The organism is Shinella yambaruensis (assembly GCF_050859155.1).
Classification (GTDB): Bacteria; Pseudomonadota; Alphaproteobacteria; order Rhizobiales; family Rhizobiaceae; genus Shinella; species Shinella yambaruensis.
Map to the genome: position 1 here is coordinate 512,909 of NZ_CP150639.1, position 55,946 is coordinate 568,854.

Below are 55,946 nucleotides of genomic sequence, written 5' to 3' on the forward strand. Positions count from 1 at the left end.
TGCTGGTCGGCGTCAATGCGCCGGGCCAGACCTGGTCCGAGCAGCGCGCCGGCGGCGTGATGAAGTTCCTGGAAGAGTACAAGGCCGAGCATGCCGACCGCGAGATCACCATCACGCGCATCGATTCGGCCACCGATCTCGCGCTGACCGCCGACCGCATCGGCGCCTATCTCAACGCCAACCCGGACACCACGGCCTATTTCGACACCGGCTACTGGCATGCCGGCGTCGCCAAGGTGCTGAAGGACCGCGGCATCGAGCCCGGCAAGGTGCTGCTCGGCGGCTTCGACCTCGTGCCGGAGGTCCTGCAGCAGATGGAGGCCGGCTATGTGCAGGTGCAGGTCGACCAGCAGCCCTACATGCAGGGCTTCATGCCGGTCATGCAGGCCTATCTGTGGAAGACTGCCGGCCTGACGCCGTCGGACATCGACACGGGGCAGGGCATCGTCACGCCCAAGGACGTGCCGACCATTCTCGAAATGGCAAAGCAGGGCCTGCGCTGATCCGGCGCTCCTATGGGAAACCGGTGCCTTGCCGCTCGGGCGGGGCACCGAAGCACGAGTGGAGCCCATGAAGCGGTTTCTGAAAATCTATCTCGACAAGCCGGAGCTTGCGGGCCTTGCCCTCCTGATCGTCCTCCTTGCCGTCTTCCAGGTGAAGTCGAACGGCGTGCTTCTCTCCTTCGAGAACGTGCGCGGCGTCATGGGCCTCCTGCCGGAAATGGCGCTCGTCGCCATCGGCGTGACGATCCTGATGATCTGCGGCGAATTCGACCTGTCGGTCGGCTCCGTCTTCGCGCTGATGCCGATGTCGATGGCGGTGATCCTCAATTCCGGCGTGCCCTTCACCGCCGCCGTGCTGCTCGGCCTTGCGATCTGCGCGGTGATCGGCTTCATCAACGGCTATGTGACGCTGCAATTCTCGATCCCGAGCTTCATCACCACGCTCGGCATGCTGTTCATCGCCCGCTCGCTCACCATCGTCATATCCGGCGGCTTTCCGCCGCTCCTGCCCTCCGACCTGCCGACCTGGCTCTTCACGGACTATATCTGGCAGGGCGCGCTCTTCCGCATGTCCTTCGTCTGGTTCGTCGGCATCGCCGTTCTTGCCGCGGCGCTCCTGTCGCTCACCAATTTCGGCAACTGGATCCGCGCCACCGGCGGCTTCAACGAGGCGGCGGCCTCGATGGGCATTCCCGTCAAGCGCGTGAAGATCGTCTGCTTCATGCTCTGCTCGGTGCTTGCCGGCTTTGCGGGCCTGCTCCAGGTGCTGCGCCTCGGCTCGCCGCTGCCCTCGATCGGCGAGGGGCTGGAACTGCAGGCGGTCGCCGCCGCCGTCATCGGCGGCACGGCGCTTGCCGGCGGCATCGGCACGGTCTTCGGCGCCATCATCGGCACGCTGCTCATCCGCACCATCGACAACGGCCTCGTGCTGTCGCGCGTCGATGCCAACTGGTTCAAGTTCGCTATCGGCGTGCTCACCATGTTCGCGGTGATCGCCAATGCCTGGATGGGGAAGATGTCCCGCAAGATCAAGGTGGAGGCGCACAAGTGACGACACCGGTCATCGAATGCCGCAACCTGCAGAAATGGTACAGCGGCGTACACGCACTGAAGAACGTCAACCTCATCATCCATCCCGGCGAGACCGTTGGCCTTGTCGGCGATAACGGCGCCGGCAAGTCGACGCTGATCAAGATCCTCTCCGGCGTGCATCACCAGGATTCCGGCGAGGTGCTGATCGAGGGCAGGAAGGTGGACCTGCGCAGCCCGAAGGATGCGATGCGCCACGGGCTGGAGACGATCTACCAGTACAATTCCATGGTCCCGACCATGTCGATCGCCCGCAATCTCTTCATCGGCCGCGAGCCGTTGAAATGGTCTGTCTTCGGCTTCGGCCTCATGGACCAGAAGCGCATGCGCGCCGAAAGCGTACAGGCCATCGCCGATGTCGACCTGCACCTGCGCTCGCCGGATGCCTTGGTCGGCGAACTGTCCGGCGGCCAGCGGCAGGGCGTGGCGATTGCCCGCGCCATGCATTTCAAGTCGAAGGTGCTGATCCTCGACGAGCCGACCAACCATCTTTCCGTCAAGGAGACGGACAAGGTGATCGGCTTCGTGCGCGGGTTGAAGGCGCAGGGTCTCACCGGCATCTTCATCTCGCACAACATGCAGCACGTCTTCCAGTCCTGCGACCGCATCGTCGCCATGGCGCGCGGCGAGATCGTCTTCGACAAGCCGACCGCCGCGACCTCGATCGACGAGGTCCACGCCCTTCTGTGAGGAGACCATGACAGAGCTTTCGGGAAAGACCGTCCTCATCACCGGCGCGCTCGGCACGCTTGGCCGCGCCCAGGCCGCGCGGCTCGCCCGGGCCGGCGCCAGCCTCCTGCTGCTCGACCGGCCGGCGGCCGAGGGCGGCACGGCCTTCGCGGCGGATATTGCCGCGACACATGATGTGAAGGCAGCCTATGTCGGCGAGGACCTGAACGACCTTGTCGCGGCGGAACGGCGGGCGGCATCGCTTTCGCGCGAGCATGGCGGCATCGACATCCTCATCAACAATGCGGCGCTGATCATCAACAAGCCGTTCGAGGATTTTTCGCTGGAGGAATACGAGGACCAGGTCCGCGTCAATTCCTCCGCCGCCTTCGCGCTTGCCCGGGCGGTCGCGCCGGCGATGAAGGAAAAGCGCTACGGCAAGATCGTCAATTTCTGCTCGGTCACCCTGAACGGGCGCTGGGACGGTTACGTGCCCTATGTCGCCTCGAAGGGCGCGATGCTGGGCCTGACGAAATCGCTGGCGCGCGAACTCGGTCCGCATGGCGTGCGCGTCAACGCGGTCTCGCCGGGCGCGGTGGTGTCCGAGGCGGAGGCCCGCGTCTTCGCCGATCGCCTGCAGCAGTACAATGACTGGATCCTCGAAAACCAGTCGCTGAAGGCGCGCATCCAGCCGGCGGATGTCGCCGATCTCGTGCACTTCCTCGTCTCGCCGGCCTCCGACATGATTGCCGGCCAGAACATCGCGATCGACGGCGGCTGGTGATGGCGGTCGAACTCGATAACGGGGCGGCGCGCATCCGCGTGCGGCCCGATCTCGGCGCCGGCCTGACATGTTTCGATGTCAGGCACGGCGGCGCGTGGCAGCCGGTCTTCCGCACGGTGGATCCCGCCACGGCCCATCCCTTCGCGCTTTCCAATATCCTTCTCGTGCCGTTTTCCGGCCGGGTCTCCGGCGGTGGCTTTACCTTCGACGGTGCCTTTCACGCCCTGCCGCGCAATATGGAGACGGAGCCCTATCCGATCCACGGCAACGGTTTTTCCGCCGCATGGACGGAGGTCTCCCGGAGCGACGATTCCATCACCCTGACCTTATTATCGGACGGGCCGGGGCCGTTCCGCTACGAGGCGACGATGTCCTATCGCCTTGAAGGCACCGGCCTCGTGATGGAACTGAGCCTTGCCAATCGCGCCGAAACGCGGCTGCCCTACGGCGCCGGCTTCCACCCCTGGTTCGTGCGCGATGCGGATACGACGCTCGCCGCGCCGTCGAAGGGCGTCTGGCTGGAGCGCGACGACCATCTTCCGAAGGCCTACGCGCCCGTCGCAGCGCATCCGGATATGGATTTCAACGTGCCGCGGCCCCTGCCGCCGCGCTGGATCAACAACTGGTTTGACGGCTGGGACGGCAAGGCGCGTATCGACTGGCCGGCGCGCGGGCTGCGGGCCGAGGTCGAGGCAAGCGAGGCGCTGGGCCAATATGTGGTCTTCTCGCCCGCCGCCGATGCAGACTTCTTCTGCTTCGAGCCGGTGAGCCATCCCGTCGATGCCTTCAACCTGCCCGACCGGCCGGACGCTTACGGCCTGAAGGTGCTTTCTCCCGGCGAGACGCTGGACATCTGGACCCGCGTCGCCGTTTCGCCGCACAAAACGGCCTGACCCCGCAAGGTATCCGACCTGCACACCCTGGCAGCCCATATGGTTGCCGGGGCTGATCGCGTGGCTGCGGTGGGGGAAGCGTCCGTCCATATAGCGTCTGATGGGGTTCCGAGGCTTGAAACATCCATCCATATATGAAAGAGTAATTCAAATAAGAATTCCAGTGGCTCAACCTTCGGGAGCGCAGGAGGACATGCGCATGCAGGATGAGACGGGACTTCTGGCCGGCCTGACCGTGGTCGATATGAGCCAGTTCCTCTCCGGTCCCTATTGTTCGTTGCGGCTTGCCGATCTCGGCGCCCGCGTCATCAAGATCGAGCGGCCGGATGGCGGCGATCTCTCCCGTCGGCTCTATCTCAGCGACATCGAGATCGGCGGCGATTCGACGCTTTTCCACGCCATCAACCGCGGCAAGGAAAGTCTCGGCATCGACCTGAAGGACCCCGACGACCTCGCCTTCCTGCGCAGGCTTCTCGGCAAGGCCGACGTGCTTATCCAGAATTTCCGCCCGGGTGTCATCGAACGCCTCGGGCTCGATCATGCGGCCGTCAGGGCGATCAACCCGGCGATCGTCTATGCCTCGATCAGCGGCTATGGCGAGGATGGCCCCTGGGTCATGCGCCCGGGGCAGGATCTCCTGGCGCAGGCACGCTCCGGCCTGATGTGGCTGAACGGTGACGAGGCGCAGGAGCCGGTGCCCTTCGGCCTTGCGGTCGCCGACATGCTCGCCGGTGCCAATGCCTGCCAGGGCATCCTCGCCGCCCTCGTGCGCCGCGGCATGTCCGGCAAGGGCGCCCATATCCAGACGAGCCTGCTCGAAAGCCTTGTCGATTTCCAGTTCGAGGTGCTGACCACCCATCTCAACGACGGCGGCCGCAAGCCGAAGCGCTCGGATTTCCGCAGCGCGCATGCCTATCTCTCCGCGCCCTACGGCGTCTATCCGGCAAAGGACGGTTACCTCGCGATCGCCATGACGCCGCTCGGCCGCCTGCAGGACCTGCTGCAGATCGAGGCGCTGGCGCCCTATCGCGACGACAGCAGGGCCTGGTTCACCGCACGCGATGCGATCAAGCGGATCATCGCCGGCCGCATCGCGACCGGGACCGTCGAGCATTGGCTCTCCATCCTGGAGCCGGCGGACATCTGGTGCTCGAAGGTGCTGGAATGGCCGGAGCTTCTGGCCAGCGACGGTTTCCGCATCCTCGACATGCTGCAGACGGTGACGCGCGAGGATGCGGTTTCGATCGGCACGACCCGCTGCCCCGTGCGCGTGAACGGCCGGCGCCCACTCGGCCATCGCGCCGCGCCGCGCGTCGGCGAGCATTCGGCGGCGATCCGCGCGGAGTTCGCGTGATGGGCGCGATCACGCTGAGGGGCATGACCTGGAGCCATCCGCGCGGCTACGACCCGATGGTGGCCTGCGCGCAGGACTGGAGCGCCAGGACCGGCGTCTCCATCGAATGGGACAAGCGCTCGCTGCAGGATTTCGAGAGCTTTCCGGTCGAGGACCTCGCGCGCCGCTACGACCTCATCGTCATCGACCATCCGCATGTCGGGCAGATCATGGCGGAAGGCTGCCTCACGCCGCTGGACCTGCCCGGCCGCGAGGCGGCCTTCGCGGCCCTTGCAGGCGGCAGCGTCGGCCTCTCCTTCCCGAGCTACAACTGGCAGGGTCGCCAATGGGCCTTCCCGATCGACGCGGCCACCCAGGTGCTCGCCTTCCGGCCGGATCGGCTGGGCAGGGCACCGGGCACATGGACGGAGGTGCTGGATTTGGCAAAGGCCGGCGAAATGCTGCTGCCGCTGCGCCCGCCGCATTCCCTGATGTGTCTCTTCACGCTCTGCGGCAATCTCGGCCGGCCCTGCGCGGTGGAACGGGACCGGCCCTTCGTCGATGCCGAAATCGGCGTGCAGGCGATCGAGATGATCCGGGAGCTTGCCGCGCTCGCCGACCCTGCCTGCACCGGCATGGATCCCATCGCCGTGCTGGACCGGATGGGCGAGGCGGGATCGCGCTACAGTCTCTCGCCGCTGATCTACGGTTATGTCAGCTACTCCCTCGCCGGCTTCCGGGCAAACCGCATCGCCTTTGCCGACATGCCGGTTGCCGGCGATGCGGGGCCGGTCGGTTCTGCGCTGGGTGGCACGGGCATCGCCGTTTCCGCCTTCTCGGCGCAGCGCGAGGCGGCCGTGGATTTCGCCTATTGGGTTGCGGCCGGGCCGCAGCAGGCGGGCCGCTACTGGCAGGCCGGCGGCCAGCCCGGCCATGCGGCGGGCTGGGAGGACGAGGGGGCCAATGCCGCGACGCTCGGCTTCTACCGCAACACGCGCCGGACGCTGGAGGGCGCCTGGCTGCGCCCCCGGCATGCCGGCTACATGCCCTTCCAGGACGCCGCCTCGCAGCGCATCAACCAGGCCGTGACGGGTAGCGCGCCGGCGTCAAACGCCGTTGCGGACCTCAATGCGCTCTTCCTGGAGAGTTTTGCGGGGGACGGATGAGCCGTATCTTCGCCGCGCCGGCGAATCATGCCTTCAGATGCGAAGGCTGTTGCTCCTCGGCGTTGAAGCCGGCACCTGCCATTTCCGACAGCCTGCGCGTTGTCTCGCCGAGCAGCTGGATGGTCGTCGAGATATCCGGCGCGACCGGCGCGTTGATCAGGGTAATGTAGGGGATCGTCAGGGCGGCGATCGCCCTGCCGTCCGCGCCGAGCACGGGCGCCGAAAGGTTGATGACGCCCGCCGTCTGGGCGCTCGGCATCATTTCGTAGCCGCGCGAGCGGATGAGATCGAGCCGCGCCAGGAATTCCGGCGTGACGCGCATGTCCGTGCCGCCGTCGCCGACATGCTCGGCGATCATGCGCAGGCGTTCTTCCGGCGAGCGGAAGGCGAGCAGCGCGTGACCGGAGCCCGTGTCGAACAGGCCGATGCGCGAGCCGACGCGGATCGAGATGCCCCAGTAGCCGGGTGCTTCCTGCTGGGTGATGACGACGGGGTTGCCGCGGTCGAAGACGACGAGCTGGTTGGCCTGGCGCGAGGCTTCGGCCAGTTCACGCATCAGCGGCACGGCGAAGGAGACGAGCCGGCGCACCGGCGCGTGCAGTTGCGCGAGGCCGAAGAGTTTCAGGGTCAGCGAGAAGCGGTCGCCGTCGATGCGGGTGACGTAGCCGCGTTTCACCAGCCGGTCGAGCATGCGGTAGAATTCGTTCGGGCTGCGATCGAGCCGCTTGGCGATCTCCGCCTGGGTGAGGCCGCCGTCGACGCCGGCGAGGAGCTCCAGGATATCGAGGCCCTTGTCGAGCGCCGGCGCCCTGTAGCGATCGTTTTCCTCGTCCGACACCCGAATTCCTCCAGTGAATGAGTAGATTCATATACGCAGAAACAAGGCGTGACAATCCCGGGATGCCGATTTGCGCTTGACGATATGTAAATAGTAAGTTTGTATATGAATGAAGCTCTTATTGGTAAGGGCTGGCGAGAAGCCAATGGGAGGAGAAGATGACGAGATTTCTAGCCGGCATTGCCGCCGGTGCCGTGATCTGCGCGTGGGCGGGCGCAGCGCTCGCCGCCGATCTGCCGGGAAAATTCGAGGGCGTCACCGTCGATGCGAAGCTCATCGGCGGCCAGCAGTATGAAGCGCTCTATGCGCGCATTGCCGAATGGGAGAAGGCGACCGGCGCGAAGGTGAACGTTCTTTCCAAGAAGAACCATTTCGAGCTGGACAAGGAGATCAAGTCGGACATCGCGACCGGCAACATCACCTGGTGCGTCGGCTCGAACCATTCGTCCTTTGCCCCGCAATATCCCGACATCTACACCGATCTTTCGGCGCTCCTGCCGAAGGAGGAGATCGATGCCTTCGTGCCGGCCAACATCGCCTCCTCGACGCTCGACGGCAAGCTGGTGATGCTGCCGCGCGCGCAGTTCGACGTTTCCGCGCTCTACTACCAGAAGAGCCTTTATGAGGACGACGCGAAGAAGGCGGCGTTCAAGGGGAAATACGGCTACGATCTCGCCCCGCCGGACACCTGGCAGCAGGTCGCCGACCAGGCGGTCTTCTTCGCGAACCCGCCGGATTTCTACGGCACGCAATATGCCGGCAAGGAGGAGGCGATCAACGGCCGCTTCTATGAAATGCTGGTCGCCGAGGGCGGCGACTATCTCGACGCCGACGGCAAGCCGGCCTTCAACTCGGACGCGGGCGTTCGCGCCCTCGACTGGTTCGTCAACCTCTACAAGGCGAAGGCCGTGCCGGTCGGCACGACCAACTATCTGTGGGACGACCTCGGCCAGGGTTTCGCTTCCGGCACGATCGCCGTCAACCTCGACTGGCCCGGCTGGGCGAACTTCTTCAATGATCCGAAGTCTTCGAAGGTCGCCGGCAATGTCGGCGTGAAGGTGCAGCCGGCCGGCTCCTCCGGCAAGCGCACCGGCTGGTCCGGCCACCACGGTTTTTCCGTGACGGAAAGCTGCGCCAGCAAGGACGCCGCCGCCTCGCTCGTCTGGTTCCTCACCAACGAGGACAGCCAGAAGCTGGAATCCTCCGCCGGGCCGCTGCCGACGCGCACGGCCGTCTGGGACTACAATATCCAGCAGGCGGAAAGCGACGCGTACCGCAAGGAAGTCCTGACCGCCTTCCAGGAGGCGGCGAAGCACGCCTTCGCCGTGCCGCAGACGCCGGCCTGGATCGAGATCTCCAACGCCGTCTATCCGGAGCTGCAGGCCGCCATCCTCGGCGACAAGACCTCAAAGGAGGCGCTGGACGCGGCGGCCGAGAAGGCGACGCAGATCCTTGAGGATGCGGGCGCGCTCTGAGGCAAGCTTGCCCCTCACCCTGACCCTCTCCCCGCAAGCGGGGAGAGGGGACGTGCCTTACGAACGTTCATTGGCCGGGGAAACCGGCGCGGCATATCCCCTTCGCCCCGCTTGCGGGGAGAAGGTGGCGGCCCGGCAGGCCGGATGAGGGGCAGCGCCTATTGGCACCCTCGCCTCCGTCATGATCGGGCCTGACCCGACCACCCACCGCCTTGCGGACGCATGGATCCTCGGGTCAAGCCCGAGGATGACGTGGGTGGTGGGGCGGGCACTGTCCTGGACAAGTGGACCGGCCACCGCTCACCGCGACCGTTTTCTGATCGGCCGGCAGGCCGGACGAGGGGCTGAGGTGTCTCCGCAAGGAGTACGATACCGGCAGGGTCGCACCCTCTCCTCCGTCATCCTCGGGCTTGACCCGAGGATCCATGCGTCCGCATGAGTGGGGGGTGGGGCACCGCCCGAAACAAGCGAACCGGCGGCCGTCCGTAGCGGCCGCTTCTCGAAATACGGCCGGCGCCCGGAAAGGGCGGCCGACCGGAGCATATCCGAGAGGCAATCATGAAAGGCTGGAGGCCACCGGCGCCGTTTCTGCTTCTGCTGCCCGCCATCGTGGTGCTCGCGGCCGTCGTCATCGTTCCGCTCATCCTGTCGCTCTATTCGAGCTTCACGCCCTTCCGGCTGACGCAGCCCGCCTCGCTCTATACCTTCATCGGCTTTCGCAACTATGCGCGCATCCTGGCGGACCGCGAATTCTGGACGGCGTTCGGCCGCACCGTGCTCCTGCTCACCGTCGCGCTGAATGTCGAAATGCTGCTCGGCCTCGGCCTTGCCATGCTGGTGGAGAAGGCGACGAGCGGACAGCGGCTGCTGAGAACCATCATGATGTTCCCCATGATGTTCTCGCCGATCCTCGTCGGCTTCCAGTTCAAGTTCATGTTCAACGACAATATCGGCCTCGTGAACAACGCCCTGCAATCGCTCGGCCTGACGGATCAGGCGATCCCGTGGCTGATCGACGGCACGCTCGCCTTCACCGCGATCCTCGTCGCCGAAATCTGGTCGTCCACCTCGGTCTTCGCCATCCTCATCCTCGCGGGCCTGCTCGCCATGCCGAAGGAGCCGATCGAGGCGGCGCGCGTCGACGGCTGCACGCCCTGGCAGACCTTCCGCTACGTCACCTGGCCGTTCATCATGCCGTTTGCCTATATCGCCATGACCATCCGCTCGCTCGATGTCGCGCGCGCCTATGACATCGTGAAGATCATGACGGACGGCGGGCCGGCCAAGCGCACCGAGCTGCTGTGGACGCTCGTCTCGCGCACCGCCTATGCCGATGCCCGCATGGGCCTCGCCAATGCCATGGCCTATGTCGCGATCCTGCTTTCCATCCTCTTCACCGTCTATTTCTTCCGCAAGCTTGCGGCGGCGCGGACCCAGATCGCAGCCGAATGGTAAGGGGGGAGTGGCAAAGATGAACGAGAACACGAAAGCCCGCCTCAACGGCCTTCTCCTCTCCGCCGCGCACAAGATTGGCCTCTTCCTGGCGATGACCGTCATCTGCCTGCCGGGCCTGTGGATCGTGCTCGCCTCCTTCCGCCCGACGGTCGAGATCATGGCGAAGCCGCCGGTCTGGATCCCCGAGGACCTGTCCTTCGATGCCTATGTCGCGATGTTCTCCGGCGTCGGGCAGGGCGGCATTCCGGTCATCGAGTATTTCCGCAATTCGCTGATCATCTCCGTCACCTCGACGGCGATCGCGCTCGCCATCGGCATGGCCGGCGGCTATGCCTTCGCGCGTTTCCGCTTCAAGGCGAAATCCTCGATCTTCCTCGGCCTGATGCTGACGCGCACGGTGCCGGGCATCGCGCTCTCGCTGCCGCTGTTCTTCGTCTATTCGAAGCTCGGCATCATCGATACGCATTTCGGGCTGATCATGGCCTATGTGGCGCTCAACGTGCCCTTCACGATCTGGCTGATCGACGGCTTCTTCCGCCAGGTGCCGAGGGATCTTGCCGAGGCCGCGCAGATCGACGGCTGCACGCGCTGGCAGGCCTTCTGGCAGGTGGAGTTCCCGCTCGCCGGCCCCGGCATAGCCTCCGCCGGCATCTTCGCCTTCCTCACCTCCTGGAACGAATTCGCGCTCGCCTCGCAGCTCACCCGTTCCGTCAATTCCAAGACGCTGCCCGTCGGCCTGCTCGACTATACCGCGGAGTTCACCATCGACTGGCGCGGCATGTGCGCGCTGGCGGTGATCATGATCATCCCCGCCCTCGTGCTGACCTTCGTCGTGCAGAAGCATCTGGTGTCCGGCCTCACCTCCGGCGCAGTCAAAGGATAATCCATGGCAACCGTTTCCCTCGAAAAGCTGGTCAAGCGCTACGGCGCGGTCGAAGTGGTCCATGGCATCGACCTGGAGGTGGCCGACCGCGAGTTCATTGCTCTCGTCGGCCCCTCCGGCTGCGGCAAGTCGACGACGCTGCGCATGATCGCCGGGCTGGAACCGATCTCCGGCGGCAATCTCAGGATCGGCGGCAAGATCGTCAACGACCTGCCGCCGCGCTCGCGCAACCTCGCCATGGTTTTCCAGTCCTACGCGCTCTATCCGCATATGACGGTGCGCGAGAACATGGGCTTCTCGCTGAAGATCGCCGGCCAGACGCCGGAGGAGATCGCCCCGCGCGTGGAGGAGGCGGCAAAAACGCTCGACCTCGCGCATCTCCTCGACCGGCGGCCCTCGCAGCTTTCCGGCGGCCAGCGCCAGCGCGTCGCCATGGGCCGCGCCATCGTGCGCCAGCCGGAAGTCTTCCTCTTCGACGAGCCGCTGTCGAACCTCGATGCGAAGCTGAGGACCCAGATGCGCGTCGAGATCAAGAAGCTGCACGCCAAGGTGCAGTCGACGGTGATCTACGTCACGCACGACCAGGTGGAGGCGATGACGCTCGCCGACCGCATCGTCATCATGCGCGACGGTCATATCGAGCAGGTCGGCACGCCGGAGGACGTCTTCCAGCGGCCGAACTCGAAATTCGTCGCCGGCTTCATCGGCTCGCCGCCGATGAACCTCAAGGACGCCGAGATCGCCGATGGCCATGTGGTCTTTTCCAGTGGCGACCGCCTGCCGCTGCCGTCCCGCTTCAGGGATCGGGTGACGGCGAGCCAGAAGGTCACCTTCGGCCTGCGACCGGACGATCTCTATCCCGCCGGCCACGGCATCCATTCCGGTCAGGAGACCGACGTGCACAGGCACGACCTGCGCGTCATCCTCACCGAGCCGCTCGGCAACGAGACCCTCGTCTTCTCCGATTTCGGCGGCGCGGAATGGGTCGGCCGCATGCTGAACCCGCGGCGACTTGCGTCCGGCGAAGCGCTGCCCTTCTGCTTCGACCTCTCCCAGGCTCACCTCTTCGACGGTGAGACCGGCAAGACGCTCAGGGGCTGACATGGCGAGGATCGAACGCATCGAGCTGAAAATGGTCGACCTTCGTCCGAAGGTCGAGCGCACGGACGCCATCCAGAGCTTCGTTTCCCAGGAAACGCCGCTCGTCACCGTTACCGACAGCGACGGGGCGGTCGGCACCGGCTACAGCTACACAATCGGTACCGGCGGCTCCTCCGTCATGCGGCTTCTTGCCGATCATCTCGCGCCGCGCCTTCTCGGTCGCGACGCCGACCGGATAGAGGCGATCTGGCACGAGCTGGAATTTACGACCCATGCGACGACCATCGGCGCGATCACCTCGATCGCGCTCGCCGCCATCGACACCGCGCTCTGGGATTTGCGCGCGCGAAAACAGAACCTGCCGCTCTGGAAGCTCGCTGGCGGGGCGAAGGACCGCTGCCCGCTCTACACGACCGAGGGCGGCTGGCTGCATATTCCGGTGGAGGCGCTCGTCGAGGATGCGCTGGACGCCAAGGCGAAGGGTTTTTCCGGCTCCAAGGTGAAGATCGGCAAGCCGCATGGATCCGAGGATTTCGCGCGCCTCTCGGCCGTGCGCAAGGCGGTCGGCGACGGCTACGAGATCATGACGGACGCCAACCAGGGTTTTTCCGTCGACGAGGCGATCCGCCGGTCCGGGCGCCTGCGCGACCTCGACCTCGGTTGGATCGAGGAACCGTTGCCGGCGGACGACATCGACGGCCATGTCCGCCTCAACCGCGCGACGGCGACACCCATCGCCGTCGGCGAATCGCTCTATTCGATCCGCCATTTCCGCGAATACATGCAGAAGGGTGCCTGCTCCATCGTGCAGGTCGATGCCGGCCGCATCGGCGGCATCACGCCCTGGCTGAAGGTGGCGCATGTGGCGGAGGCCTTCGACATGCCCGTCTGCCCGCATTTCCTGATGGAGCTGCATGTCAGCCTGACCTGTGCGGTGCAGAACGGCAAATATGTCGAATACATCCCGCAACTCGACGACATCACCACCTCGCGCTTGACCATCGAGAACGGCATGGCGCTCGCACCCATGACGCCGGGCCTCGGCATCGATTGGGACTGGGATGCGATCCGCGCGCGCTCGATTGCCGAATTCGAGCGCGAAATCCGGGAAAGGGTCTAGGAGATGCAGCGCATCGGCATGGTGATCGGCGTGAAGCCGGAGAAGATCGAAGACTACAAGCGCCTGCACGCCGCCGTCTGGCCAGAGGTGCTGGCGATGATTTCCGCCTGCAATATCAGGAACTATTCGATCTTCCTGAAGGAGCCGGAGAACCTGCTGTTCTCCTTCTTCGAATATCACGGCAGCGACTATGCCGCCGACATGGCGAAGATGGCCGCCGACCCGAGGACGCAGGAATGGTGGGCCGTCTGCATGCCCTGCCAGTCGCCGCTCCGGACGCGGAAGGATGGCGAGTGGTGGGCGGGCATGGAAGAGGTGTTCTTTCATGCGTGAGGTTGTGGTTCACCCCCCTCTGCCCTGCCGGGCATCTCCCCCTCAAGGGGGGAGATCGGATGGAGCACCGTCTCGCCTATCTCCAGCGTTTCCGATTGAGCACGGGTTTTGCCTCTTGCCGATCTCCCCCCTTGAGGGGGAGATGCCCGGCAGGGCAGAGGGGGGTAAGGCTAAGGTCACGCCTCATCGTCAAGAGGTGTGCCATGACCTTTGACCCCCAAACCCTCACCCAGTCCTGGCCGCTGCCGGCGAACCCGCGTCCCATCGTCACCTTCGGCGCCGGCTCGATCGTCGGCGACGCGCATTATCCGGCCTATCGCAAGGCCGGCTTCCCGATCGCCGGCCTCTATGATCCGGACCACGACAAGGCGAAGGCGCTCGCCGAAAGGTGGAGCGTCACGGCCTACCGCTCCGTCAAGGAGGCCATTGCCGTCGAGAATGCGATCTTCGATCTCGCAACGCCCCCGGCGGCGCATGCGAACGTGCTGGCGGCGCTGCCGGAGGGGACGGCGGCGCTGATCCAGAAGCCGATAGGGGCCGACCTTTCCGCTGCGACGGAAATCCTGACGATCTGCCGCGACAGGAAGCTCAAGGCCGCCGTCAATTTCCAGCTTCGTTTCGCGCCGATGATGCTGGCGCTGAAGGACGCCATCGCCAGGGGGCTTCTCGGCGAGGTCGTCGATTTCGACGTCCATCTGGCGCTCGATACGCCCTGGCAGCTCTGGTCCTTCCTCGAAGGCCTGCCGCGCATCGAGATCGCCATGCACTCGATCCATTATCTCGACGTCATCCGCCAGGTGCTGGGCGATCCCGGGGGCGTGCACGCCAAGTCGATCGGCCACCCGAATCATGGGATGGCGCAGACGCGCACCACGGCAATCCTCGACTATGGCGACCGGGTCCGCTGCGCTCTTTCGGTCAACCACGACCACAGGTTCGGCCGCAGGCATCAGGCCTGCGAATTCCGCGTCTCGGGCACCGAGGGCGCGGCCTATCTCCAGCTCGGCGTCAATCTCGATTATCCGCGCGGCGAGCCCGACATTCTGGAGATCCATCCCAAGGGCGGCGAGGGCTGGGTGCCGGTGCCGCTGGAAGGAACGTGGTTCCCGGACGCCTTCGTCGGCCGCATGGCGAACCTTCAGCGCTTCATGTCGGGCGAAGACGCGGAACTCGTCTCCTCGGTCGAGGATGCATGGATGACCATGGCGCTCGTCGAGGCGGCCTATGCCTCCAGCGCCGCGCCCGCGACGCCGCTCGCCGCACGGCCCTAGACAGGAACAGGCTATGGAACAGGTCAAATATTTCGAAGACTATGAAATCGGCGAGGGGCGCAAGACGAGCGGCCGCACCATCACCGAGACCGATTTCGTCGTGCATGCCGGGCACACGGGCGATTTCTTCCCGCACCACATGGATGCCGAATTCATGAAGACGCAGCCTTTCGGCCAGCGCATCGCCCATGGCACGATGGTGTTTTCCATCGGAGTCGGGCTGACGGCGAGCGTCATCAATCCTGTTGCATTTTCCTACGGTTATGATCGCATGCGCTTCATCAGGCCCGTCTTCATCGGTGATACGATCCACACCCGCGTGACGATATCAAGTAAGGAGGATGATCCGAAACGCGCCGGCTTCGGCCGGGTGATCGAGCGCACGGAAGTCGTCAACCAGAAGGGCGAGGTCGTTCTCGCCGCAGACCATATCTACGTCGTCGAGCGCCGTCCGGGCGCCTGACGCACCACAAGGAGCCATCATGAGCCTTTCCCTTCAAGACAAGCGCGTCCTCATCACCGCCGCAGGCCAGGGCATCGGCAAGGCGAGCGCCATCGCCTTCGCCCGCGCCGGCGCCAAGGTCGTCGCGACCGACATCAATGCCGATGCGCTGAAAAGCCTTGCCGGCGAGGCGGGCATCGAGACCTATGTGCTCGACGTCCTGAGCGAGGAGGCGGTCAACCGCGTGGTCTCGGCGACCGGCCCGTTCGACGTGCTCTTCAACTGCGCCGGCTTCGTGCATGCCGGCACGATCCTGGACATGCCGGACAAGGACCTCGATTTTGCCTTCGACCTCAATGTCCGCGCCATGGTGCGCACCATCCGCGCCGTGCTGCCGGCGATGCTGGAGAAGAAGGACGGCGCGATCATCAACATGGCCTCGGTCGCCTCCAGCATGAAGGGCGTGCCGAACCGGGCGGCCTACACCATCACCAAGGCGGCGGTCGTCGGGCTCACCAAGTCGGTGGCGGCCGACTACGTGGCTGAGGGCATCCGCTGCAACTGCATCTGCCCCGGCACGGTGGAAAGCCCCTCGCTGCAGGATCGCCTGCGCGCGCAGGGCGACTACGAGACGGCGCGCGCGGCCTTCATCGCCCGCCAGCCGATCGGCCGCATCGGTACGCCGGAAGAGATCGCCGACCTCGCCGTCTACCTCGCGAGCGCCACCTACACGACCGGACAGGCCTACGCCATCGACGGCGGCTGGACCATCTGAGACATTTTTTAGCCGGCAGAGCGCCGGCCATTGCAAGGGCCGCACCATGACCAAGATCACCAGCCTTCGCTCGATCGACCTGCGCTTTCCCACCTCGCAAAGCCTCGACGGCTCGGACGCCATGAACCCGGATCCGGACTATTCGGCCGCCTATGTGGTGCTCGGCACGGATGCGCCCGGCCTCGAAGGCCATGGCCTCACCTTCACCATCGGCCGCGGCAACGAGATCTGCTGCCTGGCGATCGAGGCGATGAAGCATCTGGTGGTCGGCCTCGACCTTGCCTGGGTGCGCGAAAATCCCGGCCGCTTCTGGCGTCATGTCACGAGCGACAGCCAGCTGCGCTGGATCGGCCCGGACAAGGGCGCGATGCATCTGGCGACCGGGGCTGTGGTGAATGCCGTCTGGGACCTCCTGGCCAAGCAGGCGGGCAAACCCGTCTGGCGGCTCGTCGCCGAGATGAGCCCGGAGCAGATCCTCTCCATCGTCGATTTCCGCTACCTGACGGATGCGCTGACGCCGGAGGAGGCGCTGGCCATCCTGAAGAAGGCGGAGCCAAGCAAGGCGGAGCGCATCGCGACGCTGGAGAAGGAAGGTTACCCCTGCTACACGACCTCGGCCGGCTGGCTCGGCTATGACGACGAGAAGCTGCGCCGCCTCTGCCAGGAGGCCGTCGACCAGGGGTTCACCCATATCAAGATGAAGGTCGGCCGTGACCTCGAAGACGACAAGCGGCGCCTGCGCATCGCCCGCGAGGTGATCGGCGACGAGCGCACCATGATGATCGACGCCAACCAGATCTGGGAGGTGGGGCAGGCGATCGACTGGGTGTCGGAGCTGAAACCCTACAAGCCCTTCTTCATCGAGGAGCCGACGAGCCCGGACGACATCGCCGGCCACAAGGCGATCCGGCAGGCCGTGCATCCGGTCAAGGTGGCGACGGGCGAGATGTGCCAGAACCGCATCATCTTCAAGCAGATGATCGCCGGCGGCGCGATCGACATCGTGCAGATCGACAGTTGCCGCATGGGCGGCCTCAACGAAGTGCTCGCCGTGCTTCTGATGGCGGCGAAATACGGCCTGCCGGTCTGGCCGCATGCCGGCGGCGTCGGCCTTTGCGAATATGTCCAGCATCTTTCGATGATCGACTACATCGCCGTCTCGGGCACGAAGGAGGGCAGGGTGATCGAATATGTCGACCACCTGCACGAGCATTTCGTCGATCCCTGCCGCATCGAGAACGCCGCCTATATGCCGCCCGCGCGGCCGGGTTTCTCCATCGAGATGAAGCCGGAGTCGATCGCGGCCTATACGTTCGGGTGACGAGGGGCGAGGCAGCTGTCTCCGTGGCCTCTTCGACAGGGGATATCAGGACACGGGCTTGAGGGTGCCGTCCATCACGAAGCGGGGCGTCTCCTCCGGGCGGTCGTGAACCTGCCAGCGGATGGCGTTCGCGCCGATGTGGAACACGGCGGTCGCCAGCGTGTTCTCGTGGTCCGGGTCGTCCGGCTGCGCACGGTAGATGGGCAGCGGCGCTACGGCCTTGTCCCACAGGATGGCGCGTGGATCCCGCAGGCCTTCTCCGCCCTCGGCGATGAGTTGGTCCCCGCGTTGCTGCCGGGACCGGGAGGAGCCGGTGATCACCTGCCGCTCGCCGGCCATGCCGGCATGAACGAGGTGGTTGGCGTGGCATTGCGGGCGCTCGAGCGTGACGGCGGAGCAGTGCTTGTGGGTGAATTCCACGCCGACAAGCCGCGGATCGCCCCTTTGCCCGAGCGTCATGTGGAACGCGCCGGCGCGTTCCGAGCTCTCCAGCAGGCGGACAGCCGCGTCGATCGACGGGCAATCCAGCAGGGCGCGCCCAAGCACCATGCGCGGCAGGCCGGCGCCGACACCGCGCGAGCGGATGTTGTTGACGGTCTGGACGAGACCCGTCGCCGTCACCGCAAAGGTGTGGCCGGGGATCGAGGCCGGGTAGACGAAGCTGGTGAAAGCCGTGCCGCCCTCGGGGCGGATATGGGCGAGCGCGCAATGGCCGCGAAAGCCGGGATCGCCGTCCTCGTTGTGAGCGAGCAGCGGTTCGACGCCGGGTATCTGCACCGTCGTGCAGCCGTCCGGCGCGAAGGCCCAGAGGTCGCCGCGGCAGTTCCACAGGAAGACGTCGTCGAAGGGAAGATCGAGGCCGAGGGCGAGGCCCTGCAGTTCCGCCCAACAGGCGGGGAAGCGGGCCTCCACCATCCGGCGCATCGCGGCAACGCGCGGATCCGCGCGAAAGGCGAGGACCGAGGCCCAGGCATGGCCGTGCACGAGGTGGCGATGGGCGATGTCGCGGCCGAAACGGCCGAGCTGGAGGCCGATCTCCCGCGGCATGCCGGCGATCTCGATGAAACCCAGCCGGTTTTCAGTGGACATGCTGCAAGAACTCCCGCAGGCGTGGATTTTCCGGATTGGCGAGCAGGTCGGCCGGCTTGCCGTCGACGGAGATCTTGCCGTCCTCCATGAAGATCAGCCGCGTGCCGACCTGGCGGGCAAAGGCCATTTCATGCGTGACGACGATCATCGTCATGCCCTCCTCGGCGAGCGCCTGCATGACGCGCAGCACCTCGTGGCGCAGCTCCGGGTCGAGCGCGGAGGTCGGCTCGTCGAACAGCATCAGCTTCGGCTTGACGGCCAGCGCCCGGGCGATCGCCACGCGCTGCTGCTGCCCGCCGGAAAGCTCGGCCGGATAGTGATGGCCGCGCTCGGCAAGGCCCACCTTGGCGAGCAGCGCCCTGGCCTGTTCCTCGGCCTCGGCACGGCTGATGCCGCGCACCCGCCGGGGGCCGAAGGCGACGTTCTCCAGCGCCGTCATCTGCGGGAAGAGGTTGAACTGCTGGAAGACCATGCCGGCCTCCTGGCGGATGAGCCGCACCTGCGAGCGGCCGGCCTTGACGCTGATATTGTCGACGACGAGATCCCCGCCATTGATCTCCTCCAGCGCATTGATGCAGCGAAGCAGCGTCGACTTTCCCGAGCCGGACGGGCCGATCAGCACGACCACCTCGCCCTTGTCGATGTTGAGGTCGACCTCGCGCAGCACCACGACGGGGCCGAAGGTCTTGGTGACGTTTCGAAATTCCACGATGCTCACAGGATTCGCATCCTCTTTTCGGTGACGCGCAGGATCAGTGTCAGGGTTCCGGTCATCAGCAGGTAGAGGATCGCCACCGCGCTCCAGATCTCGACCGCGCGGAAGTTGGCGGCCATGATCTCCTGGCCCTGGCGGGTGAGCTCGCCGACGCCGATGACGATGAACAGCGAGGTGTCCTTGAGGCTGACGATGAACTGGTTGCCGAGCGGCGGGATCATGCGCCGGAAGGCGACGGGGCCGATGATGTAGACCAGCACCTTCCACAACGGCAGGCCGAGCGCGAGGCCAGCCTCCTTCAGGCCCCGGTGCACGGAAAGGAACGAGCCGCGCACGATCTCCGCGATATAGGCGCCGGCGTTGACGACGATCGCCGTGACGGCGGCGGTCATCGGATTGACGCGGATATCGGCGAGAACCGGCAGCGCGAAATAGATGAACATCACCTGCACGACGATCGGCGTGCCGCGGATGAGCTCGATATAGGCAAAGGCGACGGCGTTCAGGAATGCATTGCCATAGGCGCGCATCAGGCCCGCGACGAAGCCGACGGCAAGGCCGCCCACGAGGCCGGCAAGGGTGATGAGGATGGTAAGGCGTGCGCCGCTCAACAGGGCGGGCATGGCCTCGCCGATGACGGACCAGTCGAATTCCATGAAAGGCTCCCCGGCGTGAGGAGGGCGCGCCGGTTCGCCGGCACGCCCGGGGCTGAGGCATCAGAGCTTCGGCTCGGTGCCGAACCACTTCTTGTAGATCTCGGTGTAGCGGCCGTCCTTCTTCATGTTGGCAAGCGCGGCGTTGACCTTGGCGACGAGCTCGCTGCCCTTCGGGAAGCCGATGCCGTATTGATGGGCCATCATCTGCTCGCCGACGGCCTTCACCTTGCCGCCGCCGGCGGTCTTGACGTAGTAGAGCACGTTCGGCGTATCGTGCATGGCGGCGTCGACTCGGCCGGTCTGCAGTTCCAGATAGGCATTGTCGATGTTCGGGAACTGGCGCAGTTCCGTCTCCTTGAAGTGCTCCTTGGCGTAGTCCGTCGCCGACGTGCCGGTCTTGGTGGCGAGGATCTTGCCCTTCAGGTCCTCGGCGCTCTGGACCGTGCTGTCCGCCGGCACCATCAGCAGGAAGCCGCTGTCGTAATAGCCGTCGGAGAAATCGATCGCCTTCTTGCGCTCGTCCTTGATGGTGATGCCGGCGAGCGCGACATCCACCTGCTTGGTCTGGAGCGCGGGGATGATGCCGTTGAAGTCCATCGGCTGCAGCGTGTAGGTGACGCCGATCTCCTTGGCGATGGCATCCCACATGTCGATATCGAAGCCGACATATTTGTCGCCTTCCTTGAATTCGAAGGGCACGAAGGCCGTGTCGGTGGCGACCACAAGGTCCTCGGCCCGCGCGGCCTGGCCGAAGGCGATGGCCGATGCGAAGGCGGCAAATAGAATGGTACGCAGTTTCATGGTCGTTCCCCTTTTGCTTGGTTATGCGTGTGGAAGTGTGCTGACGGCGGCATCGATCGCATCGCCCAGCCGCTCGACGATGCGCGTGATGTCCGCGCGCTCGACGATGAAGGGCGGGGCGATCAGCACATGGTCGCCCTGCCGGCCGTCGATCGTGCCGCCCATCGGGTAGACCATCAGGCCGCGCGCCATGGCTTCCTTCTTGATCAGGCCGTTGAGCTTGAATTTCGGGTCGAAGGGCTGCTTGCCGGCGCGATCGGCCACCAGTTCCACCCCGCGGAAAAGGCCGCGCCCGCGGATGTCGCCGACATGGTGGTGGTTGCCGAGGCGCTCGACGAGCTGGCTTTCCAGTTCGGCGCCCATCGCAACGACATTGGCAAGGAGGTTCTCGCGCCGGATGACCTGTTGGACGGCAAGGCCGGCGGCGGCGGCCATAGGGTGGCCCATATAGGTGTGGCCGTGCTGGAAGAAGCCGGAGCCGCTGGCGAAGGCCTCGAAGATCTCTTCCGAAAGCAGCACGGCGCCGACCGGCTGGTAGCCGCCGCCAAGCCCCTTGGCGATGGTCATCAGGTCCGGCGCGACGCCGTCCTGCTCGCAGGCATGCAGCGTCCCGGTGCGGCCCATGCCGCACATCACTTCGTCGAGGATGAGCAGCACGCCGTAGCGGTCGCAGATGGCGCGGATGCGCTTCAGGTAGTCGGCGACGGGCGGGACCGCGCCGGCCGTGGCGCCGACGACCGTCTCGGCGACGAAGGCGATGACCTCGTCCGCGCCGAGTTCGAGGATCTTGTCTTCGAGCTGCTGCGCGGCGCGAGCGGCATAGGCCTCGTCGCTCTCGCCGCTTTCCTGCAGGCGATAGGCGTAGCACGGATCGATATGGTGGGTTTCGATGAGTAGCGGCTTGAACTGCGCGCGCCGCCACTCGTTGCCGCCCGCGGCAAGCGCCCCGAGCGTGTTGCCGTGATAGCTCTGCCGGCGCGCGATGATGTGGCGGCGCTGCGGCTCGCCCTTCTCGACGAAATATTGCCGCGCCATCTTCAGCGCCGCCTCGACCGCTTCCGAGCCGCCGCTGACGAGATAGGCATGGCTCAACCCTGCCGGCGCGTCCGCGATCAGCAGTTCCGCCAGCGCCTCGGCAGCCTCGGAGGTGAAGAAGCCCGTATGGGCATAGGCGAGCCGGTCGAGCTGTTCGTGCAGGGCGGAAAGGACGGCGGGATGGGCGTGGCCGAGGCAGGAGACGGCCGCGCCGCCCGAGGCGTCGATATAGGCCTTGCCCTCGGCATCGAACAATTCGATGCCCCTGCCGCCCACGGCGATCGGCATGCGGGAATGGATGGCGCGATGCAGAAGGCGGGTCACGGACGCTTCATCCTCGTCTTGAGATGGGTGTTGAGGGCGGCCGACTGGCGATCGACGGCGGCAAGCGCGGCGCCTGCCGCATCCCCCGCCTGGCCGGCGACCAGCGCGCCCAGCACCTCTGCGACGACGAAGGCCGGCGACATGGCGTGCAGGAACGACGGGCTTTCGGTCGGCACGACCAGCGTGCAGGCGGCAAGCTGGGCGAGGGGGGCGACGAGGCTGTCGGTGATGGCGATCAGCGGCACGCCCGCCTCGCCGGCATAATCGGCGATCTCGATCGTCTGGCGCGTATAGGGCAGCACGCTGACCGCGACCATCACGTCCTCGCCGCTCGCGCTGCCGAGGGCATCGGCGCCGATGCCGCCGACGGCGTCCAGCATGATCGAATGTTTTCCCGCCAGCGACAGGATGTAGTGCAGGTGCCAGGCCGGCGAATGGCTGGAGCGCAGGCCGAGGCAATAGATGCGCCGCGCGGCGCCGAGCCGGCGGGCGGCTTCCACCAGCATTTCCAGCGATTGCGGCTGCGAGAGCTGGCCGACCTGCGCGGCGATGCCGCCCAGCATGTCGGCTGCCAGCGCCTGGTCGCCCTTCAGCTTCTGGCTCTTCGCCTGCGCGCCGACGCGGCCGGCAAAGCCCGTCACGTCGCCGCGCATGGCGTCCGCATGGAGCTGGCGGATGTCCTCGTAGCCGGCAAGGCCGAGATGCTTGGCAAGCCGCGTCATGGTGGCGGGCTGCACGCCCGCCTGCCGTGCCTGCTCGCGCATGGACAACAGCGCGACCTCGCGCGGCTGGTTCAGCACGTAGCGCGCGGCGGCCCGGAGCTGCTCCGACATCGTGTCGAAGGCCTGGACGATCTGGTCTGCGAGAGGGCCGTTTTGCATGGCGATCGAATACACCTTTCCAAATTGCTTTGCAACAGTTGTTTCATTAATGTAGATATATGATCCATATGAATCATATCCTGGATGCACGATGACAGATTCTCGCGAACCGCGCCGCGTGGCCATCGCCGTGGCCCCGAACGGCGGCCGCCGCACCAAGGCGGACCATCCCGCCATCCCCCTGACGCCGGGCGAATTGGCGCGCACCGCAGCCGAATGCCTGGATGCGGGCGCCGCCATGATCCACGTCCATGTGCGCCGACCGGATGGCCGTCATCTCCTCGATGCCGATGCCTATGGGGCGCCGATTGCGGCCATCCGCGCGGCGGTGGGCGATCGCCTGGTCATCCAGATCACCACGGAAGCACTCGGCCTCTACGCGCCGGCGGAGCAGATCGCCGTGCTGAAGGCGGTGAAGCCGGAGGCGGCCTCGCTGGCGCTGCGGGAACTCGCGCCGGATGCGGCCGCCGAACCCGCCTTCGCCGAGGCGCTCTTCTGGATGAAACGGGAGAATGTCCTGCCGCAGATCATCCTCTACGAGCCGGCGGAGGCGGTGCGCCTTGAAGGCATGATCCGCCGCGGCCTCGTGCCCTGGCCGGATATCCCCGTGCTCTACGTGCTCGGCCGCTATACCCTGTCCCAGACCTCGCAGCCCGCCGACCTCATGCCCTTCCTCGCACCGGAGGCACCGCGCTTTTCGAACTGGAGCGTCTGCGCCTTCGGACGCCACGAGGCGGCCTGCGTCACCGCCGGCGCCCTGCTCGGCGGCCATGTCCGCGTCGGCTTCGAGAACAACCTCCATCGGCCCGACGGCAGTCTTGCCGCCTCGAATGCCGATCTTGTCGAGACCGTCGCAACGGCGCTCGACCGCCTCGGATGCGCTTCGTGCCGTGCTGCGGATCTGCGCAGCGGTTTTGATCTGATTTGAAAGAAACGCCCTGCAAGTCCTTGCGGATGCGGGGCTAAAGTGCCTCGGCCATCGCCCTGACAAGTGCCGCCGCGGAGGTTGCGCCGGGGTCGAGATGACCGAGCGAACGCTCGCGCACGCGGGCGGCGCGGCCCTTGGCGGCGACCATCGTCGCGGTCGCGGCCGCGCCGTTGTCGGCGGCGGCGGTGACGGCGGCCCAGAAATCCGGCTTCGACCTGCCTTCGGCGACGGCGGTCGCGGCCGCCTGCGCCGCGGGCAGCCAGACGTCGAGCATGGTCTTGTCGCCGCGCTGCGCCTTGCCGCGCTCGCGGATCCCTTCGGAAAGGGCAGCGAGCATGTCGCGGCAGGCGGGAAGGTCGAGGTTTTCGCGGCCGGCAAGCGTTTGCGCGGCGCGGCGGAAACCGGTGGCATAGAGCGGGCCGGTGGAGGCGCCGACGGCATCGAGAAAGCCGGTCGCGGCGGTGGACATCACCTCGGAAGGGCTCGCCGCATCGAGGTCGAGCGCGGAGAGGGCGGCGTTCACGGCCTTGAAGCCGATCGACATGGTGATGCCGTGGTCGCCGTCGCCGATCGCACCGTCGAGTTCGGAGAGATGGTCCTTCTCCGCCTCGATCGCCTCGGCCATCCGCTCGAACATTTTCGCGAGAGCCCGCGCCGCGCTTTCCGACATGTCTTCCTCCCCGTCAGGGCGTTTCAGGCGTGTTGATGGTCAGGACCGCCGTCTGGCACGGGTGGTGCAGCAGCTCGGTCAGCTGGCGGTCGAGATGCAGGATCGAGATGGAGGCGCCCACCATGTCGAGCGAGGTGCAGTAGTGCCCCACCCAGTTGGCCTCGATCGCGATGTTCTTGGCGGCAAGCCGCTGCTCCACCCGGCGGAACAGGATGTAGAGCTCCATTTGCGGTGTCGCGCCGAACGAGTTGACGAGCACCGCCACCCGGTCGCCGGGTTCGGCCTTCATTTCCTTGAAGATGTTGTCCATGATCGTATCGACGATCTCGTCGGCGGTGCGGATGCGCTCGCGCGAGACGCCGGGCTCGCCATGGATGCCCATGCCGAGCTCCATGTCGTCGGGGCCGATCTCGAAATTGTGCCGCCGCGTCTGCGGCATGGAGCAGGATTCGAGCGCGACGCCGACCGTATAGGTGCGGTCGTTTGCCTTGCGGGTCACGGCCTCGCACTCGTCGAGCGTCATGCCGCGGTCGCAGGCCGCGCCCGCCACCTTGAAGACGAAGAAATTGCCGGCGACGCCGCGCCGTCCTTCCTTGTCCTCGACCGGGGAGGAGACGATGTCGTCGGTGGTCAGCACCGTGCGGATCGGGATGCCCTTCTCCTCGGCGATCTCGGCCGCCATCTCGAAGTTCATCACGTCGCCGGCATAGTTGCCGTAGACGAAGAGCACGCCCGCGCCGCCGGAGGCCGCGACGGCGCATTTGGCGATCGGGTCCGGCGGCGGCGAGGAGAAGATGTTGCCGATCGCCACCGCATCGGCGAGCCCCTTGCCGACGTAGCCGACGAAGCAGGGCTCGTGCCCCGTGCCGCCGCCGATGACGAGGCCGACCTTGCCGGGCCGCGGACCGTTGCGGGCGACGAGGGCGCGGCGCGAATTGCCGATCGGCTGGAGATAGGGCTTGTGCGCCGCGATCAGGCCATCCAGCATCTCCTCGACAACGTCATTGGGATTGTTGAGGAATTTCTTGACGTGCGTGCGGTAGGCGTTGGCGACCGGCGTGCTCTTCTGGCGCTGCGAGAGTTTTCCGTCGAGGCTCGTCACGCCGTCGGCGCGCAGGATGCCCGCGCCGGTCGCCGCGTCCGTCACCAGCACGTTGACATAGCCGCCGCGCAGTGCCGCCAGCAGGGCCGGCACCTTGTCGAAGCCGCCGGCGACGGCGACGCGGGTGCCGATGCCGCGCAGCATCTCCAGCGAAATGCCGATCGTGCGGTCGTCGAGCGGGCCGGCGACGGGGCGGCCGCGCTCGTCGATGAAGCGTCCCGCAAGCACGCCCGCCGCACCCTTGGCGAGGTAGTGCTGGAGGGGCACGGATTCGAAGAAGCCGCTGGTGTGGATCGTCGAATTGGGGCGCAGCGAGGCGATGCCGAAGACGACGCGGTTGGCGCGGGCGAGCGTGTCGAACTGTTCGCGGATCAGCGGCTCGGCGAGCAGCATGTCGTGCATCTGTGCGGAGGCGACGATGGCGGGGGCGGTGATGTTGACGCAGCGGGCGGAGATCGCGCGGGCGACGGCGGCCGTGGTCAGTTCCGGCGTATAGGCGAAGCTGGCGGTGGTGCCGCCGGTCGCCTGCACGACGGTGACGTCCTGCAAGGAAGCCATTTCCAGATGTTCGCCGACCGACAGGATGGTGCGGCCCCAGGCGACGGCGAGCGTGTCGCCGGACTTGATCATCTTGGCGAGCGCCTGCGCGCCGGCCGCGCCCAGTCGTCCGATCAGCGGCCGCGTGTCGTCGTCGTTCGGCACGACGAGGCAATCCGAGAGGCCGAAATGGCGCTTCAGTTCCTGCGCGATGGTGAGCGAGGCGAGGCGGGCGGGCTCGATGGAGATATTGACGATGCCCTTTTCACGGGCGTCGGCGAGGTAGCTGTTGACGGTGGCGCGCGAGACGCCCATCGCCTCGGCGATCTCGCCCTGCGTCATGCCGTCTTCATAATAGAGCCAGCAGGCCCAGACATAGGGGTCGTCGCCATAGCGCAGCGGGATGGAATCGATGCCTTCGGGCCCGTTCACCCGGCTGATACCGCCCTTGCGCGGCGCGGAAGTCTTCAAAGCCATCGGTTTTGCGGGTCTCCCTTCAGGCGGCGACCATGGAAGCAACGCCGCCGCTTTGCAACATGGTTTAGTAAAAAAGCGTTGCGCGGCCCGTTGCGAGGGGCGGGCCGCGCGTCCTGGGAGGACCGTTGGGGGTTGCCTCAGCCGAGGCGGGCGCGTGCGCCGTCGGACAGTTCCTTCAGGATGATGGCGCAGGAGGTCGCGCCGGCATCCAGCACGCCGAGCGAGCGCTCGCCGAGCCGGCTGGCGCGGCCGATCTTGGCCACCAGGCCGATCGTCGAATCGCGCCCGGCCTCGGCGGCCGCAACGAGCGCTTCCAGCGCCTCGCCGAAGGATTTGCCCGCCGCCGTCGCCGCGTCGAAGGCCTCGACCGCCGGAACGAACGTGTCGAGCAGCGTCTTGTCGCCGACCTTGGCCGAGCCGATCGACCGGATGCCGGAAAGGCCGGCATGCAACATCCTGCTGAAGGCCGCCGCGTCGATCGTCTCCACGCCTTGGATCGTCTCGGCGAATTCCGTGAACATGACGCCGTAGAGCGGGCCCATCGAGCCGCCGATCTCCGTCATCAGCACCGTGCCGAGCGTGTCGAGGGACTGGGCGAGCGACGCGTCCTTGCCCTTCAGCCGCTCGGCGGCCATGCCGAAGCCCTTGGCCATGTTCACGCCGTGGTCGCCGTCGCCGATCCTGCCGTCGATCTCGCTGAGATAGGCCCGGTTCTCGACGATCCGCTCGGCCATCGAGAGGACGATCGCGCCGGAAGACGCATTGTCGAAGATCTGCATGGGGCTTCCTCCCGTCACAGGATGATCGTGCAACGCGTCTCGACATCGAGCAGCGTCTTCAGGTCGTCGTCGAGCGCCATGACGGTCAGCGTCGCGCCGACCATTTCCAGCGAGGTGAAGTAGTTGCCGATCCAGGTCTTGCGGATCGTCAGGCCGCGCGCCGAGATCTCGCTCTCGATCGTGTCGTTGAGAATGTAGAGCTCGTTGAGCGGCGTCGCGCCGAGGCCCGAGACCAGCACGGCGACCTCGGTGCCTTCGGGAAGGTCGTGATCGTCGAGCACGATCTTCACCATGTCCCTGGCGGCCGCCTCGGCCGTCTTCAGCGTCTCGACGCGCACGCCCGGCTCGCCGTGATGGCCGATGCCGACCTCCATCGTGCCCGGCTCGATCTGGAAGTTCGGATGGCCGACGGCCGGCAGCGTGCAGGGGCCGAGGCCGACGCCGATCGAGCGGCAGTTGTCGATCGCCTTCTGCGCGGCGGCCCGCACCTCCTCGAGGCTCGCGCCGGTCGCGGCCTTGGCGCCGCCGATCTTCCACATGAAGATCTCGCCGGCAACGCCGCGGCGCTTCTCGCGTTCCGCGATCGGGGCCGAGCAGACGTCGTCGTTGGCGACCACCGTCGCGACCTCGATGCCGTCCTTGGCGGCGAGCTTCGTCGCCATCTTCACGTTCATGTTGTCGCCGGCATAGTTGCCGTAGAGCACGACGACGCCCTTGCCGCCGTCGGCTTCACGGATGGCGTCGTGGAAGCTCTTGGCGGTCGGCGAGGAGAAGAGCTCGCCGACGGCGACCGCATCGAGCATGTTCCTGCCGGCATAGCCGATGAAGGCCGGCTCATGGCCCGAGCCGCCGCCCGTCACAACGCCGACCTTGCCGGCAAACGGGGCGTCCCTGGCGACGACGACGCGCGGGTTCTCCGCAAGGCGCACAATATCCGAATGCGCCTTCACAAAACCCTTGACGGTATCCTCGACAACAAGGTCAGGGTCGTTGATGAAACGCTGCATGGTAACTCCTCCTTCAGAAAAATCAGCCGCAGGCGGCCAGCGCCTCGCGCACCGTCCGCAGCGAGCGTGCGAGCGCGTTCTCGATGGTTTCGAGCGCGACGGGTTCGGCCTGGCGGACCGGCCTGGCGTCCGGGTCGCGATGGAGCCGCAGCGGCAGTTCGATGCTCACCGGGAAATCGGGCAGTGCGGCGACGGCGGAAAGAAGGTGCGCGCAGCCGATCGCGCCTTGGCCGACGGGCGTGAAGAACCAGCCCCGGTCTGTGCGGCGCACATCCTTGATATGGGCGTGGGCGGACGCGGGCAGGGCGCGCACGGCGTCGCCCGCGAAATCGCCGAAATCCGGGCGGTGCGAGGCCGTGTTGGCGGCATCGTAGTTGAGCCTGAGCCAGGGGGAGGCATATGCCGCGACGAGCGCCACGCCGTCCGCTGCTGTATTGATCAGGTTGTCGCTGCCGTCGCCCGGATTTTCGAGCGCGATGACGAGGCCGAGCCGCTCGGCGCGCTTCAGCAGGCTGTCGATGTTGCGGCGGAATGCGGCTTCGCGCGCCCGGGCGCTGGCATTCGTCGCGATGACCTTCGCGCCGAGCGCGGCGGCGAACTCCATGCGCCCGGTGAAGACCTCGACCGCGTCGTCGAGGCCGAGATCGATATGCGAGGACATCGCATGGCAGGCTAGGCCCGCCGCGCCCATCGCCCGCCGCCAGGCTTCGGCCTCCGCCGGCAGGAAGGCGGTCTCGTCGAAAGGCTCCGTGTAGCCGACGATGAAGGCCGGCTCGACATGGGTGAAACCGAGACGCGCCAAGCTCTCCAGCATCCTCTCGCGGCTGTGCCCGTCATAGGGCGCGCCGGATGCGGACACGATCCGTTCTGTCATTCCATCCTCCCGCGCGGGCCCCGCGGCCGGCATCCCGCAAGGGAACTCCTCGCCCCCGCATCACCGATAGATGCGACGGCGCGGGCGTATCGACAAACGGAAAGAACTAAAGGACCGGTGAATTGGCTTCATCAATGGCGGGAGCGGTGCCCGTCTCGCCGGCTTGCGCCTCGCCCAGCGCGGCCGTGAGCCATTCGGCGAAACGCCGCGCCAGCCGCCGCTGCGAGCCGGATTTCGGGAAGGCGAGATAATGACCGATATAGTGCACGTCCCTGGCGACGCCCGTCAGCGGCGCGACGAGCTTGCCGCTCTTCAGCTCGCGATGGGCAAGGCGGGTCGATTCCAGTGCCACGCCGAGGCCGTTGGCGGCGGCGTCGATCGCCAGGAACGAGCGGTCGAAGCTGACGCTCTGGATCGGCGGCGTGCCGAGGTCGTTGGCCTCGAACCAGTCCGGCCAGCGCAGGCGCTTGTTGTCGCTGCGAATCAGGACCTTCGAGAGGAGGTCACGCGGCGTGTGGATGCCTTGCGCGAGGTCCGGCGTGCAGAGCGGCGTCACCGTCTCCGTGCCGAGCGGGATGATCACGAGATCGTCGCCCTGCGGCTCGCCGTAGATGATGTCCGCATCGAACTCCCCGTCGACGAAGCGCACATAGGTGGTGCTCGCCGCGAGGCGGACCTCGATGCCGGGATTGGCGGCGAGGAACTGCGGCAGGCGCGGGGAGAGAACCTGTGCGGCGAAACTCGGCGCACAATGGAGGCGCAGGAGATGCGACCGGTTCGAGGAAACCAGTTCGATGCCGCAGCGAAGCTCCTCGAAGGCATTCGACGCATGGCTGAGCAGCGTCTGGCCGTCGATGGTCAGGCGCACCGTTCGCGTGGTGCGTTCGAAGAGCGGCGTGCCGAGCGCCCGCTCCAGCTTGACGATGGCATGGCTGACGGCGCTTGCGGAGAGATGCAGTTCGTCGGCGGCCGCCCGGAAGGAGCCGAGCCGGGCGGCGGATTCGAAGGCGCGGATCGAGGACAGTGAAATTCCGTTCAGCATTCGATTAGTGAAACAGATTCACCTACCGGTGTAAACTTCGCGTTTGAAGCCGGGGGCGGGCCTCTGCAATATCCCCGCCATCCGCCGGGCAAGGCGGAGCGGCTGCGCAAGAGACGACGAGCCGCCTATCGATGGGCCGGAGCCGTTCGGCGTCCGGGGAGGAGAATTGACATGTTGCTGAAGGGCAAGACCGCCGTGATCTCCGGCGCGGCGAGCAAGCGTGGCATCGGCCGGGCGACGGCCGAACTTTTCGCGGAACACGGCGCACGCGTCGCGATCCTCGATCTCGACGAAGCGGCAAGCGCCGAAGCCGCCGCCTCGATCGCCGCCGTCGAGGGCGGCGCTCATCTGGGCGTGGCCTGCGACGTGACCGCAACGGCGTCCTGCGATGCGGCGATTGCCCGGGTCATCGACGCCTTCGGCAAGATCGACATCCTGATCAACAATGCCGGCATCACCCAGCCGGTGAAGACGCTCGACATCACCGGCGAGGACTGGGAGCGCATCGTCGCCGTCAACATGACGGGCGTGCTGAACCTCAGCCAGTCGACCATTCCGCACATGCGCGGCAATGGCGGCGGCTCGATCGCCTGCATGTCCTCGGTCTCTGCCCAGCGCGGCGGCGGCATTTTCGGCGGCCCGCACTATTCGGCCGCCAAGGCTGGCGTGCTGGGCCTCGCCAAGGCGATGGCCCGCGAGTTCGGCGTCGACGGCATCCGCGTCAATTCCGTCACCCCCGGCCTGATCCAGACCGACATCACCGGCGGCAAGCTGACGGACGCGATGCGCGCCGACATCCTGAAGGGCATTCCGCTCAACCGCCTGGGCGACGCGCGGGACGTGGCGAACATCTACCTGTTCCTCGCCTCCGACCTGTCGTCCTACGTCACAGGCGCCGTCATCGACGTCAACGGCGGCATGCTGATCCACTGAGGATCGACCGACGGAGGGGCGCCATGACGACAGAAACCGCAACCGAAAATCCCGCCCTCCTGGCGAATGTCTCGCTTGCCGAGCGGGCCTATCGCATCCGCCGCAATGCGGTGCTGATGGGCGAGGTCCAGGGGCAGGGCTATGTCGGCCAGGCGCTCGGCATCGCCGATGTGCTCGCCGTCGCCTATTTCCACGCGCTCCGCTACCGGCCGGACGATCCGCGCTGGGAGGGCCGCGACCGCTTCCTCCTGTCGATCGGGCACTATGCCATCGCGCTCTATGCCGCGCTCATCGAGGCCGGCATCGTGCCGGAGGACGAGCTCGAGACCTATGGCTGCGACGATTCGCGGCTGCCCATGTCCGGCATGGCCTCCTACACGCCGGGCATGGAGATCACCGGCGGCTCGCTCGGCCACGGCCTCGGCATCGCCGTCGGCATGGCGCTCGGCCTGAAGCGCAAGGGGTCCGACCGCTTCGTCTTCAACCTGATGTCGGACGGGGAACTGGGCGAGGGCTCGACCTGGGAAGCGGCGATGGGCGCGGCCCATCACCGGCTCGGCAACCTCGTCAACCTCGTCGATTTCAACAACCAGCAGGCCGACGGCCCCTCGCGCGACATGCTGTCGGCGGAGCCCGTCACGGACAAGTTCGCCGCCTTCGGCTGGCATGTCCAGCGCGTCGACGGCAACGACGTCGAGGCCGTGCGCGCCGCCTTCGACACGGCCATGGCGGTCAGGGACGACCGGCCCCGGGCCATCGTCTTCGACACGAAGATGGGCAAGGGCGTGCCCTTCCTCGAAAGCCGCGAGGTGACGCATTTCATCCGCGTCGAGGCGAACGAATGGGCGCTTGCGCTCCAAGCTCTGGAACAGGGACGGCCGGCATGAGCACGACAGGCAAGGAACCCGCCGCCGCGCCGGCGAAGAAGCGGCTCACCACCTCCGCCATGATCGCCTCGATCGCGGCGGAAGGACAGGCGACGCGTCCCGCTCCCTTCGGCCACGCCCTGATCGAGCTCGCCAAGCGCGACGAGCGCATCGTCGGCCTCACCGCCGACCTCGGAAAGTACACCGACCTGCACATCTTCGCGCGGGCCTTTCCGGACCGCTTCTACCAGATGGGCATGGCCGAGCAGCTTCTGATGAGCACGGCCGCGGGGCTGGCGCGCGAGGGCTTCGTGCCCTTCGCCACCACCTATGCGGTCTTCGCCGCGCGCAGGGCCTACGACTTCATCGCCATGGCGATCGCGGAGGAGAAGCTGCCGGTGAAGATCGCCTGCGCACTGCCGGGGCTGACCACCGGATACGGCCCGAGCCACCAGGCGACGGACGACATCGCCATCTTCCGCGCGATGCCGGACATCACCATCGTCGATCCCTGCGACGCGCTCGACATCGAGCAGGCGGTACCGGCGATCGCCGCCCATGACGGGCCGGTCTATCTGCGGCTGCTGCGCGGCCAGGTGCCGGCGGTGCTCGACGCCTACGACTACAGTTTCGAACTCGGCAAGGCGAAGGTCCTGCGCGAGGGAGGCGACGTCCTCTTCATCTCGTCCGGCATCCTGACGATGCGCGCGCTGGAGGCGGCCCGCGCGCTCGAGGGGGGCGGTATCCGGGCCGCTGTCCTGCATTCGCCGACGATCAAGCCGCTCGATGTCGCGACCATCCTCGCGGAGGTCGATCGCGCCGGCCGGCTCGTCGTGGTGGCCGAGAACCATTCCCGCATCGGCGGGCTCGGCGAAGCGGTCGCCACGGCCCTGCTCGCCAACGGGCGTGCACCACGCTTCCGCCACATCGCGCTGCCGGATGCCTTCCTCGATGCCGGCGCGCTGCCGACGCTGCACGACCGCTACGGCATTTCCACGGATCGCATCGTCGAACGGACGAAGGGGTGGCTCGAAGAGGATTGAATCAGATAGGTGAGCAGCCGTCGGGAGCCGGCCGCCACGGATGTTCCATGCACTGCGCCGGAGGGCGCCAACTGGGAGGATTGAAAATGACTTTTCTGATGAAGCGGCGTGCCTTTCTGGCTGCGGGCGGCTCTGTTCTTGCCGCGCCAGCCATCCTGTCGTTCGGCCGCGAGGCGCGCGCTGCCGTGACCCTGACGCTCGGCCACGGCGCAGCGCCCGGCAATCCGCGCACGGTCGCCGCCGACAAGTTCGCCGAGCTGGTGAAGGCGAAGACGGAGGGTCGCGTGACGATCAACGTCGCCGGCTCCGAAACGCTCGGCAGCGACGCGGCCATGCTGACGAGCCTGCGCACCGGCGCGCTCGACATCACCGCCAACAGCCAGGGGCCGGTTTCCGCGCTCATCCCCGAGATCGCCGCCCTCGGCCTGCCTTTCCTGTTCGAGACGGCCGAGCAGGCGATCAAGGTGCTGCAGGGCGATGTCGGCAAGGCGCTCGCCGAGCGCTTCGATGCCGTCGGCCTCGTCGCCCTCGACTGGTGGGACAACGGCATCCGCCACCTGTCCAACTCGAAGCTGGCGGTCAAGACGCCCGACGACGTGAAGGGCCTGAAGATCCGCACGCCGGCCGACCCGATGACCATCGACATCTTCGAGGCGCTGGGCGCGAGCACCGAGCAGATCGCTTTCGGCGAACTTTACATCGCGCTCCAGCAGGGCGTCGTCGACGGGCAGGAGAACCCGCTCGCCAACATCGAGAGCTCCAAGCTCTACGAGGTCAACAAGTACATCAGCCTGACGGCGCACAAGTGGGAATCGACGCCCTTCCTGATGTCGAAGATGTCCGAGGCACGCCTCGGCGACGACCTGGAGGCCGTGAAGGCGGCAGCCCTGGAGGCCGGCACGCTGCAGCGCGACCTGTCGGCGCAGAAGGCCACCGAGACGCTCGAAGCCTTCAAGGCCAATCCGGCGATCGAGATCTCCGAGGTCGACCGCGCCGCCTTCGCGGCCGCGACGACCTCCGTCCTGGAGACCTGGAAGCAGAAGCCCTTCGGCGAGTTCGTGGCGCAGATCGCCGCGGCCGCCAAGGGCTGATCCTGCCGCACCGCGCGCCGCAGGCCGGCGCGCGGTCTTCATCCATCATCGTGCATATTGGGGAGGAGCACCGATGACCGATGGCTTGCTGGCTGCCGCCGATCGGATCGACAGGGCCATATCGCTGCTGTGTCGCGCCACGATCATTCTTGCCGGAGTCGTTCTCACGGTCGTCATGACGGCCAATGTCGCTGCCCGCTACACCTTTGCAGGCGGCGGCTTCAATTTCGCGCAGGAGCTGCCGACGCTGATCTTCCCATGGTTCATCGTCGCCGGCATCGTGCTTGCCGCGCAGATGGGCATCCACATGTCCGTCGAATGGATCTACGGGAAGTTCGCGGACCGCGGCCGGATCGTCGTCTTCATGATCGCCAACCTGATCTCGGTCGCGTCCTTCGCCGTGCTCGCACGCCAGGCCCTGGTGGTCGCGGACATCGCCAGCATCGAGCGCAGCCCCGTCCTGCAGTTGCCCAACAGCATCGGCTACTACTCCATCGCGCTCAGCGCCGTGCTGGTGGCGGTCGTCACCGCGACGGCGTGCCTGCGCGTCTTCGTCAACGGCTGGGATGCCCGCCCGCAGGCGGAAACCGAGGAGATGCCGCTATGATGACCCTTGTGATGATCGTTGCCTTCTGCGTGCTGATGATGCTCGCGGTTCCCGTCGGCTACGCGCTGATCATTTCGGCTGGCCTCGCCATTCTTTCCACCGACCATGTCCCGCTCTCGATCGTTGCGCAGCAGGTCTACGACCAGACCCAGTCCTTCCCGATGCTCGCGCTGCCCTTCTTCATGCTGGCCGGGACCCTGATGCTCGGCGGCAAGCTGGGCCAGCAACTGCTCGAGCTCGCCTCGAAGGCCCTGCAGCGCTGGCGCGGCGGCGCGCTTTCCACAACAGTGCTCTCCTCGGTCGTCTTCGGCGGCGTCTCCGGCTCGGCCGTCGCCAATGCCAGTGCGCTCGGCTCGGTCCTCATTCCCTGGCAGAAGCGCCACGGCTACCCGGCGCCGCTGTGCGCGGCCAACAATGCCACCTCTGCCGTCATCGACGTGCTCATTCCGCCGTCGATCCCCATGATCCTCTATTCGCTGGTCAGCGGTGTCAGCATCGCGAACCTCTTCATCGCCGGCATCCTGCCCGGCCTGCTCATGGCGGCAAGCTTCGTCTTCGTCTGCTGGGCCATTTCGGTCCGCCGCGGCTATCCCGTGGCGAAGGAGAGGGTCCGCAAGCGCGAACTCGCCATGATGGCGGGCAAGAGCCTGCCGGCGCTGCTTCTGCCCGTGCTCATCATCCTCGGCCTGCGCTTCGGCTTTGCGACGCCGACGGAAGTGGCCGTTCTGTCGGTTGTCTATTCGCTGGTCCTCAGCCTCGGCTTCTACCGGGACCTGACCGTCAGGCGCTTCTGCGACAATGTCGTCGAAGCGGGGGTTGCGACCGGTGTCGTCATGCTCGTCATCATGGGCAGCGCAGCGGTAGGCTGGGTGCTGACATTCGATCAGACGCCGCAAATGGTGGCGCGGTGGGTCGCCGAGAACATGTCGAACCCGATCGTCATCATCCTCATGATGAACCTGCTGATGCTGATCGTCGGCATGCCGCTCGATCTGCCGCCGGCGATCCTGCTGCTTGGCCCGATCTTCGTGCCGCTTGCCGACGTGATCGGTCTCGATCGGGTGCAGCTCGGCCTGATGATGGTCATCAACCTCGGTATCGGCCTCTATACGCCGCCGATCGGAACGACGCTGTTCATCTCGTCGTCGATCGCCAAGGCGTCGATGGGGGCGACGACACGGGAACTCTGGCCGTTCTTCGTGATGGCCATGCTGCTCCTCCTGGCGGTGAGCTACATTCCGGCTCTGACCCTCTACTAGACGCATTCTCGCATCGGCCGCGGCGAAGGTTCTTCATCGCGGTCTTCCGGGTGATTTTTTGCCGGGCATCAGAACCCGCACCATGTCGCGCTGTGGCTCCTTTCACGTAGCGGACGGCCCATCGGCAGATTCGCTAAATAGACCGGCTGGGCGAACGGCGCCAGCGGGTGGTGCCGGCGCGATAGGGCATGGTGCGCCGGACCGGTCGCTCTCGCACAGTTCCCCTTCACTGTCCTTGCGCGTTGACTGTGGCTTCCCAACGCTCGGCGAAGCCACTCTTCCGCTCTTCGTCGTTCCAAATCAGAGCCGGGCAACGGACGATGGGGCGGCATTCTCCCGCGATGCAGAGCTTGCCGTCGTCTCCTGAAATCTCGAGATTTCCCTGGCCCTGTGCGTCGAGGCTTTGGCCCGGCGCGCCCCCGAACATCTGGCAGCTCCGGTCTGATGCGCATCGCAAATGCAGGATTGTCTGGGGTGGGTCCTGGCCCATGCCGTCGAAGAGGACGATCAAACCGTTGCCGTGGATTTTGATGGGACTCATCAAACACATGCTTCTGGCGAATTCGGCGGAGTCGTCCATGCCGTCGAACTTGCTGAACCATATCCCGGAAAAGCCGTCGGGGAAGCCTCCCGCCGGCATTCGTGTCCACGCGATCGGCTCGACCCCGCTCGTGCTGAGGAGCCTTTGCCCGTCCGGACTGAAGGCAACGGAGCCGGGGGCGTTGAGATGGCCCGTCAGGACGGCTATCCCGGCGCCGCTCTCCACATCCCAGACGCGGATGCTGCGATCCTCCGCCGCCGTGGCCACGCGCAGGCCGTCGTGGCTGAACGCCGTGTCGTTCACGTCGCCTTCGTGTCCCCGCAGCACATGGATTTCGCCTCCCGACACGGCATCGAACATATGGGCTTCGTTGGCCGATGCCGTGACGATCCGCGTACCGTCCTTGCTGAAGGCCGCCGAATGGACCTCGGAGGCGTGGGGCAGAACCAGCAGCTGGCCGCCATCTGCAGCATTCCATATCCGCGCAGTCCTGTCGTCCGATGCCGTGACGATCCTGCTACCGTCCGAGCTGTAGCGCGCCTGGAGAACCTTGCCGGCATGCCCCTCCAGTGTCGCGATTTTTTCGCCTGACGCCGCGTCCCATAGGTGCACCGTTCCCTCCCGGCCTGTCGCGGCGAGCTGCTTTCCGTCAGGACTGAAGGATAGGGAGGTGACATCCAGCGACGGCTGCAGAGACGCGATTGCGCTGCCGCTCGTGGAATCCCAGAGACGCACCATCCCCTCGGCGGACGCCGTGGCGACGCCTGCCCCCTTGGGGCTGAGGGCGACGGCAACGACCGGCGAGGGATGCGCAAGCTCGCCGAGCTGCCGGCCGCTGGCGATATCCCAGAAGCGCACGATCCTGTCGCCGGACGCTGTCGCGAGACGCGCGCCATCTGCGCTGAAGGCGACGAAGCCCAGGAGGCCGTCGGGCGTGTCGAGCGCCGTCGCTGCCGACAGCGACGTGACTTCGTTCCCGCTCGCCGTATCGCAGATGCGGACAAGAAGTCCCTCGGTGGCGACGGCGACACGGCTCGCATCTTCGCTGAAGGCCGTCGCGGATATGGTGACGCTTCCGGCATCGGCGTTCCCGCAGAAGGAAAGCTTGTTCATCGTATAGAATTCGTCGGCGTCCGCCGCGACCGGCAGCAGCAGGACGGAAAGCGCGAAAGCCAGTCCGAGACGTTTCATCTGTTCCTCCTGGGAGCCTGGTCAATTTGAAGATGGAGGGTCGCCTGTCGGTTGCGCGTCGTAACCAGGCCGGCATGCCTCCGTTCCGAAGCGGGGCCTCTCACCGAAACGGCTGGGTCATCGTCAGCAAGGACACGAGTTCCGATTGGCGGTGCGTGCCGGTTTTCTCGAATATGCGGGTGAGGTAGGTCGTGGCGGACCGGTCTGCGATCCCGAGGGTCCTTGCGATCGATCTGACGGTCTTTCCGGCGGCAAGCTCGATTGCAAAGCGTGTTTCGGCAGGCGTGAGGTCGAAAAGACCCATCAGGACCTGCGGGGCGGGAACGATCGACGACTTTCGCAATGCGGTGACCGCGACGATCAGATCGCCTCCGGGAAACAGGTCATGGGCGCTGCGATGGAGCGGCAGGACATGAATGACGCACGCCTCGCGGCCCTCCCTTGCGCCAATCGCTATGGACTGGATCTTTTCGCCCGGTGCTAGCCCCGTCTCGATGACCTGTTGCAGCAGGCGGTTTGCCGGGATGTCCGCGATCGCCAGCCGCCCGAAGGCGACAGGCATGAAAAGGTCGGTCAAACCGTCGAACAGCGCATTGGCCGACAGGACCCGGCCGTTGCCGCCCAGCACGGCGGCGGGCAGGCCGATCGCCTGCAGCGTCGATGTCGTCGCCTTCGCGCGCTCCAGCCCGAGATGGGCGGCCATCAGGCCGGCCCGCGCCAGATGCGGGAGAAGGCGGTCAAGCGTCGCAATGTCTTCCCGGGAATGGGGGCCGTCGGCCTTCCGCCTGGTGAAATCGTAGATCACGAGTTCGCCCGTCGGAAGCGGCACGGCGGCGGCGACCTCGCTGTCCAGCCCCAATTCGTCGAGCCTCTTGCGGCACGGATCGCACGCGATCAGCTCCGCCGGAAAGTAGTCGCTGAGGATGGCGAAGCCAAAGAACGGCCTCTTCTGGGCATATGCGACGCGGGAGCTGTCGCGCCACTGTTTCGTGCTTTCGTGGGCGACCTCGGCCACCTCGTCCGTGGCCCTGTACTGTACTGGACGGGCGTCGTCATAGACGAAGAGTGCCCCGCCCGGCGAACGGACGAGCGCGCCGATGTCCTCAAGCACGCGCATCCAGCCCTGCGGCTGGAAAGCAGCCTCGTAGATTCGCTCGATCAGGCCGTTTTCCATGCAGCCGTGCTCCGTCAGACCGTCACGAGCCGGATGCTATACCGGATTCGTCCGCTCGTCTGTCGCTGTTCGACGACTGGCGTGCCTTGACCCGGACTGCGGCGGAAGTTGACAGGTGCCGTTTCCTGATGGCACCGGCCGGACTTGCCGGCGCTCCCTCCGGCCGTACCTTTACCAGCCGAGGCCCTCCGATATTTTCCTGGAGGCGTCCTTCAGGAGGGCAATATAGCGCGGAATATCGTTGTCCTGTGTTCGAAAGGCCGGCGCGGCGATGTTCACGGCAGCGATGACCGAGCCGTCGAAGGCGAGCACCGGGACGGATACCGACACAAGCTGATCGCTGACCTCGCCGCGGCTGACGCAGTGGCCGGCCTCGCGAACGCGTTTCAGCTCCGCCTCCAGCCTTGCACGGGTCGTGATGGTCCGGGGGGTGAAGCGCTCGAGCTTGTCGGGAATCATCTGCGCCTGGACCTGCGGCGGCAGGTAGGCGAGCAGAACCTTGTAGGAACCCGCATGAAGCGGCCGGCGCCTTCCGATCATGGAATGCACCCGGAGGTCCCGTGTCGGTTCGAACTTGGCGATGCAGAGAGATTCGCCGTTGTCGATGATCCTCAACTGGGTCGTTTCATTCACCTTCTGCCCGAGTTCTTCGAGGATCGGGTTGGCTATTCTGACTAGATCGACCTGCGTCGATGCGGCCGTGCCGAGCACGATGGCGGTGTTTCCGAGCCGATAGGTCCCGCTGCTGCTCTTCCGGACCAGTCCACGGCGTTCCATTGTGCGTAACATTCGCAAGATTCTTGGCTTGGTCTCGCCAATGTTCCTGGCGATGTCGGCCAGCCTGCAGTCCGGATTCTTCGCGACATCCAGAAGCACGTCGATGCAGACATCAACCGCTTGAACAGTCGATCTTTTCTCTTCTTTTTCCTCGTCGTTCATGGAGAATTTTTCTTAGAGGAATGATCCTGTTGCCATTCAAGGCAGTGTATTACGTTCAGCGTAACATGCTGGTTTTCCGTTTGACAATGGGTGTCCGGGGAACTTACGTTTTTGTTCAAGAAAGGCTCAGAACCCTTCGTCAGGCTGGCGTCAGACCGGCAGGAAACTCCAACTGGGATTTAATCAGATGACCGCAAAGATATTGACGCGGGCAGCCGTCGCGCTGCTCGGCACGATCGCTATTCCTGCACTCGCCGCCGCGCAGGAGACACCGCTGACGATCGGCATGTCGACAACACCCACCACCATCGATCCGCATGAGGACAGCTCCGCGCCCAACAACGCGACATCCCGGCATATCTGGGACAGCCTCATCAACCTCACGGGCACATCAGCCAACGACCCGGAACTGGCGACCGAGTGGAAGGCCATCGACGCCACCCACTGGGAATTCAAGCTGCGCGAGGGCGTGAAGTTCCACGACGGAAGCGCATTCGACGCCGATGACGTCGCCGCCTCGCTGCTGCGGGCCCGCGACAAGCCGAGCCAGGGTTTTGCCTCCTACACCCGCAATATCGCGAACGTGACCGCAAAGGACCCGCTCACCGTCGTCGTGGAGACGAAGGTCCCCGATCCCCTCATCCTCAATTCGGTCAGCCGTATCCGCATCATCAGCGCCGACTGCAAGGACGCGCCGGTCCAGGACTTCGACAACGGGAAGTGTGCGATCGGGACCGGGGCCTATTCCTTCGTCTCCTATACGCCGGGCGGCGAGCTGACGATGAAGCGGAACGAGGACTATTTCGCCGGCGCGTCGCACTGGTCGAACGTCACCTTGCGCTTCCTGCCCGACGATGGCGCCCGGCTGGCGTCGCTTCTGTCGAACGAGATCGACATCATCGAGGCCCTTCCGGCCGACGGCATGGCGCGGGTCGAGGCAAGCGACAGCCTGCAGGTCATCAACGGCCAGTCCTCGCGCCTCGTCTATCTCGGCATGGACGTCAGCCGCGACGCGTCGCCCTTCGTCAAGGCCGCGGACGGTTCCAACCTCGACGAGAACCCGCTCAAGGACATTCGCGTCCGCCGCGCAATGCTGATGTCGATCAATCGACCCGCCATCGTCGACCGCGTCATGCAGAAGAACGGTACCGTCGCCGACCAGTTCGTGGCGGAAGGGTATGCCGGCCATAGCGACGCTGTCGAGAGCTTGGCTTACGATCCGGCCGCCGCAAAGGCGCTCCTGGCCGAGGCGGGTTATCCGGACGGCTTCAGCCTGACGCTGCACGGCCCCTCCGGCCGCTATGTCAAGGATGCCGAAGTGCTCCAGGCCGTCGGCCAGATGTTCACGCGCATCGGCATCCAGTCCAAGGTCGAGGTGATGCCCTGGGCCATGTATTCGGAAGCCTATGCGCAGGGCGAGTACAGCACCTATCTTGGTTCATGGGGCGTCAACACCGGCGAGACGACCAATCCGACGGTCGCTCTGGTCGCCACGCGCGACGAGGCGAAGGGAACCGGGCGCTACAATGGCGGCGGCGTTTCGGATCCGAAGATCGACGAGGTGCTCGCCCGCGCAAGCTCGACCCTCGACGAGGCGGAGCGCGCTCCGCTGCTCGAGGAGCTGTCGAAGCAGACCTTCGACAATCTGTGGATCCTGCCCATGCATTACGAAAACGTCGTGCTCGGCGCCCGCAAGACGGTCGCCTACACGCCGCGTGGCGACAAGTACACGCTCGCCTATGAAGTGAAGCCCGCAAACTGACGGCGGGCCGGGGGCCGTGCGAGGCGGCCCCCATCCATGACTTTCCAGGAGACGATCATGCAGGAACTCGGAACGGGCGATGCCAGCGCCCGGGCGACGGCGATCTATGACTACGGCCAGACGGCGATTTTCGCGTCACGGGTCGATCCGCGCCTTCACATGCTGCTCTACGTGCCGCCGACGGCGGCCGATGGCCGCAAGCTCGACCTTCTGGTCGCCGTGCACGGCACGGGCCGCACGTCGGCCATTGACTTCCGTGACGGTTTCGCCGAATTCGGCCTCTACAACGATTGCGCCATCCTGTGTCCGATCTTTCCCGTCGGCGTGCTCGGCGACGGCGCGCGCTCCGGCTACAAGTTCATCGAGGAGGGCGACATCCGCTATGACCGTGTCGTCCTCGCCATGGTCGAGGAAGTGGCCGCCAAATACGGCCAGGACTGGTCGACCTTTGCCATGTTCGGCTTCTCCGGCGGCGGGCATTTCACCCACCGTTTCGCCATCCTCCATCCGGAAAGGCTCTGGGCCGCCTCGATCGGCGCGCCGGGTTCCGTCACGCTTCTCGATCCGACGCGCGACTGGTGGGTCGGCATTCGCGACCTGGAGGCCCGTTTCGGCCGGCCGTTCCGGCCGCAGGAGCTTGCAAAGGTCCCGGTCCAGATGGTCGTCGGCGATGCCGACCTGGAGACCTGGGAGATCACCCACCAGCCCGGCGGGCGATACTACATGGAAGGAGCGAACGATGCCGGCGCGACGCGCCCCGAACGGCTGGCGGCGCTTGCGGAATCGTTCCGCGATGCGGGCGTCGACGTGAGCTTCGAGCGCGTGCCGGGCGTCTCCCACGACCGGATCAAGGTGCTGGGCCACGTCAAGGCCTTCCTCGCAAAGGTATTGAAGGACCGTCGCGCAAGATGAGAAACGCAACCATTGTCGCGCCGCAGCCCGAGGCGGTGGAAGCGGGCGCGCATGTCCTGGAGCGCGGCGGCAACGCCATCGACGCAGCGCTCGCCTGCGCCTTCGTCCAGGGCGTCGTCGATCCGCAGATGGCCGGCATCGGCGGGTTCGGCTCCATGCATGTGCACATGCCGAAGAGGGGCGTGCACGACATCCTGGAATTCTACGCCCGCGCGCCCCTGAAGGCGACGCCGGATATGTGGCTGGGCGCGATCAAGCACCAGAGCCGGGACGGCTTCGGTTACGTTCTGGAAGGCAATATCTCGGATATCGGCTACCTTGCGGTCTGCACGCCCGGATCCCTCAAAGGCTACGAGACGGCCCTCAGGGACTACGGCACGTTCGACTGGGCCGACCTCATCGCGCCGGCGATCCGCTATGCCCGCGATGGCTTCATGATCCGCAGCCATATGCACTGGTACTGGACCAAGGACCAGTCGAACGACGGCTTTGCCAACACGCTTGAAAAGCTGCGCTATTCCGCCACCGGCCGGCGCGTCTATTTCCATGAGGACGGCAACATCCGCAATGTCGGGGAAACGCTCGTCAACACGGACATGGCGCAGACGCTCGAGCGCATCGCACGCAGCGGCGGATCCGACATCTTCTACCATGGCGAGATCGCCGAGCAGATCGCCGAGGATTTCAAGGCCAATGGCGGCCTGATCGACCAGCAGGATCTCGCCCGCTACGAACTGTCGCGCGTAAAGCCCGTTTGGGGCGAATATCGCGGGCACCGCATCGCCACGTCGCCTCCGCCGGGTTCCGGCTTCCCGCTGCTCGAACTCCTGCATATCATGCAGCAGTTCGATGTCGGCGCGATGCGACACGGCAGCGCCGAGCACATCCGCGTCCTGTTCGAGGCCATGAAGCGGATGACGATCGACAAGGACGCCCATATGGGCGATCCCGCCTATGTCGACGTGCCCTACGAGAAGCTGCTGTCGCGCGACCATGCCGTCGCCCTGGCGGCGTCGATCAAGGCCGGCGAGAGGGCCAATGTCTCGCGCCTCGACCGGTCGCAGCGCGATACGACCCATATCTCGGTGATCGACAGGGAAGGCAATGCCGTCGCCATGACCCACACGCTGGGCAGCCCCTCCGGCGCGATCACGGATGGCCTCGGTTTCATGTATAATGGCACCATGAGCCGCTTCAATCCGGTTCCGGGAAAGCCCGGTTCCATCGCCCCCGGAAAGCGCCGGCCGAGTTCGGCCGCCCCGACCATCGTCTTCAAGGATGACGAACCCAGCATCGTGATCGGTGCGCCAGGGGGGAGCTACATCGCCCCCGCCGTCGCCCAGTGCCTCATGAACATGATCGACTTCGACATGTCCGTGCTCGAGGCTGTCGTCGCGCCCCGGATCGTCGGTGTCTCGAACACCATCGATATCTGCAACCGCATCCGCCATTCGGTGGAGGACGAACTGCGTGCCGAAGGGTATCAGGTGGCCCGCTCATCCCAGACCTATGCATTCGCGGCGGTCCACGCGATCAGGATCGAGGACGGGGTCTCCAAGGGCGCCGCCGATCCGCAACGTGACGGGATGGCGATCTCCGTCGCCTAGAAGTGTTTCCGGCCGAAGCGGAAAACGCCCTGGCGCCGGACAACGCGCTGAAAACAGGACCCTGGAGCAGTCAATGGTCACATCGATAATCAGGCGGTTGATACAGGCGGTGTTCGTCGTCGTCGCGATGACGGTGATCGTGTTCATCGGCGTGAACGTGATCGGCAATCCGGTCGATATCCTGATCAACCCGGATGCCAACCAGGCCGAGCGTGCGCGCGTGATCGCCCATTACGGCCTCGACCAGCCGCTCTGGCGCCAATATCTCCTGTTCCTGCAAGGTCTGCTTCACGGCGATTTCGGCAACAGCTTCGTCTATGGCCGCCCGGCCATGGGGCTCATCCTGGAACGCCTGCCGGCAACGCTCGAACTGGCGATCTCGGCATTGGCGATCGCGCTCGTGTTCGGCCTGCCGCTCGGGCTTTACGCGGGGCTCTATCCGAACCGGGTTTCGTCGAAGCTTATCATGAGCGGCTCCATTCTCGGATTTTCGCTCCCGACATTCTGGGTCGGGCTGATGCTGATCATGGTCTTCTCGGTCGAACTGGGCTGGCTGCCGACCAACGGGCGCGGCCCGACGCTGGAACTGTTCGGCGTGCGTTGGTCGTTCCTGACCGGGGAGGGGCTGAGGCACCTCCTCCTGCCCGCCTTCAATCTCGCTCTGTTCAAGACGTCCCTCATCCTGCGGCTGACGCGCGCCGGCGTGCAGGAGGTGCTCCCCCAGGACTACGTCAAGTTCGCCCGTGCGAAGGGCCTGCGCGAGCGCCGGGTGATCGCAGTGCATGTGCTCAAGAACCTGATGATCCCCGTCGTGACGATCATCGGCCTCGAATTCGGCTCGCTCATCGCCTTTTCGGTGGTCACCGAAAGCATCTTCGCCTGGCCCGGCATGGGCAAGCTCATCATCGACTCGATCAATCTCCTCGATCGTCCCGTCATCGTCGCCTACCTGATGATGATGGTCCTGCTCTTCGTCGTCCTGAACTTCATCATCGACGTCTGTTACACCATCCTGGATCCGCGGGTCCGGCTGGATTCAAAGGCTTAGACCCATGGCCGAACACGATATGCAAGAGACGCTTCCGGAACCCGGCCGGCTTTCCAAGAACCTCGCCGATTTCTTCGCCTCGCCGGCGGCGGCGATCGGTTTCGTCACCCTCCTCGTCATCTGTTGCCTTGCGCTCCTTGCGCCCTGGATATCGCCGCAGAACCCCTACGACCTGATGCAGCTGGACATCATGGACGGGCGCCTGCCGCCGGGGTCGGAATCCATGACCGGCCTCGTCTATCACCTCGGCACGGACAGCCAGGGCCGGGACATCCTGTCCGGCATTCTCTACGGCCTTCGCACGTCGCTGCTGGTCGGCGTGCTCTCCGCCCTCGCCGCCGCCATCATCGGCACGACGGCCGGGCTGTTCGCCGCTTATATGGGGCGCCGGACGGAAACCGTGATCATGCGCCTCGTCGACCTGCAGCTGTCCTTCCCGACGATCCTGATGGCGCTGATGATGCTGGCGATCCTCGGCAAGGGCGTGCTGAATGTCGTCATCGCGCTGATCATCGCCGAATGGGCGACCTATGCGCGCACCGTCCGCGCCACCGCCCTCGTCGAGCGCGAGAAGGAATATATCGAGGCGGCGCGCATGCTCCGCCTGCCGGGCTGGCGCATCCTCTTCCGGCACCTGCTGCCGAACTGTCTCGCCCCCGTCATCGTGATCGCGACGATGCAGGTGGCGCGCGCCATCGGCCTGGAGGCGACGCTTTCCTTCCTCGGCCTCGGCGCCTCCGTCACCGAACCCTCGCTCGGCATGCTGATCTCGACGGGGTACCAGTATCTGCTGACGGGCCTCTACTGGATCAGCTTCTTTCCCGGCATCGCGCTCCTGGTCACCATCGTCGCCATCAACCTGGTCGGCGATCGCCTCCGCGACGTGCTCAATCCGAGGAATGCATCATGAGCGCGCTCTTGCAGGTACGCAACCTGGTCACCGAGTTCGGCGGCGGCAAGGGACAGCCCGGCACCCGGGCGGTCAACGACGTGTCCTTCTCCGTCGAGCGCGGCCGCGTGCTTGGCCTCGTGGGCGAGTCCGGCTCCGGAAAGTCGGTCACCGGCTTTTCGATCATCCGGCTTCTGGAACGGCCCGGCCGCATCGCCGCGGGCGAGATCTTTTTCGACGGCGTCGATATCAGCCGGAATTCGGAGGAGGAGATGCGCCGCCTCCGCGGCAAGCGGATCGCGATGGTGTTCCAGGATCCCACGATGACGCTCAATCCGGTCCTGTCCGTCGGCACGCAGATGATCGAGGCCGTGCTGGCCCACGAGAGCGTATCGAAGGAAGCCGCCCGGCAGCGCGCCCGCGATGCGCTCGGCCTCGTCGGCATCCCCAGCCCCGAGGAGCGGCTTGCGGCCTATCCCCACCAGTTTTCCGGCGGCATGCGCCAGCGCGTGGCCATCGCCATCGCGCTCCTGCACAAGCCGGACCTCATCATCGCCGACGAACCGACGACAGCGCTCGATGTGACGATCCAGAGCCAGATCATCGCGGAGTTCCAGAAGCTCACCGAAGAGGCAAGGACCGCGGTGATCTGGGTTACACACGACCTCGCGATCGTTTCGCGGCTGGCTGACGACATCGCCGTGATGTATGCCGGCCGGCTGGTGGAGACCGGCCCCGTCTCCGAGGTTCTGAACGATCCCCGCCATCCCTATACGGCAGGCCTGATCGCCTCCGTGCCGTCGCAGAACCACCGCGGCGAGCGCTTGCACCAGATCAACGGCATGACGCCGGCCCTCAACCGTCTTCCGCAGGGCTGCAGTTTTCGCACGCGCTGCGAGCGGGCGGACGACGGTTGCCTCGTCATGCCGGAGCTCGCGCTTGCGGGCGAACGATCCTTCCGCTGCATCCATCCCGTGACGAAAGTATCTGCATCATGACGGCTGCCGAGACCCCATTGATCGAGGCCAGGACGATAACGCAGCGTTTCGGCGCCAGGCCGGACCTTGCCGCGAAGATCGCGCTCAGCCTGAAGCTGGCGAAACCCGCCCCGGTCGTCCATGCGCTGGATGGCGTCAGCCTCAGCATCCGCAGCGGCGAGGTCGTCGGCCTCGTCGGCGAGAGCGGCTGCGGAAAATCGACCCTCGGCCGCGTCATCGCCGGGATCGCCGCGCCGACCGGCGGCAATGTCCTGTGGAAGGGCGTGGATCGCCGGGCGATGTCCGCCGCCGAGCAGAAAGAGGCCGGCCTTGCCACGCAGATGATCTTCCAGAACCCGATGGCCGCCCTCAATCCGCGCATGACGATCGAGGACATCATCTGGGAAGCGCCGAAGACGCATGGCCTGGCGTCCTCGGCGGAACGCGTCTCCTACGTGGACAATTACCTGACGCTGGCCGGGTTCGACCCGTCCATGAAGGCGCGCTATCCGCACCAATTCTCCGGCGGTCAGCGCCAGCGCGTCAACATCGCGCGGGCATTGGCGGTGCAGCCGCAATTCCTTGTCTGCGACGAAAGCGTCGCCGCCCTCGACGTCTCCATCCAGGCCCAGGTGATCAACCTGTTCATGGACCTCAGGGACCGGCTGGACCTGACCTATCTCTTCGTCAGCCATGACCTCGGGGTGGTGGAGCACATTTCCGACCGCGTCGCGATCATGTATCTCGGCCGCATCGTCGAGGAAGCGCCCGTCGAGGATGTCTTCCGTCGTCCCAACCACCCCTATACGAAGGCCCTCCTTGCGGAAGTTCCCCGGATCGAAACCGGAAGGCGGCGTTTCAAGGCCGTGGAAGGCGAACTGCCCAGCCCGCTCGATCCGCCGAAGGGGTGCCATTTCCATCCCCGCTGTCCGTTCGCCATGGAGCGCTGCCGGGTGGAGGTGCCAATCCGCAAGGAGGTGGCGCCGCGCCATCTGTCAGCCTGCCATCTGAACGGCTGACGGAGCGCCTGGAGCGTTCGACCAGGGCCCGGTCGCATCCGTAATTTCAAATCCGAGAACAGGAGGTCAGCCGTGGCTGAGAAGGTTTCCCATTCCGGGGTCAACGACGTGGCGTCGCTGATTGCCGCGATCGTCAATGAAAACGAGGTCCGTTTCGTCGATGTCCGCAGGCGCATCCACGAATATCCCGAAATCGCCTTCGAGGAGGTCCGGACCGCGGCCCTCGTCGCGCAGACCCTGGCGAGCCTCGGGATCGACCACCAGACCGGCGTCGGCCGCACCGGCGTCGTCGGGCACATTCGCGGCAAGAGGCCCGGTCCCACATTGCTGATCCGCGCGGACATGGACGCCCTGCCGATGCAGGAGGAGACGGGGCTGGCCTATGCGAGCAAGGTCCCGAACCGTATGCATGCCTGCGGTCACGATCTCCACACCGCGACTGTGCTGGCCGTCGGCGCCGTGCTGAAGCGCCTGGAGGACCGGTTGGCCGGTGATGTTCGCCTGGTCTTCCAGCCGGCGGAGGAGGCCATCGGCGGTGCCAGAGAAATGATCGCCGACGGGGTCATGGAGGGCGTCGACATGGCGCTGAGCCTGCATAACCGGCCTGAAATACCGGTCGGCCAGTTCGGTATCGTGCACGGCTATGCGAATGCCGCGGTCGATTCCTTCGACATCACCGTGCAGGGCAAGGGCGGACATGCCGCCCGTCCCTACGCCGCCGTCGATCCGATCGTCATCGCGGCCCAGCTGATCGGCCAGCTGCAGACCATCGTGTCGCGAGACGTGCGGGCGCTCGACGCCTGCGTGGTGACGGTCGGCTCGATCCATGCGGGGGAGGCGAGAAACATCATTCCCGAACGGTGCGAACTGAAGGGAACGGTGCGCAGCCGGCAGCCGGAGGCGCGCGACGCGGCGGAGGTCGGCCTGCGCCGGCTCTGCGAGGGTGTGGGTTTGAGCTTCAGGGCAGGATGCGAGCTCACCTACAGACGGGGCACGCCGCCCATCTTCAACGATGCGGGCATGCTCCAGCGCACCGTCAATGCGATCAGGGCGCAGCTCGGCGACGTCGCCTTCGACTACGAGCCGAGCATGGGCGGCGAGGATTTTGCGCTTTTCGCTGAAATCGTTCCGTCATTCCGGCTGCTTGTCGGTTCCTCCCAGCCGGGACGATCAGACAAGGTGCACAATCCGCACTATCAGCCGGACGAGCGGTCCATCGCCTTCGGAACGCTGGCGCTGGCAAGGACGGCGGCCGATCTCCTGAGCTGACGGGATGCCGGTCGGCGGCGCTTTTAATGACCATCGAGCCTTGGCATGACTGCACACGGCCGCCGATTTTCGGCGGTCGCGTTTTATTCGGATGATCAGGCGAGGATCGTCTTCGCGATCGCCGAAGCTGCGCCAACATGGGCGCGGCAGGCCGCCGCGGCGGCGTCGGGATCGTTGGCGTCGATCGCTTTGAAGATTTCCCGGATTTGCGAGGGGCCGGACGCCATGCGGTTCGATGTCGAGAGCGTCATGACGCGCAGCCGCGAGATGCGGCTGTTCAGGCGGCTGACGATTTCCCAGGCGATGTTGTGGCCGCCGGCCTCGAAGACGACCTTGTAGAACTCCGTGGTAGCATCGAGCACGCCGACGGGAGAGTTTTGCTTCGATGTCTCTTCCAGTTCGTTCATCGCTTTCCGCAGCCGCGCCTTGACGTCGGGGCCGGCAACGCGCGCGCAATCGGCGACCGCGGTTGATTCCAGCGCGGCCCGGATCTCGTAGATCTGCCGCGCATCATCCCAATCGAGCTTTGCGACGATCGGTCCTTGCTTGGCGAGCATCTCGACGAGCCCTTCCGCCTCGAGATGGCGAATGACCTCGCGGATGACGGAGCGCGAGACGCCGAGCTGGTCGCAGAGCGTGCGTTCGACCAGCCGCTCGCCCGGCTCGAAGAGGCCGCCGATGATGGCGCGGCGCATGCGGTCGAGCGCAATCTCCCGGAGCGTTGTCGGCGGGGTTTCGATGCGGAGGGCCGCGAGGCTTTCGGCGTTCTTTGTCATGCTGGACTCATAGCCGCAAAAAAAGTTCGAGACAATGGCTTGACACTTTGTCTTATGGTATACCAAAATATGAGCAGATGAAAGACAGGAGGATGCCTCGGTGACGCTGGTCCGGAAAACGCTGCTGCATGTGGAGACGACGTTCGTGGAGGGCGGCAGGAAGGCCGCACGGCCGCTCAAGCTGATCGCGGCCGTGGCCGTCGTGAAAAACCCATGGGCTGGCCGCGGTTTCGTCGAGGACCTGAAACCGGAAATCCATGCCGTCGCTCCGGTCCTTGGCGAGCTCCTGACCGGGATGATCATCGATGAGGCCGGCTCCGGCGAAACCGTCGAAGCCTATGGCAAGTCGGCGGTCGTCGGCCTGGACGGCGAGGTAGAACATGCGTCCGCCCTTATCCACACGCTTCGTTTCGGCAACCACTACCGCAGCGCCGTGGGCGCAAAGTCCTATCTCGCCTTCTGCAACACGCGCGGCCCGGCGAATGCGCCGATCATGATCCCGCTGATGGACAAGAACGACGAGGGTCGCCGGTCGCACTACCTCACCATTCAGTGCGCGGTCCCGGATGCGCCGGCCGCCGACGAGATCGTGCTGGCGCTTGGCGCTTCCATTGGCGGTCGCCCGCATCACCGCATCGGTGACCGGTACCAGGACCTCAAGGAGCTGGGCCACGATGTTGCAAATCCTGCCGCGGTCTAAGACGCCTTCGGGGGCGGCCTATCTGGAGCGGGGCGCGGGGGATGAGGCCCTCGTCCTCATCCACGGCGTCGGCATGCGTATCGAGGCCTGGGGGCCGCAGATCGAGCGGCTGGCGGAAGGGTATCGCGTGATCGCGGTCGATCTTCCCGGCCACGGCCTTTCGAATGCGCTCGATGGCGCGCCGGACCTGCACCGCTATGTCGCATGGTTCCAGCGCTTCCTGGAGGAGGTCGATGCCGGGCCGGTCAATGTCGCGGGCCATTCGATGGGCGCGCTGATCGCAAACGGCATCGTGGCGACGGCGCCCGGGAGGGTGCGGCGGGTCGCGCTCTTGAATGGCGTCTACCGGCGGGGGCCGGACGCGCGGAAGGCTGTGGAGGCGCGGGCGCGGGAAATCGGGTCCGGCGACTTCGACCGGGTGGCGCCGCTGGCCCGCTGGTTTTCCGAGGAAGAGGCGGGAACCGACGCCTACATCCTGGTGCGCGACCTGCTGCAGGCGGTGGACCCGTCAGGTTATGCCGCGGCCTACGCGGCCTTTGCCGGCGGGGATACGGTCTATGCGGAGTGCTGGCCCGGGGTCGAATGCCCGGCGCTCTTTCTGACGGGGGACGGAGACCTGAATTCGACCGCCGGCATGACGCGGGACATGGCCGCTGCCGCCCGCCGGGGGCGGGCCGTGGTGATCGAGGGGCACCGTCACATGGTGAACCTGACGGCGCCCGACGCGGTGAACCGTGCGCTTGCGGACTGGCTGGCGACGAGCTGAAACATTCGGTCCTCACGGACCATGGGAGGAGACCATGATACCAGACGCGAGAGCCCTGCGCGACGCCTTCGGCGCATTCCTGACCGGTGTCACCGTCGTCACGACCGTTGACGATGCGGGCGCGCCGATCGGCTTCACCGCCAACAGCTTCACCAGCGTTTCGCTCGATCCGCCGCTGCTCCTCGTCTGCCTGGCGAAGACCTCGCGCAACTACGCGACGCTGACCGGCGCGAAGGGGTTTGGCGTGAACATCCTCTCGGAAGGGCAGAAGGAGGTTTCCAATACCTTCGCCCGCCCCGTCGAGGACCGTTTCGCGGCCGTCGACTGGAGGCCGGGCCCGCACGGTTCGCCCGTCTTCGCCGATGTTGCCGCCTGGTTCGATTGCGCGACGCATGAGGTAGTCGACGCCGGCGATCATGTGATCCTGATCGGCCGGGTCGAGGGTTTCGACAACAGCGGCAAGACCGGCCTCGGCTATGCGCGCGGCGGGTATTTCACGCCGGCGCTCGCTGAAAAGAGCCTGCTCGCCTCGGCCGAAAGCCTGCTTCTCGGCGCAGTCGCCGTACGGAACGGTGAACTCCTCCTGGTCGATGACGGCAAGGGGGGCTGGACGCTGCCGTTCGTCGAAAAGGCCGAGGGTGACGGCATGGAGGCCCTGGAGCATCATATCGCGCAGACGGTGGGGCTGACGCTCACGACCGGTCTTCTCTACTCCGTCTACGAGGACACGAAAACCGGCCAGCAGCATGTCGTCTACCGCGCCGAACTGGGAGACGGGACGGCAAGGAGCGGCCGCTTCTTTCCCGTCCAGACCCCGCCGGTGGCCGAGATCGCCGACGGTGCGGTGCGCGACATCGTCACGCGTTTTGCGCAGGAAAGCACGCTCGGCAATTTCGGCGTCTATTTCGGAAATCAGGAAAAGGGCCGCGTGCACGCCGTGGCTGCAAAGGGGTAAGCCATGAAATTCTCCCTGTTCGTCCACATGGAACGGCTGGATGCCAGCCAGAACCATCAGGACCTTTATGAGGAATTCATCGCGCTGTGCGAGATCGCGGACAAGGGCGGCATGCATGCCATCTGGACCGGCGAGCACCATGGCATGGATTTCACGATCGCGCCGAACCCCTTCGTCAACATCGCAGACCTTGCGCGGCGCACGAAGAATGTGCGGCTCGGCACGGGCACGGTGATCGCGCCGTTCTGGCATCCGGTCAAGCTTGCCGGCGAAGCGGCGATGACCGACATCATCGCCGGCGGCCGGCTCGACGTGGGCATCGCGCGCGGCGCCTACAGCTTCGAATACGAACGGCTCCTGCCCGGCCTCGATCCCTGGGGCGCAGGCCAGCGCATGCGCGAGCTGATCCCGGCCGTCAAGGGTCTTTGGTCGGGCGACTACACCCATGACGGCGAATTCTGGAAATTCCCCAAGACGACCTCCGCGCCGAAACCGGTGCAGCAGCCGCACCCGCCGGTCTGGGTCGCGGCGCGCGATCCCAACAGCCACGAATTCGCCGTCGCCAACGGCTGCAACGTGCAGTGCACGCCGCTTGCCAATGGCGAGGCGGAAATCGCCAGCCTCATGGAGCGCTTCGATGCGGCCTGCGAGAAGGCGACGGGCGTGCCACGCCCGAAGATCATGCTGCTGCTGCACACCTATGTCGGCTCCGACGAGGCCGATATCGTGCAGGCCGCGAAGGAAGTGAGCACCTACTACAATTACTTCTTCGCCTGGTTCAAGAACGAGCGGCCGATCAGCCAGGGCCTCATCGAGCGTCTGAGCGAGGAAGAGCTTGCCGCCAATCCCAACCTCACGCCGCAGAAGATGCGCGAGAACATGCCGATCGGCACGGCGGACGAGGTGATCAAGCGGCTGAAGGTCTACGAGGATCTCGGCTACGACGAATATTCGTTCTGGATCGACACGGGCATGAGCTTTGCGCGCAAGAAGGCGTCGCTCGAACGCTTCATCGCCGATGTCATGCCGGCATTCCGGTGAGGCCGCCATGCAGAGCTTCCAGCAATATATAGACGGAACCTTCGAAGACGGCGCGGCACGGTTCGACTCGATCGATCCGGCAACCGGTTCGGTCTGGGCGGCGATGCCCGAAGCGCGTGAAGACGATGTCGATCGTGCCGTGAAGGCCGCGCAGCGCGCGCTCTGGAACGGCGCCTGGCCGGCCATGACGGCGACGGCCCGCGGCAAGCTGCTCTACCGGCTTGCCGATCTCGTCGAGGCCAATGCCCGCACGCTCGCCGAACTGGAGACCCGCGACACCGGAAAGATCATCCGCGAGACCTCCGCGCAGATCGCCTATGTCGCGGACTACTACCGCTATTATGCCGGCCTTGCCGACAAGATCGAGGGCGCGACGCTTGCCATCGACAAGGCGGACATGGATGTCTGGACGCGGCGCGAGCCGATCGGCGTCGTGGCGGCGGTCGTTCCGTGGAACAGCCAGCTTTTCCTCTCGGCCGTGAAGATCGGCCCGGCCCTCGCCGCCGGCTGCACGCTGGTCGTCAAGGCCTCGGAGGAGGGGCCTGCACCGCTTCTCGAATTTGCGCGGCTCGTGCACGAGGCGGGCTTTCCGGCGGGTGTCGTCAATATCCTGACGGGCTTCGGCCCGGCCTGCGGCAGCGCGCTGACCCGTCACCCCGGCGTCGATCACATCGCCTTCACCGGAGGTCCGGCGACGGCGGCGGCCGTGGTGCGCAATTCCGCGGAGAACCTTGCCACGACCTCGCTCGAACTCGGCGGCAAGTCGCCCTTCATCGTCTTTGCCGATGCGGATCTCGACAGTGCGGCCAACGCGCAGGTCGCGGGGATTTTTGCCGCGACGGGCCAGAGCTGCGTCGCCGGTTCGCGCCTCATCGTCGAGACTTCGGTGAAGGACCGGTTCCTCGCCATCCTGAAGGCGAAGGCGGAAGCCATCCGCATCGGCGCGCCGCTCGACATGGCGACGGAAGTCGGGCCGCTCTGCACGCGCCGGCAGCGCGACGATATCGAGACGGTCGTCGCCGCCTCGCTGGAGGCGGGTGCGAAACTTGTGACCGGCGGCCGGGCAGGAGAGGGGGACGGCTTCTACTATGTCCCCACCATCCTCGACTGCGACGGCGCCTCCGCCGCCTCGGTGGAAACCGAGCTCTTCGGGCCGGTCCTTTCCGTGCTTTCCTTCACGAGCGAGGAGGAGGCTGTGCGGCTTGCGAACGCCACGCCCTACGGGCTCGCCTCCGGCGTGTTCACGCGCGACCTTGCCCGCGCCCACCGCATGATCAAGCGCATCCGCGCCGGCATCGTCTGGGTGAACACCTATCGCGCGGTCTCGCCGATCGCGCCCTTCGGCGGATATGGCCAGTCGGGGCAAGGGCGCGAGGGCGGGCTTGCCGCCGCGCTCGACTATACGAAGACGAAAACCGTGTGGCTCCGGACGTCCGACGATCCGATCCCCGATCCCTTCGTGATGCGGTGACGGCGATGTTTGTCGAAATCCGCACCTACCGGCTGAAGAACGGCGGCATTCCCGAATACCTCAAGGTGGTCGGCGAAACCGGCATCGCGATCCAGAAGAAGCATCTCGGCAATCTCGTCGGTTACTTCTCCTCGGAGATCGGACCGGTCAACGAGATCGTCCACATCTGGAGCTTTGCGAGCCTGGACGACCGGCAGGCGCGCCGTGCGCGCCTTGCCGCCGATCCGGACTGGCAGGCCTTCCTGCCGAAGATCCGCGACCTGATCGTCACCGCGGACAACAAGATCATGACACCGGCCGCCTTTTCGCCGCTTGGCGGCAGCGCGCCGGCCTGACGACGATATCAACCGAACCGGGAGGATGGAAACATGAAAAGCAGACTGGTAATCGCGCTTCTTTCGACGACGCTCTTGCTTGCGGGAAACGCCGCGGCTGAGGACCTGGTCTTCACGAGCTGGGGCGGGACCACGCAGGACGCCCAGAAGACCTACTGGGCCGATGCCTTCACCGCGGAGAGCAACATCGCCGTCACGCAGGACGGCCCGACCGACTACGGCAAGATCAAGGCCATGGTGGAAGCCGGCAACGTGACCTGGGACGTCGTGGACGTCGAGGGCGACTACGCGGTCCAGGCCGGCAATGCGGGCCTTCTCGAAAAGCTCGACTTCTCCGTCATCGACAAGACCAAGCTCGATCCGCGCTTCGTGACGGACTATTCCGTCGGCAGCTTCTACTATTCCTT

General features: G+C 65.9%; 56 protein-coding genes (2 of these 56 running past the window's edge). 39 read left to right on the forward strand and 17 right to left on the reverse strand.

Annotated elements, in window-relative coordinates:
- From WMC41_RS24725 to WMC41_RS24755, 7 genes are all read left to right on the forward strand, one after another.
- A protein-coding gene (locus WMC41_RS24725) for a sugar ABC transporter substrate-binding protein (protein WP_432349336.1) crosses the window boundary here: on the forward strand, window positions 1-503 show its 3' portion. The gene continues 472 nt to the left of window position 1, outside the view; 503 of the gene's 975 nt are visible here — the last part of the coding sequence; the start codon falls outside the window, past its left edge; its stop codon occupies window positions 501-503.
- Between the two features lie 67 nt (window positions 504-570).
- Entirely contained in the window at window positions 571-1,554 is a 984-nt protein-coding gene (locus tag WMC41_RS24730) for an ABC transporter permease (protein ID WP_244766602.1), read from the forward strand.
- Window positions 1,551-2,282 (forward strand): ATP-binding cassette domain-containing protein, encoded by a 732-nt coding sequence (locus WMC41_RS24735; RefSeq protein ID WP_432348562.1) that lies wholly within the window; start codon window positions 1,551-1,553, stop codon window positions 2,280-2,282. The genes WMC41_RS24730 and WMC41_RS24735 overlap by 4 nt, the downstream gene beginning before the upstream one ends.
- Window positions 2,283-2,289: 7 nt before the next feature.
- Window positions 2,290-3,045: an SDR family oxidoreductase gene (locus WMC41_RS24740; protein ID WP_432348564.1), complete on the forward strand. Its 756-nt coding sequence runs from the start codon at window positions 2,290-2,292 to the stop codon at window positions 3,043-3,045.
- On the forward strand, window positions 3,042-3,938 hold the full coding sequence (locus WMC41_RS24745; protein ID WP_432348565.1) for an aldose 1-epimerase: 897 nt from the start codon (window positions 3,042-3,044) through the stop codon (window positions 3,936-3,938). Before WMC41_RS24740 ends, WMC41_RS24745 begins: the two co-directional genes overlap by 4 nt.
- A gap of 199 nt (window positions 3,939-4,137) precedes the next feature.
- A complete protein-coding gene (locus WMC41_RS24750) occupies window positions 4,138-5,292 on the forward strand; it encodes a CaiB/BaiF CoA transferase family protein (RefSeq protein ID WP_432348566.1) in 1,155 nt (384 codons plus the stop codon).
- Complete coding sequence (locus WMC41_RS24755; RefSeq protein ID WP_432348567.1) at window positions 5,292-6,437, forward strand: extracellular solute-binding protein; 1,146 nt, start codon at window positions 5,292-5,294, stop codon at window positions 6,435-6,437. The genes WMC41_RS24750 and WMC41_RS24755 overlap by 1 nt, the downstream gene beginning before the upstream one ends.
- Window positions 6,438-6,462: 25 nt before the next feature.
- On the opposite strand, the gene WMC41_RS24760 is transcribed toward WMC41_RS24755, so the two are convergent.
- A complete protein-coding gene (locus tag WMC41_RS24760; protein ID WP_432348569.1) occupies window positions 6,463-7,275 on the reverse strand; it encodes an IclR family transcriptional regulator in 813 nt (270 codons plus the stop codon).
- Window positions 7,276-7,433: 158 nt separating this feature from the next.
- Between WMC41_RS24760 and WMC41_RS24765 the strand changes: the two genes are divergently transcribed.
- The 10 genes from WMC41_RS24765 (at window position 7,434) to WMC41_RS24810 (ending at window position 17,451) form a co-directional block, all read left to right on the forward strand.
- The gene (locus tag WMC41_RS24765; protein WP_432348570.1) at window positions 7,434-8,750 is read left to right on the forward strand and encodes a sugar ABC transporter substrate-binding protein; all 1,317 of its coding nucleotides are present in this window, start codon (window positions 7,434-7,436) and stop codon (window positions 8,748-8,750) included.
- 558 nt (window positions 8,751-9,308) lie between these two features.
- Window positions 9,309-10,205, forward strand: coding sequence for a carbohydrate ABC transporter permease (locus WMC41_RS24770; RefSeq protein ID WP_432348572.1), 897 nt, complete (start codon window positions 9,309-9,311; stop codon window positions 10,203-10,205).
- A 16-nt stretch (window positions 10,206-10,221) separates the two neighbouring features.
- Entirely contained in the window at window positions 10,222-11,088 is an 867-nt protein-coding gene (locus tag WMC41_RS24775; RefSeq protein ID WP_432348574.1) for a carbohydrate ABC transporter permease, read from the forward strand.
- Window positions 11,089-11,091: 3 nt separating this feature from the next.
- The gene (locus WMC41_RS24780) at window positions 11,092-12,189 is read left to right on the forward strand and encodes an ABC transporter ATP-binding protein (RefSeq protein ID WP_432348576.1); all 1,098 of its coding nucleotides are present in this window, start codon (window positions 11,092-11,094) and stop codon (window positions 12,187-12,189) included.
- A 1-nt stretch (window position 12,190) separates the two neighbouring features.
- Window positions 12,191-13,309 carry a mandelate racemase/muconate lactonizing enzyme family protein gene (locus WMC41_RS24785; RefSeq protein ID WP_432348578.1) on the forward strand — a complete coding sequence of 373 codons (1,119 nt, stop codon included), beginning with the start codon at window positions 12,191-12,193 and terminating at the stop codon, window positions 13,307-13,309.
- A 3-nt stretch (window positions 13,310-13,312) separates the two neighbouring features.
- Window positions 13,313-13,642, forward strand: coding sequence for an L-rhamnose mutarotase (locus tag WMC41_RS24790; RefSeq protein ID WP_244766614.1), 330 nt, complete (start codon window positions 13,313-13,315; stop codon window positions 13,640-13,642).
- Between the two features lie 203 nt (window positions 13,643-13,845).
- Window positions 13,846-14,913, forward strand: coding sequence for a Gfo/Idh/MocA family protein (locus tag WMC41_RS24795; RefSeq protein ID WP_432348580.1), 1,068 nt, complete (start codon window positions 13,846-13,848; stop codon window positions 14,911-14,913).
- Between the two features lie 13 nt (window positions 14,914-14,926).
- A complete protein-coding gene (locus WMC41_RS24800; RefSeq protein WP_432348582.1) occupies window positions 14,927-15,376 on the forward strand; it encodes a MaoC/PaaZ C-terminal domain-containing protein in 450 nt (149 codons plus the stop codon).
- 19 nt (window positions 15,377-15,395) lie between these two features.
- Window positions 15,396-16,130 (forward strand): SDR family oxidoreductase, encoded by a 735-nt coding sequence (locus WMC41_RS24805; RefSeq protein ID WP_244766617.1) that lies wholly within the window; start codon window positions 15,396-15,398, stop codon window positions 16,128-16,130.
- Window positions 16,131-16,176: 46 nt separating this feature from the next.
- Window positions 16,177-17,451 carry an L-fuconate dehydratase gene (locus tag WMC41_RS24810; RefSeq protein ID WP_432348585.1) on the forward strand — a complete coding sequence of 425 codons (1,275 nt, stop codon included), beginning with the start codon at window positions 16,177-16,179 and terminating at the stop codon, window positions 17,449-17,451.
- Between the two features lie 45 nt (window positions 17,452-17,496).
- On the opposite strand, the gene WMC41_RS24815 is transcribed toward WMC41_RS24810, so the two are convergent.
- From WMC41_RS24815 to WMC41_RS24840, 6 genes are read right to left on the reverse strand one after another with little or no spacing between them, the layout of a single operon-like run.
- Window positions 17,497-18,540 (reverse strand): C45 family autoproteolytic acyltransferase/hydolase, encoded by a 1,044-nt coding sequence (locus tag WMC41_RS24815; RefSeq protein ID WP_432348587.1) that lies wholly within the window; start codon window positions 18,538-18,540, stop codon window positions 17,497-17,499.
- Window positions 18,530-19,258: a glutamine ABC transporter ATP-binding protein GlnQ gene (gene glnQ / locus WMC41_RS24820; RefSeq protein ID WP_064333136.1), complete on the reverse strand. Its 729-nt coding sequence runs from the start codon at window positions 19,256-19,258 to the stop codon at window positions 18,530-18,532. Before glnQ ends, WMC41_RS24815 begins: the two co-directional genes overlap by 11 nt.
- Window positions 19,255-19,911, reverse strand: a complete 657-nt coding sequence (gene glnP, locus WMC41_RS24825) for a glutamine ABC transporter permease GlnP (protein ID WP_244766620.1) — start codon at window positions 19,909-19,911, stop codon at window positions 19,255-19,257. Before glnP ends, glnQ begins: the two co-directional genes overlap by 4 nt.
- 60 nt (window positions 19,912-19,971) lie before the next feature.
- The gene (gene glnH / locus WMC41_RS24830) at window positions 19,972-20,712 is read right to left on the reverse strand and encodes a glutamine ABC transporter substrate-binding protein GlnH (RefSeq protein ID WP_432348590.1); all 741 of its coding nucleotides are present in this window, start codon (window positions 20,710-20,712) and stop codon (window positions 19,972-19,974) included.
- A gap of 21 nt (window positions 20,713-20,733) precedes the next feature.
- A complete protein-coding gene (locus WMC41_RS24835; RefSeq protein WP_432348592.1) occupies window positions 20,734-22,071 on the reverse strand; it encodes an aspartate aminotransferase family protein in 1,338 nt (445 codons plus the stop codon).
- Window positions 22,068-22,952: a MurR/RpiR family transcriptional regulator gene (locus WMC41_RS24840; RefSeq protein WP_432348594.1), complete on the reverse strand. Its 885-nt coding sequence runs from the start codon at window positions 22,950-22,952 to the stop codon at window positions 22,068-22,070. The genes WMC41_RS24835 and WMC41_RS24840 overlap by 4 nt, the downstream gene beginning before the upstream one ends.
- Window positions 22,953-23,043: 91 nt before the next feature.
- Here WMC41_RS24840 and WMC41_RS24845 point away from each other — a divergent pair, with 91 nt between their 5' ends.
- Window positions 23,044-23,880, forward strand: a complete 837-nt coding sequence (locus WMC41_RS24845; protein WP_432348596.1) for a 3-keto-5-aminohexanoate cleavage protein — start codon at window positions 23,044-23,046, stop codon at window positions 23,878-23,880.
- Window positions 23,881-23,914: 34 nt separating this feature from the next.
- Here WMC41_RS24845 and dhaL (WMC41_RS24850) read toward each other — a convergent pair whose 3' ends face one another.
- From dhaL (WMC41_RS24850) to WMC41_RS24875, 6 genes are all read right to left on the reverse strand, one after another.
- The gene (gene dhaL, locus WMC41_RS24850; RefSeq protein ID WP_272807959.1) at window positions 23,915-24,550 is read right to left on the reverse strand and encodes a dihydroxyacetone kinase subunit DhaL; all 636 of its coding nucleotides are present in this window, start codon (window positions 24,548-24,550) and stop codon (window positions 23,915-23,917) included.
- A 13-nt stretch (window positions 24,551-24,563) separates the two neighbouring features.
- On the reverse strand, window positions 24,564-26,666 hold the full coding sequence (locus WMC41_RS24855) for a bifunctional sugar-binding transcriptional regulator/dihydroxyacetone kinase subunit DhaK (protein ID WP_272807960.1): 2,103 nt from the start codon (window positions 26,664-26,666) through the stop codon (window positions 24,564-24,566).
- Window positions 26,667-26,803: 137 nt separating this feature from the next.
- The gene (dhaL, locus tag WMC41_RS24860; RefSeq protein ID WP_432348597.1) at window positions 26,804-27,445 is read right to left on the reverse strand and encodes a dihydroxyacetone kinase subunit DhaL; all 642 of its coding nucleotides are present in this window, start codon (window positions 27,443-27,445) and stop codon (window positions 26,804-26,806) included.
- Window positions 27,446-27,459: 14 nt separating this feature from the next.
- Window positions 27,460-28,452, reverse strand: coding sequence for a dihydroxyacetone kinase subunit DhaK (locus WMC41_RS24865; protein WP_432348599.1), 993 nt, complete (start codon window positions 28,450-28,452; stop codon window positions 27,460-27,462).
- Window positions 28,453-28,474: 22 nt separating this feature from the next.
- Window positions 28,475-29,326: a sugar phosphate isomerase/epimerase family protein gene (locus tag WMC41_RS24870; RefSeq protein WP_432348600.1), complete on the reverse strand. Its 852-nt coding sequence runs from the start codon at window positions 29,324-29,326 to the stop codon at window positions 28,475-28,477.
- A 106-nt stretch (window positions 29,327-29,432) separates the two neighbouring features.
- A complete protein-coding gene (locus WMC41_RS24875) occupies window positions 29,433-30,368 on the reverse strand; it encodes a LysR substrate-binding domain-containing protein (RefSeq protein WP_245082444.1) in 936 nt (311 codons plus the stop codon).
- A gap of 171 nt (window positions 30,369-30,539) precedes the next feature.
- On the opposite strand from WMC41_RS24875, the gene WMC41_RS24880 reads away from it, so the two are divergent.
- The 6 genes from WMC41_RS24880 (at window position 30,540) to WMC41_RS24905 (ending at window position 36,167) form a co-directional block, all read left to right on the forward strand.
- Window positions 30,540-31,301 (forward strand): SDR family NAD(P)-dependent oxidoreductase, encoded by a 762-nt coding sequence (locus WMC41_RS24880; RefSeq protein ID WP_432348602.1) that lies wholly within the window; start codon window positions 30,540-30,542, stop codon window positions 31,299-31,301.
- 23 nt (window positions 31,302-31,324) lie between these two features.
- The gene (locus WMC41_RS24885) at window positions 31,325-32,188 is read left to right on the forward strand and encodes a transketolase (protein ID WP_245082450.1); all 864 of its coding nucleotides are present in this window, start codon (window positions 31,325-31,327) and stop codon (window positions 32,186-32,188) included.
- A complete protein-coding gene (locus tag WMC41_RS24890) occupies window positions 32,185-33,210 on the forward strand; it encodes a transketolase family protein (protein ID WP_432348603.1) in 1,026 nt (341 codons plus the stop codon). The genes WMC41_RS24885 and WMC41_RS24890 overlap by 4 nt, the downstream gene beginning before the upstream one ends.
- Before the next feature lie 86 nt (window positions 33,211-33,296).
- Window positions 33,297-34,301, forward strand: coding sequence for a TRAP transporter substrate-binding protein (locus tag WMC41_RS24895; RefSeq protein WP_432348604.1), 1,005 nt, complete (start codon window positions 33,297-33,299; stop codon window positions 34,299-34,301).
- A gap of 73 nt (window positions 34,302-34,374) precedes the next feature.
- Window positions 34,375-34,908, forward strand: coding sequence for a TRAP transporter small permease (locus tag WMC41_RS24900; protein ID WP_245082459.1), 534 nt, complete (start codon window positions 34,375-34,377; stop codon window positions 34,906-34,908).
- Entirely contained in the window at window positions 34,908-36,167 is a 1,260-nt protein-coding gene (locus WMC41_RS24905; RefSeq protein ID WP_272808151.1) for a TRAP transporter large permease subunit, read from the forward strand. The genes WMC41_RS24900 and WMC41_RS24905 overlap by 1 nt, the downstream gene beginning before the upstream one ends.
- Before the next feature lie 226 nt (window positions 36,168-36,393).
- Here the strand turns inward: WMC41_RS24905 and WMC41_RS24910 are convergent, their stop codons facing one another.
- From WMC41_RS24910 to WMC41_RS24920, 3 genes are all read right to left on the reverse strand, one after another.
- Window positions 36,394-37,899: a WD40 repeat domain-containing protein gene (locus tag WMC41_RS24910; RefSeq protein WP_432348606.1), complete on the reverse strand. Its 1,506-nt coding sequence runs from the start codon at window positions 37,897-37,899 to the stop codon at window positions 36,394-36,396.
- 100 nt (window positions 37,900-37,999) lie between these two features.
- The gene (locus WMC41_RS24915; RefSeq protein ID WP_432348608.1) at window positions 38,000-39,073 is read right to left on the reverse strand and encodes a helix-turn-helix transcriptional regulator; all 1,074 of its coding nucleotides are present in this window, start codon (window positions 39,071-39,073) and stop codon (window positions 38,000-38,002) included.
- A gap of 171 nt (window positions 39,074-39,244) precedes the next feature.
- Window positions 39,245-40,012: an IclR family transcriptional regulator gene (locus tag WMC41_RS24920; RefSeq protein WP_432348609.1), complete on the reverse strand. Its 768-nt coding sequence runs from the start codon at window positions 40,010-40,012 to the stop codon at window positions 39,245-39,247.
- 187 nt (window positions 40,013-40,199) lie between these two features.
- Between WMC41_RS24920 and WMC41_RS24925 the strand changes: the two genes are divergently transcribed.
- The 8 genes from WMC41_RS24925 to WMC41_RS24960 all read left to right on the forward strand — a co-directional run bounded on the left by WMC41_RS24925 (window position 40,200) and on the right by WMC41_RS24960 (window position 49,495).
- On the forward strand, window positions 40,200-41,774 hold the full coding sequence (locus WMC41_RS24925; RefSeq protein ID WP_432348610.1) for an ABC transporter substrate-binding protein: 1,575 nt from the start codon (window positions 40,200-40,202) through the stop codon (window positions 41,772-41,774).
- Window positions 41,775-41,831: 57 nt separating this feature from the next.
- Window positions 41,832-42,686, forward strand: a complete 855-nt coding sequence (locus WMC41_RS24930) for an alpha/beta hydrolase (RefSeq protein ID WP_245082471.1) — start codon at window positions 41,832-41,834, stop codon at window positions 42,684-42,686.
- Window positions 42,683-44,293, forward strand: coding sequence for a gamma-glutamyltransferase (gene ggt, locus WMC41_RS24935; protein ID WP_432348612.1), 1,611 nt, complete (start codon window positions 42,683-42,685; stop codon window positions 44,291-44,293). The genes WMC41_RS24930 and ggt overlap by 4 nt, the downstream gene beginning before the upstream one ends.
- Before the next feature lie 73 nt (window positions 44,294-44,366).
- On the forward strand, window positions 44,367-45,341 hold the full coding sequence (locus WMC41_RS24940) for an ABC transporter permease (protein ID WP_245082477.1): 975 nt from the start codon (window positions 44,367-44,369) through the stop codon (window positions 45,339-45,341).
- A 4-nt stretch (window positions 45,342-45,345) separates the two neighbouring features.
- Window positions 45,346-46,251 carry an ABC transporter permease gene (locus WMC41_RS24945; protein ID WP_432348615.1) on the forward strand — a complete coding sequence of 302 codons (906 nt, stop codon included), beginning with the start codon at window positions 45,346-45,348 and terminating at the stop codon, window positions 46,249-46,251.
- The gene (locus tag WMC41_RS24950; protein WP_245082482.1) at window positions 46,248-47,228 is read left to right on the forward strand and encodes an ABC transporter ATP-binding protein; all 981 of its coding nucleotides are present in this window, start codon (window positions 46,248-46,250) and stop codon (window positions 47,226-47,228) included. Before WMC41_RS24945 ends, WMC41_RS24950 begins: the two co-directional genes overlap by 4 nt.
- The gene (locus WMC41_RS24955) at window positions 47,225-48,226 is read left to right on the forward strand and encodes an ABC transporter ATP-binding protein (protein WP_432348617.1); all 1,002 of its coding nucleotides are present in this window, start codon (window positions 47,225-47,227) and stop codon (window positions 48,224-48,226) included. The genes WMC41_RS24950 and WMC41_RS24955 overlap by 4 nt, the downstream gene beginning before the upstream one ends.
- A 72-nt stretch (window positions 48,227-48,298) precedes the next feature.
- Entirely contained in the window at window positions 48,299-49,495 is a 1,197-nt protein-coding gene (locus WMC41_RS24960) for a M20 metallopeptidase family protein (protein WP_432348618.1), read from the forward strand.
- 95 nt (window positions 49,496-49,590) lie between these two features.
- Here WMC41_RS24960 and WMC41_RS24965 read toward each other — a convergent pair whose 3' ends face one another.
- Window positions 49,591-50,271 carry a GntR family transcriptional regulator gene (locus WMC41_RS24965; RefSeq protein WP_288079452.1) on the reverse strand — a complete coding sequence of 227 codons (681 nt, stop codon included), beginning with the start codon at window positions 50,269-50,271 and terminating at the stop codon, window positions 49,591-49,593.
- Between the two features lie 100 nt (window positions 50,272-50,371).
- On the opposite strand from WMC41_RS24965, the gene WMC41_RS24970 reads away from it, so the two are divergent.
- The 7 genes in view from WMC41_RS24970 to WMC41_RS25000 are tightly spaced (at most 34 nt apart) and all read left to right on the forward strand, a layout consistent with a single transcriptional unit that may run on beyond the window.
- Window positions 50,372-50,971 carry an amino acid synthesis family protein gene (locus WMC41_RS24970; RefSeq protein WP_432348619.1) on the forward strand — a complete coding sequence of 200 codons (600 nt, stop codon included), beginning with the start codon at window positions 50,372-50,374 and terminating at the stop codon, window positions 50,969-50,971.
- Window positions 50,946-51,737 (forward strand): alpha/beta fold hydrolase, encoded by a 792-nt coding sequence (locus WMC41_RS24975; protein WP_288079454.1) that lies wholly within the window; start codon window positions 50,946-50,948, stop codon window positions 51,735-51,737. The genes WMC41_RS24970 and WMC41_RS24975 overlap by 26 nt, the downstream gene beginning before the upstream one ends.
- 34 nt (window positions 51,738-51,771) lie before the next feature.
- Window positions 51,772-52,692: a flavin reductase gene (locus tag WMC41_RS24980; RefSeq protein ID WP_288079455.1), complete on the forward strand. Its 921-nt coding sequence runs from the start codon at window positions 51,772-51,774 to the stop codon at window positions 52,690-52,692.
- A gap of 3 nt (window positions 52,693-52,695) precedes the next feature.
- Window positions 52,696-53,733 (forward strand): LLM class flavin-dependent oxidoreductase, encoded by a 1,038-nt coding sequence (locus tag WMC41_RS24985; protein WP_432348621.1) that lies wholly within the window; start codon window positions 52,696-52,698, stop codon window positions 53,731-53,733.
- 7 nt (window positions 53,734-53,740) lie between these two features.
- Entirely contained in the window at window positions 53,741-55,204 is a 1,464-nt protein-coding gene (locus WMC41_RS24990) for an aldehyde dehydrogenase (protein WP_432348622.1), read from the forward strand.
- A gap of 5 nt (window positions 55,205-55,209) precedes the next feature.
- Window positions 55,210-55,539: an NIPSNAP family protein gene (locus WMC41_RS24995; RefSeq protein ID WP_245082507.1), complete on the forward strand. Its 330-nt coding sequence runs from the start codon at window positions 55,210-55,212 to the stop codon at window positions 55,537-55,539.
- A gap of 33 nt (window positions 55,540-55,572) precedes the next feature.
- Window positions 55,573-55,946, forward strand: partial view of an ABC transporter substrate-binding protein gene (locus tag WMC41_RS25000; RefSeq protein WP_432348623.1) — the 5' portion only. Its footprint extends 637 nt past the window's final position; only the first 374 of its 1,011 coding nucleotides appear in the window; it begins with the start codon at window positions 55,573-55,575; its stop codon lies beyond the right edge, outside the window.

Bases quoted from the DNA above. Each gene is read 5' to 3' on its own strand.
- glnP (WP_244766620.1), bottom strand. From the start codon at position 19,911: ATGGAATTCGACTGGTCCGTCATCGGCGAGGCCATGCCCGCCCTGTTG.
- WMC41_RS24770 (WP_432348572.1), top strand. From the start codon at position 9,309: ATGAAAGGCTGGAGGCCACCGGCGCCGTTTCTGCTTCTGCTGCCCGCC.
- WMC41_RS24885 (WP_245082450.1), top strand. From the start codon at position 31,325: ATGACGACAGAAACCGCAACCGAAAATCCCGCCCTCCTGGCGAATGTC.
- WMC41_RS24930 (WP_245082471.1), top strand. From the start codon at position 41,832: ATGCAGGAACTCGGAACGGGCGATGCCAGCGCCCGGGCGACGGCGATC.
- WMC41_RS24815 (WP_432348587.1), bottom strand. From the start codon at position 18,540: ATGTCCACTGAAAACCGGCTGGGTTTCATCGAGATCGCCGGCATGCCG.
- WMC41_RS24740 (WP_432348564.1), top strand. From the start codon at position 2,290: ATGACAGAGCTTTCGGGAAAGACCGTCCTCATCACCGGCGCGCTCGGC.
- WMC41_RS24895 (WP_432348604.1), top strand. From the start codon at position 33,297: ATGACTTTTCTGATGAAGCGGCGTGCCTTTCTGGCTGCGGGCGGCTCT.
- WMC41_RS24905 (WP_272808151.1), top strand. From the start codon at position 34,908: ATGACCCTTGTGATGATCGTTGCCTTCTGCGTGCTGATGATGCTCGCG.
- WMC41_RS24875 (WP_245082444.1), bottom strand. From the start codon at position 30,368: ATGCTGAACGGAATTTCACTGTCCTCGATCCGCGCCTTCGAATCCGCC.
- WMC41_RS24790 (WP_244766614.1), top strand. From the start codon at position 13,313: ATGCAGCGCATCGGCATGGTGATCGGCGTGAAGCCGGAGAAGATCGAA.
- WMC41_RS24765 (WP_432348570.1), top strand. From the start codon at position 7,434: ATGACGAGATTTCTAGCCGGCATTGCCGCCGGTGCCGTGATCTGCGCG.
- WMC41_RS24900 (WP_245082459.1), top strand. From the start codon at position 34,375: ATGACCGATGGCTTGCTGGCTGCCGCCGATCGGATCGACAGGGCCATA.
- WMC41_RS24775 (WP_432348574.1), top strand. From the start codon at position 10,222: ATGAACGAGAACACGAAAGCCCGCCTCAACGGCCTTCTCCTCTCCGCC.
- WMC41_RS24810 (WP_432348585.1), top strand. From the start codon at position 16,177: ATGACCAAGATCACCAGCCTTCGCTCGATCGACCTGCGCTTTCCCACC.
- WMC41_RS24795 (WP_432348580.1), top strand. From the start codon at position 13,846: ATGACCTTTGACCCCCAAACCCTCACCCAGTCCTGGCCGCTGCCGGCG.
- glnH (WP_432348590.1), bottom strand. From the start codon at position 20,712: ATGAAACTGCGTACCATTCTATTTGCCGCCTTCGCATCGGCCATCGCC.
- WMC41_RS24870 (WP_432348600.1), bottom strand. From the start codon at position 29,326: ATGACAGAACGGATCGTGTCCGCATCCGGCGCGCCCTATGACGGGCAC.
- WMC41_RS24800 (WP_432348582.1), top strand. From the start codon at position 14,927: ATGGAACAGGTCAAATATTTCGAAGACTATGAAATCGGCGAGGGGCGC.
- WMC41_RS24990 (WP_432348622.1), top strand. From the start codon at position 53,741: ATGCAGAGCTTCCAGCAATATATAGACGGAACCTTCGAAGACGGCGCG.
- dhaL (WP_432348597.1), bottom strand. From the start codon at position 27,445: ATGCAGATCTTCGACAATGCGTCTTCCGGCGCGATCGTCCTCTCGATG.
- WMC41_RS24980 (WP_288079455.1), top strand. From the start codon at position 51,772: ATGATACCAGACGCGAGAGCCCTGCGCGACGCCTTCGGCGCATTCCTG.
- WMC41_RS24965 (WP_288079452.1), bottom strand. From the start codon at position 50,271: ATGACAAAGAACGCCGAAAGCCTCGCGGCCCTCCGCATCGAAACCCCG.
- WMC41_RS24940 (WP_245082477.1), top strand. From the start codon at position 44,367: ATGGTCACATCGATAATCAGGCGGTTGATACAGGCGGTGTTCGTCGTC.
- WMC41_RS24840 (WP_432348594.1), bottom strand. From the start codon at position 22,952: ATGCAAAACGGCCCTCTCGCAGACCAGATCGTCCAGGCCTTCGACACG.
- WMC41_RS24975 (WP_288079454.1), top strand. From the start codon at position 50,946: ATGTTGCAAATCCTGCCGCGGTCTAAGACGCCTTCGGGGGCGGCCTAT.
- WMC41_RS24920 (WP_432348609.1), bottom strand. From the start codon at position 40,012: ATGAACGACGAGGAAAAAGAAGAGAAAAGATCGACTGTTCAAGCGGTT.
- WMC41_RS24880 (WP_432348602.1), top strand. From the start codon at position 30,540: ATGTTGCTGAAGGGCAAGACCGCCGTGATCTCCGGCGCGGCGAGCAAG.
- WMC41_RS24865 (WP_432348599.1), bottom strand. From the start codon at position 28,452: ATGCAGCGTTTCATCAACGACCCTGACCTTGTTGTCGAGGATACCGTC.
- WMC41_RS24910 (WP_432348606.1), bottom strand. From the start codon at position 37,899: ATGAAACGTCTCGGACTGGCTTTCGCGCTTTCCGTCCTGCTGCTGCCG.
- WMC41_RS24915 (WP_432348608.1), bottom strand. From the start codon at position 39,073: ATGGAAAACGGCCTGATCGAGCGAATCTACGAGGCTGCTTTCCAGCCG.
- WMC41_RS24925 (WP_432348610.1), top strand. From the start codon at position 40,200: ATGACCGCAAAGATATTGACGCGGGCAGCCGTCGCGCTGCTCGGCACG.
- WMC41_RS24890 (WP_432348603.1), top strand. From the start codon at position 32,185: ATGAGCACGACAGGCAAGGAACCCGCCGCCGCGCCGGCGAAGAAGCGG.
- WMC41_RS24950 (WP_245082482.1), top strand. From the start codon at position 46,248: ATGAGCGCGCTCTTGCAGGTACGCAACCTGGTCACCGAGTTCGGCGGC.
- WMC41_RS24730 (WP_244766602.1), top strand. From the start codon at position 571: ATGAAGCGGTTTCTGAAAATCTATCTCGACAAGCCGGAGCTTGCGGGC.
- WMC41_RS24750 (WP_432348566.1), top strand. From the start codon at position 4,138: ATGCAGGATGAGACGGGACTTCTGGCCGGCCTGACCGTGGTCGATATG.
- dhaL (WP_272807959.1), bottom strand. From the start codon at position 24,550: ATGTCGGAAAGCGCGGCGCGGGCTCTCGCGAAAATGTTCGAGCGGATG.
- WMC41_RS24995 (WP_245082507.1), top strand. From the start codon at position 55,210: ATGTTTGTCGAAATCCGCACCTACCGGCTGAAGAACGGCGGCATTCCC.
- WMC41_RS24785 (WP_432348578.1), top strand. From the start codon at position 12,191: ATGGCGAGGATCGAACGCATCGAGCTGAAAATGGTCGACCTTCGTCCG.
- WMC41_RS24855 (WP_272807960.1), bottom strand. From the start codon at position 26,666: ATGGCTTTGAAGACTTCCGCGCCGCGCAAGGGCGGTATCAGCCGGGTG.
- WMC41_RS24945 (WP_432348615.1), top strand. From the start codon at position 45,346: ATGGCCGAACACGATATGCAAGAGACGCTTCCGGAACCCGGCCGGCTT.
- WMC41_RS24755 (WP_432348567.1), top strand. From the start codon at position 5,292: ATGGGCGCGATCACGCTGAGGGGCATGACCTGGAGCCATCCGCGCGGC.
- WMC41_RS24845 (WP_432348596.1), top strand. From the start codon at position 23,044: ATGACAGATTCTCGCGAACCGCGCCGCGTGGCCATCGCCGTGGCCCCG.
- WMC41_RS24955 (WP_432348617.1), top strand. From the start codon at position 47,225: ATGACGGCTGCCGAGACCCCATTGATCGAGGCCAGGACGATAACGCAG.
- WMC41_RS24985 (WP_432348621.1), top strand. From the start codon at position 52,696: ATGAAATTCTCCCTGTTCGTCCACATGGAACGGCTGGATGCCAGCCAG.
- ggt (WP_432348612.1), top strand. From the start codon at position 42,683: ATGAGAAACGCAACCATTGTCGCGCCGCAGCCCGAGGCGGTGGAAGCG.
- WMC41_RS24805 (WP_244766617.1), top strand. From the start codon at position 15,396: ATGAGCCTTTCCCTTCAAGACAAGCGCGTCCTCATCACCGCCGCAGGC.
- WMC41_RS24780 (WP_432348576.1), top strand. From the start codon at position 11,092: ATGGCAACCGTTTCCCTCGAAAAGCTGGTCAAGCGCTACGGCGCGGTC.